47 protein-coding genes and 3 pseudogenes (1 of these 50 cut by a window edge) are annotated in these 57,671 nt (G+C 63.9%); 29 read left to right on the top strand and 21 right to left on the bottom strand.

Annotated elements, in window-relative coordinates; all coding sequences use genetic code 11:
• A protein-coding gene (thiI, locus tag HX881_RS06590) for a tRNA uracil 4-sulfurtransferase ThiI (RefSeq protein WP_103032930.1) crosses the window boundary here: on the top strand, positions 1–1,205 show its 3' portion. The gene continues 250 nt to the left of window position 1, outside the view; the window shows 1,205 of its 1,455 coding nt (coding positions 251–1,455); the start codon falls outside the window, past its left edge; its stop codon occupies positions 1,203–1,205.
• A gap of 139 nt (positions 1,206–1,344) precedes the next feature.
• Complete coding sequence (typA, locus tag HX881_RS06585) at positions 1,345–3,165, top strand: translational GTPase TypA (RefSeq protein WP_017126969.1); 1,821 nt, start codon at positions 1,345–1,347, stop codon at positions 3,163–3,165.
• A 254-nt stretch (positions 3,166–3,419) separates the two neighbouring features.
• On the opposite strand, the gene HX881_RS06580 is transcribed toward typA, so the two are convergent.
• Positions 3,420–3,854 carry a YkgJ family cysteine cluster protein gene (locus HX881_RS06580; RefSeq protein WP_017126968.1) on the bottom strand — a complete coding sequence of 145 codons (435 nt, stop codon included), beginning with the start codon at positions 3,852–3,854 and terminating at the stop codon, positions 3,420–3,422.
• 265 nt (positions 3,855–4,119) lie between these two features.
• On the opposite strand from HX881_RS06580, the gene HX881_RS06575 reads away from it, so the two are divergent.
• The 5 genes from HX881_RS06575 to HX881_RS06555 all read left to right on the top strand — a co-directional run bounded on the left by HX881_RS06575 (position 4,120) and on the right by HX881_RS06555 (position 13,598).
• Positions 4,120–6,570: a glycogen/starch/alpha-glucan phosphorylase gene (locus HX881_RS06575; protein WP_042935647.1), complete on the top strand. Its 2,451-nt coding sequence runs from the start codon at positions 4,120–4,122 to the stop codon at positions 6,568–6,570.
• A 119-nt stretch (positions 6,571–6,689) separates the two neighbouring features.
• Positions 6,690–10,322, top strand: a complete 3,633-nt coding sequence (locus HX881_RS06570) for a DUF2339 domain-containing protein (protein ID WP_177083540.1) — start codon at positions 6,690–6,692, stop codon at positions 10,320–10,322.
• Entirely contained in the window at positions 10,319–11,680 is a 1,362-nt protein-coding gene (locus HX881_RS06565; RefSeq protein WP_103032932.1) for a DUF3999 domain-containing protein, read from the top strand. Before HX881_RS06570 ends, HX881_RS06565 begins: the two co-directional genes overlap by 4 nt.
• Positions 11,681–11,980: 300 nt before the next feature.
• Entirely contained in the window at positions 11,981–12,991 is a 1,011-nt protein-coding gene (locus HX881_RS06560) for a class 1 fructose-bisphosphatase (RefSeq protein ID WP_017126964.1), read from the top strand.
• Between the two features lie 4 nt (positions 12,992–12,995).
• On the top strand, positions 12,996–13,598 hold the full coding sequence (locus HX881_RS06555; protein WP_177083538.1) for a DUF924 family protein: 603 nt from the start codon (positions 12,996–12,998) through the stop codon (positions 13,596–13,598).
• A 199-nt stretch (positions 13,599–13,797) separates the two neighbouring features.
• Here HX881_RS06555 and HX881_RS33155 read toward each other — a convergent pair whose 3' ends face one another.
• Both HX881_RS33155 and HX881_RS33150 read right to left on the bottom strand, forming a co-directional pair.
• Positions 13,798–14,562: a methyl-accepting chemotaxis protein gene (locus tag HX881_RS33155; RefSeq protein WP_377652951.1), complete on the bottom strand. Its 765-nt coding sequence runs from the start codon at positions 14,560–14,562 to the stop codon at positions 13,798–13,800.
• A 93-nt stretch (positions 14,563–14,655) separates the two neighbouring features.
• Positions 14,656–15,555 (bottom strand): annotated as a pseudogene (locus HX881_RS33150) (HAMP domain-containing protein); the annotation flags it as partial.
• Between the two features lie 408 nt (positions 15,556–15,963).
• Between HX881_RS33150 and bamE the strand changes: the two are divergent.
• Positions 15,964–16,218, top strand: coding sequence for an outer membrane protein assembly factor BamE domain-containing protein (gene bamE / locus HX881_RS06545; RefSeq protein WP_017126961.1), 255 nt, complete (start codon positions 15,964–15,966; stop codon positions 16,216–16,218).
• A 30-nt stretch (positions 16,219–16,248) separates the two neighbouring features.
• Positions 16,249–16,806, top strand: a complete 558-nt coding sequence (locus tag HX881_RS06540) for a lipocalin family protein (RefSeq protein WP_042935645.1) — start codon at positions 16,249–16,251, stop codon at positions 16,804–16,806.
• Positions 16,807–16,954: 148 nt separating this feature from the next.
• On the opposite strand, the gene HX881_RS06535 is transcribed toward HX881_RS06540, so the two are convergent.
• Entirely contained in the window at positions 16,955–18,319 is a 1,365-nt protein-coding gene (locus HX881_RS06535) for a formimidoylglutamate deiminase (protein ID WP_177083536.1), read from the bottom strand.
• 145 nt (positions 18,320–18,464) lie between these two features.
• Between HX881_RS06535 and hutC the strand changes: the two genes are divergently transcribed.
• From hutC to hutG, 12 genes are all read left to right on the top strand, one after another.
• On the top strand, positions 18,465–19,175 hold the full coding sequence (gene hutC, locus HX881_RS06530; RefSeq protein ID WP_177083827.1) for a histidine utilization transcriptional repressor HutC: 711 nt from the start codon (positions 18,465–18,467) through the stop codon (positions 19,173–19,175).
• A complete protein-coding gene (locus HX881_RS06525) occupies positions 19,172–19,750 on the top strand; it encodes a HutD/Ves family protein (RefSeq protein WP_017126957.1) in 579 nt (192 codons plus the stop codon). Before hutC ends, HX881_RS06525 begins: the two co-directional genes overlap by 4 nt.
• A gap of 479 nt (positions 19,751–20,229) precedes the next feature.
• Entirely contained in the window at positions 20,230–21,930 is a 1,701-nt protein-coding gene (gene hutU / locus HX881_RS06520) for a urocanate hydratase (protein WP_017126956.1), read from the top strand.
• Positions 21,931–22,049: 119 nt separating this feature from the next.
• The gene (locus tag HX881_RS06515; RefSeq protein ID WP_103032933.1) at positions 22,050–23,519 is read left to right on the top strand and encodes a purine-cytosine permease family protein; all 1,470 of its coding nucleotides are present in this window, start codon (positions 22,050–22,052) and stop codon (positions 23,517–23,519) included.
• A gap of 118 nt (positions 23,520–23,637) precedes the next feature.
• Positions 23,638–24,606, top strand: a complete 969-nt coding sequence (locus HX881_RS06510) for an ABC transporter substrate-binding protein (RefSeq protein WP_017126955.1) — start codon at positions 23,638–23,640, stop codon at positions 24,604–24,606.
• A 71-nt stretch (positions 24,607–24,677) separates the two neighbouring features.
• Positions 24,678–25,529 (top strand): ABC transporter permease, encoded by an 852-nt coding sequence (locus HX881_RS06505; RefSeq protein ID WP_017126954.1) that lies wholly within the window; start codon positions 24,678–24,680, stop codon positions 25,527–25,529.
• A complete protein-coding gene (locus HX881_RS06500) occupies positions 25,526–26,356 on the top strand; it encodes a quaternary amine ABC transporter ATP-binding protein (RefSeq protein WP_017126953.1) in 831 nt (276 codons plus the stop codon). Before HX881_RS06505 ends, HX881_RS06500 begins: the two co-directional genes overlap by 4 nt.
• 114 nt (positions 26,357–26,470) lie before the next feature.
• Positions 26,471–27,994 carry an HAL/PAL/TAL family ammonia-lyase gene (locus HX881_RS06495; protein WP_177083534.1) on the top strand — a complete coding sequence of 508 codons (1,524 nt, stop codon included), beginning with the start codon at positions 26,471–26,473 and terminating at the stop codon, positions 27,992–27,994.
• Positions 27,995–28,102: 108 nt separating this feature from the next.
• Positions 28,103–29,641: a histidine ammonia-lyase gene (gene hutH / locus HX881_RS06490; protein ID WP_177083532.1), complete on the top strand. Its 1,539-nt coding sequence runs from the start codon at positions 28,103–28,105 to the stop codon at positions 29,639–29,641.
• 350 nt (positions 29,642–29,991) lie between these two features.
• On the top strand, positions 29,992–31,401 hold the full coding sequence (locus HX881_RS06485) for an amino acid permease (protein ID WP_177083530.1): 1,410 nt from the start codon (positions 29,992–29,994) through the stop codon (positions 31,399–31,401).
• Positions 31,402–31,417: 16 nt separating this feature from the next.
• Positions 31,418–32,623, top strand: coding sequence for an imidazolonepropionase (gene hutI / locus HX881_RS06480; RefSeq protein WP_103032934.1), 1,206 nt, complete (start codon positions 31,418–31,420; stop codon positions 32,621–32,623).
• Positions 32,624–32,633: 10 nt separating this feature from the next.
• The gene (gene hutG, locus HX881_RS06475; RefSeq protein WP_177083528.1) at positions 32,634–33,437 is read left to right on the top strand and encodes an N-formylglutamate deformylase; all 804 of its coding nucleotides are present in this window, start codon (positions 32,634–32,636) and stop codon (positions 33,435–33,437) included.
• Between the two features lie 101 nt (positions 33,438–33,538).
• Here hutG and HX881_RS06470 read toward each other — a convergent pair whose 3' ends face one another.
• Positions 33,539–34,459, bottom strand: coding sequence for a CgnE/CgnB domain-containing protein (locus HX881_RS06470; protein WP_177083527.1), 921 nt, complete (start codon positions 34,457–34,459; stop codon positions 33,539–33,541).
• Between the two features lie 250 nt (positions 34,460–34,709).
• Here HX881_RS06470 and pip point away from each other — a divergent pair, with 250 nt between their 5' ends.
• From pip to HX881_RS06445, 5 genes are all read left to right on the top strand, one after another.
• Complete coding sequence (gene pip / locus HX881_RS06465) at positions 34,710–35,681, top strand: prolyl aminopeptidase (protein ID WP_177063455.1); 972 nt, start codon at positions 34,710–34,712, stop codon at positions 35,679–35,681.
• Positions 35,678–36,115: a D-aminoacyl-tRNA deacylase gene (dtd, locus tag HX881_RS06460; RefSeq protein ID WP_177083525.1), complete on the top strand. Its 438-nt coding sequence runs from the start codon at positions 35,678–35,680 to the stop codon at positions 36,113–36,115. Before pip ends, dtd begins: the two co-directional genes overlap by 4 nt.
• Before the next feature lie 266 nt (positions 36,116–36,381).
• Positions 36,382–38,187 carry a glucan biosynthesis protein G gene (locus tag HX881_RS06455; protein WP_042935690.1) on the top strand — a complete coding sequence of 602 codons (1,806 nt, stop codon included), beginning with the start codon at positions 36,382–36,384 and terminating at the stop codon, positions 38,185–38,187.
• The gene (mdoH, locus tag HX881_RS06450) at positions 38,180–40,750 is read left to right on the top strand and encodes a glucans biosynthesis glucosyltransferase MdoH (RefSeq protein WP_177083521.1); all 2,571 of its coding nucleotides are present in this window, start codon (positions 38,180–38,182) and stop codon (positions 40,748–40,750) included. The genes HX881_RS06455 and mdoH overlap by 8 nt, the downstream gene beginning before the upstream one ends.
• A gap of 264 nt (positions 40,751–41,014) precedes the next feature.
• The gene (locus HX881_RS06445) at positions 41,015–41,815 is read left to right on the top strand and encodes a transporter substrate-binding domain-containing protein (protein WP_017126941.1); all 801 of its coding nucleotides are present in this window, start codon (positions 41,015–41,017) and stop codon (positions 41,813–41,815) included.
• A 3-nt stretch (positions 41,816–41,818) separates the two neighbouring features.
• Here the strand turns inward: HX881_RS06445 and HX881_RS33145 are convergent, their stop codons facing one another.
• The 13 genes and pseudogenes from HX881_RS33145 to ubiE all read right to left on the bottom strand — a co-directional run bounded on the left by HX881_RS33145 (position 41,819) and on the right by ubiE (position 52,079).
• On the bottom strand, positions 41,819–42,532 hold the full coding sequence (locus tag HX881_RS33145) for a methyl-accepting chemotaxis protein (protein WP_425503461.1): 714 nt from the start codon (positions 42,530–42,532) through the stop codon (positions 41,819–41,821).
• A gap of 141 nt (positions 42,533–42,673) precedes the next feature.
• Positions 42,674–43,774: pseudogene (locus HX881_RS33140) on the bottom strand (methyl-accepting chemotaxis protein); the annotation flags it as partial.
• Positions 43,775–43,945: 171 nt separating this feature from the next.
• Positions 43,946–44,659 carry a methyl-accepting chemotaxis protein gene (locus HX881_RS33135; protein WP_377652947.1) on the bottom strand — a complete coding sequence of 238 codons (714 nt, stop codon included), beginning with the start codon at positions 44,657–44,659 and terminating at the stop codon, positions 43,946–43,948.
• Between the two features lie 144 nt (positions 44,660–44,803).
• A pseudogene (locus HX881_RS33130) lies at positions 44,804–45,862 on the bottom strand (methyl-accepting chemotaxis protein); the annotation flags it as partial.
• A 107-nt stretch (positions 45,863–45,969) separates the two neighbouring features.
• On the bottom strand, positions 45,970–46,677 hold the full coding sequence (locus tag HX881_RS06430) for a 16S rRNA (uracil(1498)-N(3))-methyltransferase (RefSeq protein ID WP_017126939.1): 708 nt from the start codon (positions 46,675–46,677) through the stop codon (positions 45,970–45,972).
• A complete protein-coding gene (gene tatC, locus HX881_RS06425; protein WP_017126938.1) occupies positions 46,674–47,465 on the bottom strand; it encodes a twin-arginine translocase subunit TatC in 792 nt (263 codons plus the stop codon). The genes HX881_RS06430 and tatC overlap by 4 nt, the downstream gene beginning before the upstream one ends.
• Positions 47,462–47,953, bottom strand: coding sequence for a Sec-independent protein translocase protein TatB (tatB, locus tag HX881_RS06420; RefSeq protein ID WP_177083511.1), 492 nt, complete (start codon positions 47,951–47,953; stop codon positions 47,462–47,464). The genes tatC and tatB overlap by 4 nt, the downstream gene beginning before the upstream one ends.
• Before the next feature lie 10 nt (positions 47,954–47,963).
• Positions 47,964–48,257: a twin-arginine translocase TatA/TatE family subunit gene (locus HX881_RS06415; RefSeq protein WP_017126936.1), complete on the bottom strand. Its 294-nt coding sequence runs from the start codon at positions 48,255–48,257 to the stop codon at positions 47,964–47,966.
• A 25-nt stretch (positions 48,258–48,282) separates the two neighbouring features.
• Positions 48,283–48,615, bottom strand: coding sequence for a phosphoribosyl-ATP diphosphatase (locus tag HX881_RS06410; RefSeq protein ID WP_017126935.1), 333 nt, complete (start codon positions 48,613–48,615; stop codon positions 48,283–48,285).
• A 2-nt stretch (positions 48,616–48,617) separates the two neighbouring features.
• Entirely contained in the window at positions 48,618–49,010 is a 393-nt protein-coding gene (hisI, locus tag HX881_RS06405; protein ID WP_017126934.1) for a phosphoribosyl-AMP cyclohydrolase, read from the bottom strand.
• Between the two features lie 80 nt (positions 49,011–49,090).
• Positions 49,091–50,695 carry a ubiquinone biosynthesis regulatory protein kinase UbiB gene (gene ubiB, locus HX881_RS06400; RefSeq protein ID WP_177083509.1) on the bottom strand — a complete coding sequence of 535 codons (1,605 nt, stop codon included), beginning with the start codon at positions 50,693–50,695 and terminating at the stop codon, positions 49,091–49,093.
• Positions 50,692–51,309: a ubiquinone biosynthesis accessory factor UbiJ gene (locus HX881_RS06395; RefSeq protein WP_177083507.1), complete on the bottom strand. Its 618-nt coding sequence runs from the start codon at positions 51,307–51,309 to the stop codon at positions 50,692–50,694. Before HX881_RS06395 ends, ubiB begins: the two co-directional genes overlap by 4 nt.
• A complete protein-coding gene (gene ubiE, locus HX881_RS06390) occupies positions 51,309–52,079 on the bottom strand; it encodes a bifunctional demethylmenaquinone methyltransferase/2-methoxy-6-polyprenyl-1,4-benzoquinol methylase UbiE (RefSeq protein WP_017126931.1) in 771 nt (256 codons plus the stop codon). Before ubiE ends, HX881_RS06395 begins: the two co-directional genes overlap by 1 nt.
• A gap of 157 nt (positions 52,080–52,236) precedes the next feature.
• Here ubiE and HX881_RS06385 point away from each other — a divergent pair, with 157 nt between their 5' ends.
• The 3 genes from HX881_RS06385 to HX881_RS06375 all read left to right on the top strand — a co-directional run bounded on the left by HX881_RS06385 (position 52,237) and on the right by HX881_RS06375 (position 54,036).
• Positions 52,237–52,512 (top strand): polyhydroxyalkanoic acid system family protein, encoded by a 276-nt coding sequence (locus HX881_RS06385; protein WP_017126930.1) that lies wholly within the window; start codon positions 52,237–52,239, stop codon positions 52,510–52,512.
• 161 nt (positions 52,513–52,673) lie between these two features.
• Positions 52,674–53,096 carry a phasin family protein gene (locus tag HX881_RS06380; RefSeq protein WP_017126929.1) on the top strand — a complete coding sequence of 141 codons (423 nt, stop codon included), beginning with the start codon at positions 52,674–52,676 and terminating at the stop codon, positions 53,094–53,096.
• Positions 53,097–53,106: 10 nt separating this feature from the next.
• A complete protein-coding gene (locus tag HX881_RS06375; RefSeq protein WP_177083505.1) occupies positions 53,107–54,036 on the top strand; it encodes a phasin family protein in 930 nt (309 codons plus the stop codon).
• A 121-nt stretch (positions 54,037–54,157) separates the two neighbouring features.
• Here HX881_RS06375 and HX881_RS06370 read toward each other — a convergent pair whose 3' ends face one another.
• The 3 genes from HX881_RS06370 to phaZ form a co-directional block, all read right to left on the bottom strand.
• On the bottom strand, positions 54,158–54,778 hold the full coding sequence (locus HX881_RS06370; protein ID WP_017126926.1) for a TetR/AcrR family transcriptional regulator: 621 nt from the start codon (positions 54,776–54,778) through the stop codon (positions 54,158–54,160).
• 63 nt (positions 54,779–54,841) lie between these two features.
• Positions 54,842–56,524, bottom strand: coding sequence for a class II poly(R)-hydroxyalkanoic acid synthase (phaC, locus tag HX881_RS06365; protein WP_177083503.1), 1,683 nt, complete (start codon positions 56,522–56,524; stop codon positions 54,842–54,844).
• Between the two features lie 219 nt (positions 56,525–56,743).
• The gene (gene phaZ, locus HX881_RS06360; RefSeq protein ID WP_103032937.1) at positions 56,744–57,601 is read right to left on the bottom strand and encodes a poly(3-hydroxyalkanoate) depolymerase; all 858 of its coding nucleotides are present in this window, start codon (positions 57,599–57,601) and stop codon (positions 56,744–56,746) included.
• Between the last annotated feature and the right edge of the window lie 70 nt (positions 57,602–57,671).

Genomic DNA, 57,671 nt, shown 5'->3' with positions numbered 1-57,671 from the left:
ACCCGCTGGGCGACTTCGACGACATCACCGCCAAGTGCCGCCAGCACTACGGCGACGTGTTGCCGGGCAAGGTCTTTTCCGTGCGCTGCAAGCGCGCCGGCAAGCACGTCTTTACCTCTATGGAGGTGGAGAAATACGTCGGCAGCCAGCTGCGCCGCCAGTGCAACGCCGCCGGGATTTCCCTGAAAGAGCCGGAAATCGAAGTGCGGATGGAAATTCGCGACCAACGGTTGTTTGTCATCCACAGCCAGCACGACGGCCTCGGCGGTTACCCGCTGGGTTCGGTCGAGCAGACCCTGGTGCTGATGTCCGGTGGCTTCGACTCCACCGTTGCCGCCTACCAGATGATGCGTCGCGGCCTGATCAGCCATTTCTGCTTCTTCAACCTGGGCGGGCGGGCCCACGAACTGGGGGTGATGGAAGTCGCCCATTACCTGTGGAAGAAGTACGGCAGCTCGCATCGGGTGCTGTTCATCAGCGTGCCGTTCGAGGAAGTTCTGGGAGAAATTCTCGGAAAAGTCGATAACAGTCATATGGGCGTAGTATTGAAGCGTATGATGTTGCGCGCGGCCGAAGTCATGGCCGATCGGTTGCACATCGATGCGCTGGTCACCGGCGAGGCGATTTCCCAGGTTTCCAGCCAGACGCTGCCGAACCTGTCGGTGATCGACTGCGTGACCGAGAAGCTGGTGATCCGCCCGCTGATCGCCAGCCACAAGCAGGACATCATCGACCTGGCGACCCGGATCGGCACGGCCGACTTCGCCAAGCACATGCCCGAATACTGCGGGGTGATTTCGGTCAACCCCAAGACCCACGCCAAGCGCGGTCGCGTGGAACACGAAGAGAAAGAGTTCGACATGGCGATCCTCGAGCGTGCGCTCGAGCGAGCCAAACTGGTGCCGATCGATCGGGTGATCGACGAATTGGGCCAGGACTTGCAGATCGAAGAAGTCAGCGAAGCGCTGGCGGGTCATATCGTGATCGACATCCGGCATCCGGATGCCGTGGACGATGAGCCGCTGGAACTCGCTGGCATCGAGGTACAAGCGATGCCGTTTTATGCACTGAACGCTCGTTTCAAGGAACTGGACCCTACTCGCCAGTACCTGCTGTATTGCGACAAAGGCGTGATGAGTCGCCTGCATGCCCACCATTTGCTCAGTGAGGGGCATGCCAATGTGCGCGTTTATCGACCGAGCTAAGTGCCCGGGGCTGTTTGCCTGTGGCCTGCGTCACCGGCCCCCCGACGCCGCCGTCAAGCTGTAACGGCCACGCCGGACACTACTGTCAATCGCTGCCAAGACTTGTCAGCACACCGAATCCTCTGATCGAGATACACAAGTGATCGAAAATCTACGCAACATCGCCATCATTGCTCACGTTGACCATGGCAAGACCACCCTGGTAGACAAACTCCTGCGTCAATCCGGCACCCTGGAGCGCAACGAGCTCAACGACGAGCGCGTGATGGACTCCAACGACCAGGAAAAAGAGCGCGGTATTACCATCCTGGCGAAAAACACCGCCATCAACTGGAACGGCTACCACATCAACATCGTGGACACCCCGGGCCACGCCGACTTCGGCGGCGAAGTAGAACGCGTGATGTCGATGGTCGACTCCGTTCTGCTGCTGGTTGACGCTCAGGACGGCCCTATGCCGCAAACCCGTTTCGTGACCAAGAAGGCTTTCGAAGCCGGCCTGCGTCCGATCGTGGTAATCAACAAGGTCGACCGTCCGGGCGCACGTCCGGACTGGGTTCTGGACCAGATCTTCGATCTGTTCGACAACCTGGGCGCCACCGAAGAACAGCTGGACTTCCAGGTCGTCTACGCCTCGGCCCTGAACGGCATTGCCGGTCTGGACCACACCGAAATGGCGGAAGACATGACCCCGCTGTACCAGGCGGTCGTCGATCACGTTCCGGCGCCGAAAGTCGACCGTGACGGTCCGTTCCAGATGCAGATTTCCGCACTGGACTACAACAGCTTCCTGGGTGTGATCGGCGTTGGCCGTATCGCTCGTGGTCGCGTCAAGCCGAACACCCCGGTCGTGGCCATCGACGCCGACGGCAAGCGCCGCAACGGTCGTATCCTGAAGCTGATGGGTCACCACGGCCTGCACCGCGTCGACGTTGAAGAAGCTTCTGCCGGCGACATCGTCTGCATCAGCGGCTTCGACCAGCTGTTCATCTCCGACACTCTGTGCGACCCACTGAACGTCGAAGCGATGAAGCCGCTGACCGTTGACGAACCGACCGTATCCATGACCTTCCAGGTCAACGATTCGCCGTTCTGCGGTAAAGAAGGCAAGTTCGTGACTTCCCGCAACATCAAGGAACGTCTGGACAAAGAGCTGCTGTACAACGTGGCACTGCGCGTTGAAGAAGGCGACTCGGCCGACAAGTTCAAGGTTTCCGGCCGTGGTGAGCTGCACCTCTCGGTTCTGATCGAAACCATGCGTCGCGAAGGCTTCGAAATGGGCGTTGGCCGTCCGGAAGTGATCATCCGCATGGTAGACGGCGTGAAGCACGAACCGTACGAGAACGTCACCATCGACCTGCCGGAAGAGTCGCAGGGCGCAATCATGGAGCAGATGGGTCTGCGCAAGGGCGACCTGACCAACATGGTTCCGGATGGCAAGGGCCGTGTGCGCCTTGAGTACAACATCCCTGCCCGTGGCCTGATCGGCTTCCGTAACGAGTTCCTGACCCTGACTTCCGGTGCTGGCATCCTGACTTCGATCTTCGATCGTTACGACGTGATGAAGTCCGGCGACATGTCCGGCCGTCAGAACGGCGTACTGGTTTCGGTCGAAACCGGCAAGGCGCTGACCTACTCGCTGGAAACCCTGCAGGCGCGCGGCAAGCTGTTCGTCGAACACGGCCAGGAAATCTACAACGGTCAGATCGTTGGTCTGAACAGCCGTGACAACGACCTGGGCGTCAACCCTACCAAGGGCAAGAAGCTCGACAACATGCGTGCTTCGGGTAAAGACGAAACCATCGCCCTGGTTCCACCTGTTCGCTTCACCCTGGAACAGGCTCTGGAATTCATCCAGGACGACGAGCTGTGCGAAGTCACTCCAAAGTCCATCCGTCTTCGCAAGAAGATCCTGGACGAAAGCGAGCGTACCCGCGCTGCCAAGAAAGCCAAGGCTTGATCATCTAGCCCCGGCTGAATGAAAAACGCCCCCGACCGCAAGGTCGGGGGCGTTTTTGTTTGTCTGGCCGAAATGCTGATGCAACCCCTGGCTCAAGACTGCCGCAAAACCTGTAGGAGCCGGCTTGCTGGCGATGAGGCCAGTGAGCTTTGCATCGCCTGATCGGCCGTCATCGCCAGCAAGCCGGCTCCCACAAAGAGGCGCCCCGCAGTCTGGCGCCCTCTGTGGGAGCGGGCTTGCCCGCGAATGGCCGGTCAGAACCGTTCCAGCGTCCTGATCGGTGCCTGGGGCGCGGCGGGTTTTGGCTTGTAGGCGCAATACCCCGGGCGTGGCCCGATTTTTGGATGGTTACGGCAGGTGTCCGGACGTTTTTCGTAGATGGTGCACAGCCGTGACTTGCGATCCAGGTACAGGCAATCGTTGTTGCTCATGCGCTGCAGGGTGAAGATCTCGCTCTTCTGGTTGTAGCGCTCGACGATCCCTTCCTTCTGCAGGCGCTTGGCGATGTTCTTCGGCGGGTCGCCGCGCTCGAACTCGTCGACGATGCCGATGCGGATCAGGTCCTTGATCTTCACCTCGACGGGCAGGGTGCAGCAGCTGGACATGCAGCCTCCGCACATATGGCTGGAGTATTTCTGCCAGGTTTCGAGGCGGTCGAGTTCCGCGGCGGCGATCAGGGTGGGTTTCATCCGGCTGTTGTCCAGGGTGTATCAGGGCGCGCGATGATACCGGGGCTGGTGGATTTGTGAACAACCTTTTGACGGTTTTTCCCACAACCGCACGTTTGAAGGGAGTTTGCCGCATGGTTGCATCTTTTTGGAGCATTCCGGATTTATCGGGCCTTTCCCGCGATGCTCGGAAAAAAGCCCGAACCAGAGCCATCGCTCTGTGTCGAACCGACTAGGCTCAGACAACTCGCCTTTTAAATCGTCCATCTCGCTAGAGGTCGCATCGATGTCTCAGGAACCGCTTGTCCGTGACGCTGAGGTGGCTGCCTTTCGTGCCGCCGTCCTTGCCAAACTCACCTACGCGGTGGGTAAAGATCCCGACCACGCGTTCGATCACGACTGGTTCGAGGCGATTGCCCTGGCCGCCCGCGACCATATGGTCGAACACTGGATGGATCACACGCGACAGATCTATCGCAAGGGCCAGAAGCGCGTCTATTACCTCTCCCTGGAGTTCCTGATCGGCCGGCTGCTGTACGACAGCCTGAGCAACCTCGGACTGCTGGATATCGCCCGCGAGGCGCTGGTGGACCTCGGCGTGGACCTGGAGCGCATCCGCCTGCTGGAGCCCGACGCGGCCCTGGGCAACGGTGGCCTGGGACGCCTGGCGGCGTGTTTCATGGAGAGCATGTCGACCCTGGGCATCGCCGGCCATGGTTATGGCATTCGCTACGAGCACGGCCTGTTCCGCCAGGCCATCGTCGACGGCTGGCAGCAGGAGCAGACCGAGAACTGGCTGGACTTCGGCAACCCCTGGGAGTTCGAGCGCGCCGAAGTGATCTACCCGGTGGGCTTCGGCGGCAGCGTCGAAACCGTGCAGGACGAGACCGGCCTGAGCCGGCAGGTCTGGTGGCCGGCGGAAACCGTGCGGGCGGTGGCCTACGATACGCCAGTGGTCGGCTGGCGCGGCGCCAGCGTCAACACCCTGCGGCTGTGGCGGGCACGGGCAACGGAAGAGCTGCACCTGGAGCGCTTCAATGCCGGTGACCACCTGGGAGCGGTGGCCGAAGTGGCCAGGGCCGAAAGTATCTCCCGCGTGCTCTACCCGGCGGACAGCACTGAGGCCGGCCAGGAACTGCGGCTGCGCCAGGAATACTTCTTTGTCTCCGCGTCCCTGCAGGACCTGTTGCGCCGGCACAAGAACATGCATGACTCGGTGCTCAGCCTCGGCGAGCACGCGGCGATCCAGCTCAACGACACCCACCCGTCGATTGCCGTCGCCGAGCTGATGCGGCAACTGGTCGACCTGCACGGCGTGACCTGGGATGCGGCCTGGCAGGTCACGGTCGAGACGCTGTCCTACACCAACCACACCCTGCTGCCCGAGGCCCTGGAAACCTGGCCGGTGGGACTGATGGAACGCATGCTGCCGCGGCATATGCAGATCATCTACCTGATCAACGCCCAGCATATCGACGCGCTGCGGTCCAAGGGCATCCACGATTTCGACGTGCTGCGCGCGGTATCGCTGATCGAGGAAGACAACGGACGTCGGGTACGCATGGGCAACCTGGCGTTCCTCGGCTCCCACAGCGTCAACGGCGTGTCCGGCCTGCACACGCAACTGATGCGCAGCACGGTGTTCTCCGAGCTGCACAAGCTCTACCCGGAGCGGATCAACAACAAGACCAACGGCATCACCTTCCGCCGCTGGCTGTACCAGGCCAACCCGAAACTCACCGAGATGATGGTCGATGCCCTTGGCCCGGAACTGCTCGACAATCCCGAGGAGCTGTTGCTGGGACTGGAGCCGTTCGCCGAGAAGGCGGGCTTTCGCAAGCAGTTCGCCGAGCAGCGCCTGCACAGCAAGCGGGCCCTGGCGGCGCTGATCCAGGATCGCCTGGGGATCGCGATCAACCCGGCGGCGATGTTCGATGTGCAGGTCAAGCGGATCCACGAGTACAAGCGCCAGTTGCTCAACCTGCTGCATACCGTGGCCCTGTACCAGGCGATCCGTGCCGAGCCGGAAACCGACTGGGTGCCGCGGGTGAAGATCTTCGCCGGCAAGGCCGCCGCCAGTTATCACCAGGCCAAGCTGATCATCAAGCTGACCAACGATATCGCCCGCACCGTCAACAACGACCCGACCGTGCGCGGCCTGCTCAAGGTGGTGTTCCTGCCCAACTACAACGTCAGCCTGGCGGAAAGCATCATCCCGGCGGCCGACCTGTCGGAGCAGATCTCCACCGCCGGCTTCGAGGCCTCGGGTACCAGCAACATGAAGTTCGGCCTCAATGGCGCGCTGACCATCGGCACCCTGGACGGGGCCAACGTGGAGATGTGCGAGCGGGTGGGCCAGGAGCATATGTTCATCTTCGGTCTCAGCGCCCAGCAGGTGGAGTCGCGCAAGCGCAACGGCGAGTTCAGCGCGGCGCCGGATGTGGCCGCCTCCCATCGGCTCAACGATGTGCTGCAGGCCATTCGTGGCGGGGTGTTCTCCCCGGACGATCCGGCCCGTTATGTCGGTCTGATCGATTCGCTGATCGACTACGACCGCTTCCTGGTCTGCGCCGACTTCGATGCCTACTGGGCCGCCCAGGCCCGGGTCGAGGCGCACTGGCATGACAGCAAGGAATGGTGGCGTTCTGCCGTACTTAACAGCGCGCGCATGGGCTGGTTTTCTTCGGACCGGACCATCCGCGAATACGCCACCGATATCTGGAAAGCGCTGGAGTAATCTTTTGCAATAAGTTGTGAGGCCGACCCCACTCCCGTGGGGCCGGATCGATATACTACGCGGCAGATCGGCCGGGGCATCAGTTCCCGGCCCCGTCACGCCGCTTAGGGATATCGCGCATGCAATGGATTCTGATGCTGGTCGGATTGGCGTTGGGCTGGATGGTCGACGAGGCCGTTGCCGACGCCCTGATCGGTGCGCTGCTCGGACTGGGAATCGGCCAGGCGTTTCGCCTGGCCAGCCTGGGTCGGCAGGCGGCCGAGCAGTTGAGCCAGTTGCAAGGGGCGAAAACCGCCCTGGCGAATGTCGAGGCGCGTGTGCGCCAGCTCGAAATCTCCGGCACCAGGGCGCCCGAAGAAGCCCCAGCGGCATCCGCCGCCGTCGAACCTTCGCCGCAGATGGTCGAGCAGGCACCGGCTCCGGCCCAGGCCGCCGAGCCGATTGCGCAGCCGGTTCCCGAGGCGCTGCGCGCCGTCCCCGAACTGATCTGGGAACTGCCCCCCGAGCTTCACGAGCCTGTGCGGCGCGATGAACCGCAAGCCCTGCGTCCCGAAGTGGAGGCCTGGGCACCGCAACCGATGCAGGCCGAGGCACGCCAGCCAGTCCCGCCGCGTGTTCCGCGCGAACCCAACCTGATCGAACGTGCACTGGCAGGTGCGCGCAACTGGCTGTTTGGCGGCAACACCGTGTTGCGGGTCGGCGTGCTGCTGCTGTTCCTCGGCCTGGCGTTCCTGCTGCGCTACGCCACCGAGGGCATGGTGGTGCCGATCGAAGTGCGCTACGCCGGGGTGGCCGCCTGTGCCCTCGGCCTGCTGGGCCTGGGCTGGTGGCTGCGCCTGCGCAACAGCAATTATGGCCTGATGCTGCAAGGCACCGGGATTGCGGTGCTGTACCTGACGGTCTTTGCCGCGATGCGCCTGCACCCGTTGCTCGATCCTTCCGCCGCGCTGGGCCTGCTGGTGGCGGTCACGGTGTTCTCGGCGATTCTCGCGGTAACCCAGGACGCCCTCGGTCTGGCCGCCGCTGCCGCCCTGGGCGGCTTCGCGGCACCGATCCTGACATCCACCGGCTCCGGCAACCATGTCGCGTTGTTCAGTTATTTCGCCCTGTTGAATGCCGGGATCCTCGCCATCGCCTGGTTCAAGGCCTGGCGCCTGCTCAACCTGATCGGTTTCGTCGGCACCTTCGGCATCGGGTTCGCCTGGGGCCTGCGTTCCTATCAACCGCAATTGCTGTGGAGCACCGAGCCGTTCCTGGTGCTGTTCTTCCTGATGTACCTGGCGATCGGCCTGTTGTTCGCCCGGCGCAAACTCCGTGAACTGGCGGTCGGGCCGCAGGACGAGAGTCGCGAGGGGCTGCTGCGCTGGTCGGCGCGCCAGGGCGACTATGTCGACGGCACGATGCTGTTCGGGCCGCCGCTTGTGGGCTTCGGCCTGCAGTTCGCATTGGTCCAGCACCTCGAGTTCGCGGCGGCGTTCAGCGCCCTGGCGCTGGGTATCGTCTATATGGGCCTGGCCCGTCTGCTGGTGGGTGGCCGCGCCTTGCTGCTGGGCGAGACCTGCCTGGCGCTGGGCGTGATCTTCGCCAGCCTGGCGATTCCCCTGGGCCTCGACGCCCGCTGGACCGCCGCGGCGTGGGCGGTGGAGGGCGCGGGCATTTTCTGGCTCGGCCTGCGCCAGCAACGGCCGTTCGCCCGGGCCTTTGCCTTGCTGCTGCAAGTGGGGTCGGCGCTGGCGTTCCTCGATACCCTGCAAGGCGGTGAAACCAGCCTGCTCGATGGCGCGCCGCTGGGGGCCTTGTTGTTGGGACTGGCGCTGCTGTTCAGCTTCCAGCAGTTGCGCCAGGCCCCGGCGGACCAGACGGCGGCCTGGGAGCGCCGGACGATTCCGTTGCTGGCCTGCCTCGGCCTGACCTGCCTTTATCTGCTGGCCCCGCTGTTTTTCTTCACCCAGGGCACGGCCATCAGTTGGGCGCTGGCCGGACTGGTGACTCTGTTCGTGGGGCTGCGCCTGCAATCGCGCAGTTTCCTGTTCAGTGCCTTTGCCGTGCAGTTGCTCGGCGGCGCCTTGTTCCTGTTACGCCTCAAGGGCGCCGAAGGAGATTCGACGGCCGTCTTCAGCGCGGGCTGGAATGGCCTGATGAGCGCTTCGCTGATCGGCCTGTCGCTGATTGCCGGGATGTTGCTGGCGGCGCGGGACGAGATGGTCCGCGGCGATACGCGCCTGTTGCGGGCATTGTCGGTGATCCTGCTGGCGGGCCTGGCGCTGATCAACCTGGCGGTGCTGTTTGTCCTGCCCTGGGCCACGGCCAGTGGCGTGTGGGCGGCCAGCGGCCTGCTGATCATCTGGCTGAGCCTGTATCTGCAACAGCGCCTGAGTTTTGTCTTCGGCCTGGTGTTGCAGGTGGTGGGTGGCACGGCCTTTCTGCTGGCGGATCGGCCGCATCCCGGTTCCCTGGAGGAGAGCGCCTTGCCGCTGCTGGCCAATAGCGGCTTCTGGACGCCGATGGTCCTCGGCATCGTGGCCTTGATCGGCGCCTGGCGCCTGCAAGCGGGCAAGACCGCGACGGCGTTCGATGGCTTGCACCTGCGGCGCCTCTCGCAAGTGCTGCTGACCTGGGGCGCGCTCTGGTGGTTTGGCGCCCTGTGGTATGAAGTGATGCGGGCGACCGGGAATGGCGGCTGGCAATTCTGGATGTTGCTGGTGCCGGCCGGCAGCGTTGCGCTCTGGAGCGTGTTGGCCGCGCGCCTGCGCTGGCCGGACATGGCCCTGCTCTGCACGGTGCTGGTGCCCGCCTCGGCGCTGGTGCTGCTGATGAGCTGGTCGAGCCGCTACCACCCGGCGGCGAACTTCGGCTGGCTCGCCTGGCTGGCGGTGTTCGCCGTGCATCTGCTGTCCCTGCGCAAGCTGGCGCCGCAACTGCCGGCCCGAGCCTTGAGCATCGCCCATGTACTGGGCTGCTGGTTGATCCTCGGCGTGCTGGCGCTGGAACTGCGCTACGGCCTGCTGCTGCTGTCCGAACACTACAACGCCTGGCGCTGGCTGGGTTACGCGGTGTTGCCGAGCCTGTACCTGGTGCTGATGGCGGCGCCGCGCAACGGACCATGGCCGATTGCCGCCCATCCGCGCGAATACCGTCTGTACGCGGCCCTGCCACTGGCGTTGCTGATGCTTGCCTGGTTCTGGCTGGCCAACACCTTCAGTGATGGCAGTGCCGAGCCGCTGCCCTATGTGCCGCTGCTCAACCCGCTGGAACTGGGGCTGCTGTTCGCCCTGATGGGGATCTATATCTGGTCGCGCAGCGCGGTGCCGCAGTTCGGGATCCGCGCCGGCCAGGTCGAATGGGCGACCCAGGCGGTGGCGGGGTTGTCGTTGTTCGCCTTCGTCACCGCGCTGGTCATGCGGGCCGCGCACCATTGGGGCGGCGTGCCGTTCCAGCTCGACGCGCTGCTGGAGTCGATGCTGGTGCAGGCCGGGCTGTCGATTGCCTGGAGCCTGATCGCCCTGAGCCTGATGATCGGCGGGCACCTGCGTCATCGTCGCGAAGTCTGGCTGATCGGTGCGGTGTTGATCGCGCTGGTGGTGGCCAAGTTGTTCTTTGTCGAGCTGAGCAACCGTGGCGGACTGGCGCGGATCGTCTCGTTCATCGGCGTGGGCGTGCTGATGCTGGTGGTCGGGTATTTCGCCCCGCTGCCGCCGAAGCGCCCGGATGTCGAACCGCCGCAAGTGCAAAATGAAGGAGTGTCATCTTGATTCGTAAGCTGAGCCCGGGCTGCCTGGGCATTTTGCTGCTGTGCGTCGGCGCGTCGCTGGCGGCCCAGGAAAAACCGGCCGACTACGCCACGCTGGTGCCCCTGACCCTCGGCGGCGAAGGGCCCTGGTATCGCGTGGAGCTGCCATTGACCTTGCAGGCGCAATCGCGCCAGCCCGAGCTGAACGATGTGCGGGTGTTCAACGCCGCGGGCGAAGCCCAGGCCTATGCCTTGCTCAAGGAGCAGGCGCAGTCGACGGAACAGCGCCATCAGGTCGATGTGAAGTGGTTCCCGCTCTACAGCTCGGCCGACGCGCCCCAGGCGACGCCCAGCGTGCGCGTGCAATCGACCACCAGCGGCACTCTGGTCGAAGTGACCCCGTCCAGCCAACTGGAGGTCGGCGAGGAAGTGCTGCGTGGCTGGTTGCTCGATGCCAGTGCGATCAAGGCGCCGTTGCAGCAACTGATCCTCGACTGGACCAGCGAGCGCGACGGCTTCCAGCGTTTCAGCATCGAAGCCAGTGACGATTTGCAGCACTGGCAGTCCTGGGGCGATGGACAGGTCGCACGGCTGTCGTTCGCCGACGAACGGATCGAGCAGCGCGAAGTGACCCTGCCCGGTCAGTCGGCGCGTTACCTGCGCCTGTTGTGGCAGGCGCCGCAGTCGGCGCCGGTACTGAATGCCGCGCAACTGGTGAGCAGCACCAGCAGCCTGTCGTTGCCGCTGGCCTGGTCGCAACCGCTGGCGGGCAGCAGTGCCAAGGCTGGCGAGTACACCTGGACCGTGCCGGCCGGACTGAACCTGGAACAGGTGCGGATCGACCTCGCCCAGCCCAACAGCCTGGCGCCGGTGCGCCTGTATGGGCGGCGCAACGCCAATGAGGCCTGGCAGGCGCTGACCAGCGGCCTGCTCTATCGCCTGACGCAGAATGGCCAGGACGTGGTGCAGGACAGACTCGAGCTGTCCGGTTACGCGGTGGCGCAATTGAAACTGGTGGTCGACGAACGTGGTGGTGGTCTCGGGGCGACGGCGCCGGCCCTGAGTTATGCGGTACGACCGACGCAACTGGTGTTTCTGGCGCGCGGCAATGCGCCGTTCTCCCTGGCGCTGGGCAATGCGACGGTCGCCGCGGCGAACCTGCCGCTGTCGACGCTGATTCCGGATTACAGCCCGCAACGCCTGGCCGGGTTGGGCAAGGCGACACCGGGTTCGGCGGTGGTGGTCGCGGCGCAACCGCCGGCGGTCGTGGCGCCGCCGGGCACCGACTGGAAGAAGATCGGCTTGTGGGCGGTCCTGCTGCTGGGCGTGGCGGCGCTGGCGGGGATGGCCTTCAGCCTGTTGCGCAAGCCACAGGCCTGAAGACTGCCCCCGGCTTACCCCGTCCCCTGTGGGAGCCGGCTTGCCGGCGATGAGGCCCTTGAGAGCTGCCTCGCCCCTGCGACCGCCATCGCCGGCAAGCCGGCTCCTACAGGGGGGGGGCGTCAGTGCTGGCCGACCACCGGGTCTTGTCTGCCCTGGGCGCCTGGCGGCGCTTTTGGGCTACGCTGAATCCGACCTGTGAACTCTCTGTGCGCCATCCGAGTCTGATCAGGAGGATTTGCAACGCAACTCGCGTTAAACTGCGCGGGTTTTCAGACCCCCCTTTCTCCGGAGCCATCCATGTCCCGCGTTACCCTGAGTCGCTATTTGATTGAGCAGACCCGCAGCAACAACACGCCTGCCGATCTGCGTTTCCTGATCGAAGTGGTCGCGCGTGCCTGCAAGGAAATCAGCCATGCCGTCTCCAAGGGCGCGCTGGGTGGGGTGCTGGGCAGCATGGGCACCGAGAACGTGCAGGGCGAAGTGCAGAAGAAGCTCGATGTGCTTTCCAACGAGATCCTGCTCGAAGCCAACGAATGGGGCGGTCACCTGGCCGGCATGGCGTCCGAGGAAATGGACAATGCCTACCAGATCCCCGGCAAATATCCGAAAGGCGCCTACCTGCTGGTATTCGACCCGCTGGACGGTTCGTCGAACATCGATATCAACGCCCCGGTCGGTACGATCTTCTCGGTGCTGCGCTGCCCGAACGAATACCTGAGCCAGAACGAAGCCCTGAACGAAAAGGCCTTCCTGCAGCCAGGCACCCAGCAGGTTGCCGCCGGTTATGCCATCTACGGCCCGCAGACCATGCTGGTGCTGACCCTGGGCGATGGCGTGAAAGGCTTCACCCTTGACCGTGAAATGGGCAGCTTCGTGCTGACCCACGAAGACATCACGATCCCGGCTTCCACCCAGGAATTCGCGATCAACATGTCCAACCAGCGTCACTGGGAAGCGCCGGTACAACGCTATGTCGGCGAATTGCTGGCCGGCGAAGAAGGCCCGTTGAAAAAGAACTACAACATGCGCTGGGTTGCCGCGATGGTTGCGGACGTGCACCGCATCCTGACCCGGGGTGGCCTGTTCATGTACCCGCGCGACAGCCGCGAGCCGTCCAAGCCGGGTAAGCTGCGTCTGATGTACGAAGCCAACCCGATGTCGTTCCTGGTGGAGCAGGCGGGCGGTGCGTCCACCGACGGTCACCAGCGCATCCTCGATATCCAGCCCGAAGGCCTGCACCAGCGTGTGGCCGTGTTCCTCGGCTCGAAGGAAGAAGTGGCCCGGGTCACCGGCTACCACAAGGAGTAAATCCATGTCCGCGCCCTGGCAGCCGTTACTCGATTGGTGGTTCGGTTCTGCCGGGACGCCGGTCGCGATAGTGGCCGACAAGGGACGGTTGTGGTTCGGCAAGCGTGACAGCCAGGACCTCGAGGCGCGCGAGCGTTTCGGGGGCCAGGTCGAGCAGGCCCTGGCCGGCGGACTGGTCGAGTGGACGCAATGTCCCGAAGGCTGGCTGGCCGTGGTGCTCCTGCTCGATCAGTTGCCACGGATGATCTTTCGCGATACCCCGCACGCTTTCTCCGGAGACGCTCGCGCCCAGGCGCTGGTGGCCCACGGCATTGCCGCGGATTTCGACCGGCAACTGCCGGCGATGCAGCGGGTGTTTATCTACCTGGTGTTCGAACACTGCGAGAACCTGGCGGTGCAGAACGAAGCGGTGTCGCGCTTTGCGGCGTTGCTCAGGGAGCAGCCGGAGGAGCAACAGGCGGTGTTTGCCGACAACCTGGACTATGCCGAACGGCATCAGCAAGTGATTGCCCGGTTCGGGCGCTTTCCCCATCGCAATGCCATTCTCGGCCGTGAGTCCACGGTTGAGGAAGTGGCGTTTTTGCGGGAGCCCGGTTCACGGTTCTAAGAGGTGCTGGGCGGCGGATGGCCCTTTCGCGGGCAAGCCCGCTCCCACAGTACGGCATCGATCACGGATTTTGTGTACGAGCCAAACCTGCAGGAGCCGGCTTGCCGGCGATAAGGCCGGTACATCCCCGCCGCATCATCTGCGTCAGGGATATCGCCATCGCCAGCAAGCCGGCTCCCACGGGTTTTTGCGCTGCGCTTCAGATCCGGAAACTGCCGACCAACTGCTTCAAGCGTGCCGCCTGCTGTTCCAGGTCCGCGCAGGCGCGCAAGGTCGACTGCAGGTTTTCCACGCCTTCCTGGTTCAGCGTATTGATCTCGGTGATATCGACGTTGATCGATTCCACCACCGCGGTCTGTTCCTCGGTCGCGGTCGCCACCGACTGGTTCATGCCGTCGATCTCGCCGATCCGCTGGGTCACGCTGCCCAGCCGTTCGCCGGCCTGGTTGGCGATGCCGACGCTGCTTTCGCTCTGACGCTGGCTGTCGGTCATGATGCTCACCGCTTCCCGGGCGCCGACCTGCAACTCTTCGATCATCTTCTGCACTTGCTGCGCCGAGTCCTGGGTGCGGTGCGCCAGGTTGCGCACTTCGTCGGCCACCACGGCAAAGCCGCGACCGGCTTCACCTGCCCGTGCCGCTTCGATGGCGGCGTTGAGCGCCAGTAGGTTGGTCTGCTGGGAAATGCTGGTGATCACTTCGAGAATCTGCCCGATATTCACGGTGTTGCTGTTCAGGGTCTCGATATTGCCGCAGGAATCGCTGATCTTCGCCGACAACTGCTGCATCGCGACGATGGTCTTGTCCACCACTTGCTGGCCGTCTTCGGCGAGGCTGCGGGCGTCGCTGGAATGCTGCGAGGCGAGGGCGGCGTTCTGGGCGATTTCCTGGGCCGCGGCGCCGAGCTGGTTGATCGCCGCCGCGACGCTGCTGGTGCGGCTGGCCTGCTGGTCGGAGTTGAGCATCGACGAGTTGGAGGCGCTGACCACCCGCAGGGCGACCTCGTTGACCTGGCCGGTGGCCGATGCCACTTCTCGGATCGAGGTGTGGATACGTTCCACGAAGCGGTTGAACGACATGCCCAGGGTGCCGAACTCGTCATGGCCATGGATGGTCAGGCGTTTGGTCAGGTCGCCTTCGCCTTCGGCGATATCGTGCATGGCCCGGCCCATCAGGTGCAGCGGCTGCATCAGTACGCGGATCAGCATGCCCAGCAGGGCGATGATGATGACCACGGCGATCACCATGGCGATGATCGCCGAGGTGCGGAATTCGCTGAGCATCGAGAACGCGGTGTCCTGGTCGAGCACCAGCGCCACGTACCAGTCGGCCGAAGGCAGGCCGTTGACATGGGTGAAGGAGATGAACTGGGTCTTGCCGTCCACCGCGACTTCCTTCAGGCCGGCGCTGATCTTCGGCGTGTCGTTCGGATAGGCCTCGGCGAGGTTCTTGAGAATCAGCTTGCTGTCCGGGTGCACCAGGATCTTGCCGTCGGCGCTGACGATAAAGGCGTGGCCGTGGCCGCCGAAATTCAGCGAGTTGATGATCGCGCTGACGCTGCCCAGGTCGATGTCCGCGCCGGTCACGCCGATGAACTTGCCGTCGTGCTGCACCGGGGTTGCCAGGGTGATCACCAGCTTGCCCGAGGAGGCGGCGATGTAGGGTTCGGTGACGATGGTCTGCTGGGCGGCGGTGGCAGCCTTGTACCAGCCACGGGCGCGCGGATCGTAGTCGGCGGCGCGGTTGCCCGCCGGGACCGAGAACATCACGCCTTCCTGGCTGCCGAAATAGCTCAGCTGGAAGTTGCCGGTGTAGGCGGGCAGGCCGACGGCGCGCTTGAGGCTGTCGGCGGAATTGCCGTCCACGGCGATCTGCTGCGACAGCGACTGCAACAGCTGGATACGGCTTTCCACCCAGGTCTGGATGTTGCTGGTGGTCAGGCTGCCCAGTTCCTGCATCGAGGCTTCGGTGCTGCTGCGCAGGGCTTCGCGCTGGCGATAGTCGTTGAACAGGATAAAGCAGGCGAACGCCACCGCGACCACCAGGGCCGCAGCCAGGAGGATCTTGTGACTGAACTTGAAGTTTTTGGTCATCGAATGGCTGTCCGCAAGAGGCTGGTCAACGAGGGGGCGACAATTTGCCACGTTTGATGGCATGACGCCTCTATATCTCGACACAGTCTTGTTAAATATTAGTTTCTTGACGGTAAAGCCGACGAAATGCCGGTTTTCCTCGCAAAAGCGCTGATCTGCAACGGAAAGTGCCGTAAGAAAAGGTCGTAGGGTCGGGAACCAGATGGCCCTTTTCTCTTCTAAGCTTGCGGTAGGCCCCCGTGCCGACCTTTCCGTCCCCAGGAGTTTCCCCCCATGTCGTTGCGCTCTCTCGCTCTGCTGTCGTTTTGCGTGTTGTTGGTCGCTTGCAGCAAGGTCAACCAGGAAAACTACTCGAAGCTGTCCACGGGCATGCCCAAGGCCGAAGTCGAGTCGTTGCTCGGCAGTCCCTCTGACTGTTCCGGCGCGCTGGGCATGTCCAGTTGTACCTGGGGTAACAAGAACAGCTTTATCAGCGTGCAGTACGCCGGTGACAAAGTCCTGATGTTTTCCGGGCAAGGCCTGAAGTAAACCGGGGCGCAAGCCCTCGGGAGAAGAATAATGTTGCGTTTAGTGGTCACTCTTTTGGCCGGCCTGTTGCTGGCTGGTTGCGCTACGTCGGGCGATGACCTGGCGCCTAAAACCGCAGGTCATGTCGACCTCAAGCGTTACCAGGGCACCTGGTACGAGCTGGCGCGAATGCCGATGTATTTCCAGCGCAACTGCGTCCAGTCCGAGGCCCGCTACAGCCTGATGCCCGACGGCAGGATGGCGGTATTCAATCGCTGCCTGACCGAGCAATGGAAGTGGGAGGAGGCCAAGGGGACGGCGACGCCGCAAGTGCCGGGGCAGACCGACAAGCTGTGGGTACGCTTCGACAACTGGTTCACCGCCTTGCTGCCGGGCCTGGCCAAGGGCAACTACTGGGTGCTGTATGTCAGCGATGACTACCACACCGCGATTGTCGGTGATCCGAGCCGACGCTACCTGTGGCTGCTGTCACGCTCGACCAAGGTCAATGCGGACGTGCGCGAGGACCTGCTGAGCCGGGCGCGCCAGCAGGGTTATGACACCACACGGCTGATCTGGCGTACGCCGGACTCGAAGATGCCGCACTGATTCAGGCTGACCGGCGTTGATGATCGTGCCCACGCTCTGCGTGGGCACGCCGCGCTGGGTGACGCGGAGCGTCACGGGATGCATTCCCACGCGGAGCGTGGGAACGATCATGGGGTAGTTCCTACAGGTTTGTGGCGGGCTTGTCCGCTCAGTTCAGCAGATCACGCAAGACCTGGGTAAATGCCTGCGCGCTCTCTTCCTCGCCCGCATGCCGTCCACCCTTTACCGCCCACTGGCCGTTGACCATGACGTCACGGACCTGACGGTCGCCGCCGGCGAACAGCCAGCGATTGAGAATGCCATCGTCCTGGGCGGTGGCCAGGTACGGGTCGCTGCCGTCGAGCACCAGCCAGTCGGCGCGCTTGCCCGCTTCCAGCTTGCCGATCGATTGCCCGAGCGCCTGGGCGCCACCGTCCAGCGCCGCGTCATAGAGAGTGCGACCGACCATCGGCTGGTCGGCGCGATACAGGCGGTTACGCCGCTGATCGCGCAGGCGCTGGCCGTATTCCAGCCAGCGCAGTTCCTCGACCACGCTCAGTGACACATGGCTGTCGGAACCGATGCCCATGCGGCCGCCCTGGGCGAGGAAGTCCACCGCCGGGAAGATCCCGTCGCCCAGATTCGCTTCGGTGGTCAGGCACAGCCCGGCGATCGCCCGGCTGCGGGCCATGCGCGTGACTTCCCCGGCGTCGGCGTGGGTCGCGTGCACCAGGCACCAGCGCTCGTCCACCTCGACATTGTCGTATAGCCATTGCAGCGGCCGCTTGCCGCTCCAGGACAGGCAGTCGTCGACTTCCTTCTGCTGCTCGGCGATATGGATGTGCACCGGGCACTGCCGGTCGCTGGCGGCCAGTACTTCGCTGATCTGCCCGGGCGTCACCGCTCGCAGCGAGTGGAAGCACAGGCCCAGGGCCTGGGCCGGCTGCCGGGCCAGCAGCGGTTGCAGGCGGGCTTGCAGTTTCAGGTAATTCTCGGTGCTGTTGATAAAGCGCCGCTGGCCGTCATTCGGGGTCTGGCCGCCAAAGCCGGAGTGGCTGTAGAGCACTGGCAACAGGGTCAGGCCGATGCCCGCGTCCGCGGCCGCCTGGCTGATGCGCAAGCCCAGCTCCGCCGGATCGGCGTAGGGCTGCCCGTTGGTGTCATGGTGCACGTAGTGGAATTCGGCCACCGAGGTGTAACCGGCCTTGAGCATCTCGATATAGAGCTGGCGGGCGATGACGCCCATCTGCTCCGGGCTGATCTTGCCCACCAGCCGGTACATCAGGTCGCGCCAGGTCCAGAAGCTGTCGTTCGGATTGCCGGCCACTTCCGCCAGGCCGCCCATCGCCCGCTGGAAAGCGTGGGAATGCAGGTTCGGCATGCCCGGCAACAGCGGGCCGCTCAGCCGTTCGGCGCCTTCTGCATGGGAATCGGCCTGGACCTGGGTCAGCACGCCCGCGGCGTTGACCTCAAGGCGTACGTTTTTGGCCCATCCACTAGGCAGCAGCGCGCGTTCGGCAAAGAAGGCGGACATGGTTCAGCACCCCATCGTGTGTTATTTGTATATACATATACAGACGTTTGCCTGCCCGGTAAACTCCGGCAAGCTAGCAACCTTTAAAATCGAACAAGGATTTCCTGTGCCGACTCCGCCTGCCAACAACCCGCTGGCTGCCCACATGGGTGACAGTCCGGCGCCGTTATATGCCCGCGTCAAGCAGATGATCACCCAGCAGATCGACAGCGGAAACTGGCCGCCGCATTACCGCGTGCCGTCCGAAAGCGAGCTGGTGGAACAACTGGGCTACAGCCGCATGACCATCAACCGTGCCCTGCGGGAAATGACCGCCGAAGGTCTGCTGGTGCGCATGCAGGGCGTCGGCACCTTTGTCGCCGAGCCCAAGAGCCAGTCGGCGCTGTTCGAGGTGCACAACATTGCCGATGAGATCGCCTCGCGCGGCCATCGCCACACCTGCCAGATCATCACCCTGGGCGAAGAAGCCGCCGGCTCCGAACGCGCCGTGGCCCTGGACATGCGTGAAGGGCAGAAGGTCTTCCACTCGCTGATCGTGCATTTCGAGAACGATATCCCGGTGCAGATCGAAGACCGCTTCGTCAATGCACTGGTGGCGCCGGACTACCTCAAGCAGGACTTCACGCTGCAGACGCCGTACGCCTACCTGTCCCAGGTCGCGCCGCTGACCGAGGGCGAGCATGTGGTCGAAGCCATCCTCGCCGACGCCACCGAATGCAAGCTGCTGCAGATCGAGCCGGGCGAGCCGTGCCTGATGATCCGTCGCCGCACCTGGTCCGGTCGCCAGCCGGTGACCGCCGCCCGTCTGATCCACCCCGGTTCCCGTCATCGCCTGGAAGGACGCTTTACCAAATGAGTTCACTGAAAGTCTTGCGCGCGGCGGATTACCCGCGCATGCCGTGGAAAAACGGCGGCGGCAGCACCGAGGAAATCACCCGCGACGCCGGCGAGGGCCTGGACGGTTTCGGCTGGCGCCTGTCGATTGCCGATATCGGCGAGTCGGGCGGCTTTTCCAGCTTCGCCGGCTACGAACGGATCATCACCGTGCTGCAGGGCGCGGGCATGACCCTGCAGGTCGACGGCGAGCGCACCCGCGCGCTGCTGCCGCTGGACCCGTTTGCCTTCAGTGGCGCGAGCCAGGTCAGTTGCACCCTGCTCGACGGGCCGATCCGCGACTTCAACCTGATCTATGCCCCGGATCGCTACAACGCCCGCCTGCAATGGCTGGATGCCGCGCAGCCGAAGCGTTTCTTCAGCTCGGCGGCGGTGCTGCTGATCTTCAGTGTCAGCGATCAACTGCATGTCGGCCTGGGCAGTACCGGCTACGAAGTCCTGGGCCGCCACGACTGCCTGCAACTGGACAGCAACGAGCAGTTGCTGGAAGTGTCGGTGACCGGCCGTTGCTGTGTGATCGAACTGACGCCCGCCTGACCCGGTGAGTGGGCGCGCCCACTCATTGATCGTTCCCACGCTCTGCGTGGTAACGCCTCACTGGACGCTCCGCGTCCGCTTTGTGACGCAGAGCGTCACGGGCTGCATGCCCACGCAGAGCGTGGGAACGATCAGCCCTTTCGCGCACCAACTTGTTACCGAACGCCCCAGCATGGCGCAAAACCTTCTTCCGGTAACAGCTTCCTACCCGCAGTTTCTCTTCGTCCTACAATTTCATTTTCCGCTCCAAGCCCCGTCCCACGGCGTTCGCCGACTATTCTGAAAAATTCTTCAGCACCTGGTTCTCAAGTTGGCCGCTTGATTGCATATGCTTGTATGTACAAGTAAAGATGTGTGCGTATGAGTCACCAGGGACAGTGATGCGCCACCCTAATTTTTCCGCTTGTGAGGGCCTCGCCCGCACAAGCTCGCTTGCCCACTGCCTGGGCGGGTTTGGACGATCGCAGAGGAGTTTTTTCGTGACTGAGAATACCCAGAAACCTACCGCCACTTTTACCAAGCGCCGTGACGTCGAAATCCGTGCCGCCCGTGGCAACAAGCTGACCGCCAAGAGCTGGCTGACCGAAGCGCCACTGCGGATGCTGATGAACAACCTCGACCCGCAAGTGGCCGAGAACCCCAAGGAGCTGGTGGTCTACGGCGGTATCGGCCGGGCCGCGCGGAACTGGGAGTGCTACGACAAGATCGTCGAGAGCCTGACCAACCTGAATGACGACGAGACCCTGCTGGTGCAATCCGGCAAGCCGGTCGGCGTGTTCAAGACCCACAGCAACGCGCCGCGCGTACTGATCGCCAACTCCAACCTGGTGCCGCACTGGGCCACCTGGGAACATTTCAACGAACTGGATGCCAAGGGCCTGGCCATGTACGGCCAGATGACCGCCGGCAGCTGGATCTATATCGGCAGCCAGGGCATCGTCCAGGGCACCTATGAAACCTTCGTCGAAGCCGGTCGCCAGCACTATGACAACAACCTGAAAGGTCGTTGGGTGCTGACCGCGGGCCTGGGCGGCATGGGCGGTGCACAACCCCTGGCGGCCACCCTCGCCGGCGCCTGCTCGCTGAACATCGAATGCCAGCAGGTCAGCATCGATTTCCGCCTGAACAGCCGTTATGTCGATGAACAGGCCACCGACCTCGACGACGCCCTGGCGCGTATCGCCAAGTACACCAAGGAAGGCAAGGCGATCTCCATTGCCCTGCTCGGCAACGCGGCGGAAATCCTCCCGGAACTGGTCAAGCGCGGCGTGCGCCCGGACATGGTCACCGACCAGACCAGCGCCCACGACCCGCTCAACGGCTACCTGCCGGCCGGCTGGACCTGGGAAGAGTACCGCGCTCGCGCCCTCACCGAACCTGCAGTGGTGGTGAAGGCCGCCAAGGCCTCCATGGCCGTGCACGTCAAGGCGATGCTCGACTTCCAGAAGCAAGGCATCCCGACCTTCGACTACGGCAACAACATCCGCCAGATGGCCCAGGAAGAAGGCGTCGAGAACGCGTTCGACTTCCCCGGCTTCGTCCCGGCCTATATCCGTCCGCTGTTCTGCCGCGGCATCGGTCCGTTCCGCTGGGCCGCGCTGTCGGGCGACCCGCAGGACATCTATAAGACCGACGCCAAGGTCAAGGAACTGATCCCGGACGACGCCCACCTGCACAACTGGCTGGACATGGCGCGCGAGCGCATCAGCTTCCAGGGCCTGCCGGCGCGTATCTGCTGGGTTGGCCTGGGCCTGCGCGCCAAGCTGGGCCTGGCCTTCAACGAAATGGTCCGCAGCGGTGAGCTGTCGGCACCGATCGTGATCGGCCGTGACCACCTGGATTCCGGTTCCGTATCCAGCCCGAACCGCGAAACCGAATCGATGCAGGACGGTTCCGATGCCGTGTCCGACTGGCCACTGCTGAATGCCCTGCTCAACACCGCCAGCGGCGCGACCTGGGTTTCCCTGCACCACGGCGGCGGCGTCGGCATGGGCTTCTCCCAGCACTCGGGCATGGTGATCGTCTGCGACGGTACCGACGAAGCGGCCGAGCGTATCGCCCGCGTGCTGCACAACGACCCGGCGACCGGTGTCATGCGCCACGCCGATGCCGGTTACCAGATCGCCATCGACTGCGCGAAAGAACAGGGCCTGAACCTGCCCATGATTACCGGCAAATAAGCGGTGCAGGCAACCCTTGTGAGGGCCGGCTTGCCGGCTCCTGCAAGGGCGGTGTTTCACCTGGAGCAGGTTTCACCAACGCTGTACCCCTAACGAAAACAATCCATAGAGGTTGAACAATGGCTGGGTCACATGATCGTGCAAGCAACAAACCGTTGATCGAAAGGCGTTCGATCGACTACATCCCGGAAGCGGAAAGACACGGTCGTCTACTCAGTCAGTTCACCCTGTGGTTGGGTGCCAACCTGCAGATCACGGCAATTGTCACCGGCGCGTTGGCGGTGGTGCTCGGCGGGGATGTGTACTGGTCGCTGGTCGGCCTGCTGCTCGGGCAATTGCTCGGCGGCGGGGTGATGGCGCTGCATGCCGCGCAAGGCCCGCAACTGGGCCTGCCGCAGATGATCTCCAGTCGCGTGCAGTTCGGTGTCTACGGTGCGGTGATTCCGCTGGTGCTGGTGTGCCTGATGTACATCGGCTTCTCGGCCAGCGGCTCGCTGCTGGCCGGGCAGGCGGTGGCGCAGTTGCTCCATGTCGAAGACTGGGTCGGCATCGTGCTGTTCGCCGCCTCCATCATGGTCTTCACCATCTTCGGCTACCGGGTGATCCACGGCATCGGCCGTATCGCCAGTGTGCTGGGGGTGATCGCCTTCATCTACCTGTTCTACAAATTGCTGGCCGGCAACGATATTTCCGCGCTGCTGGGCAACAAGCATTTCTCCCTGGCGAGTTTCCTGCTGGCGGTGTCGTTGTCGGCATCCTGGCAGATCGCGTTCGGGCCCTACGTGGCGGACTACTCGCGTTACCTGCCGCGCAGCACCTCGGCCTCGAAAACCTTCTGGGCCGTGGGCCTGGGTTCGGTGATCGGCGCCCAGGCCTCGATGGTCTTCGGCGTGTTCGCGGCGGCCCTGGCCGGTTCGCAATTCGCCCACCACGAGGTTTCGTTCATCGTCAGTCTCGGCGGTACCGGGATTGTCGCGGCGGCGCTGTACTTCGCCGTGGCCTTCGGCAAGGTCACCGTGACCACGCTGAACGCCTATGGCAGCTTCATGTCGATCGCCACCATCATCAGCGGTTTCCGTGGCAGCCGGCATATCTCCAGCGGCGTGCGCCTGCTGTACATCTTCATCATGGTGAGTATCGCCGCCGCCCTGGCGCTGCTCGGCAAGGACTCGTTCCTCAAGGACTTCTCCGCGTTCATCCTGTTCCTGCTGGCGTTCTTCACGCCCTGGAGCGCGATCAACCTGGTGGACTTCTACTGCATCACCAAGGAACGCTACGACATCCCTGCGTTGTCCGATCCCGACGCCCGCTACGGTCGCTGGAACATCATGGGCATCAGCATCTATGTGTTCGGCGTGCTGATCCAGATGCCGTTCATTTCCACGCACTTCTACACCGGTCCCCTGGTGGCGAGCCTGGGCGATACCGATATCTCCTGGATCATCGGCCTGGTGGTTCCGGCGGCGCTGTATTACTTCGCCGCGAAGAAGTGGCATGGCGCGGTTCCTGATCGCCTGATCCTGCCGGTAGAGCAGGGCGACGTTGCAGCACAAAAGGTGGGTGCCCGGGTCCAACCGTCGGCTGTCTAGCCGTCGGCCCCACCCGGTACCTGCATTGGAATACGTGGACAGGGCCTGCTTGCAGGCCAACCCGGGCCGGATGCCTCTTGACTGCCGTTAACCCATTCATGATTAGGAGCGTCACATAATGAAAATGACAAAGACCCTGCTGACCACGGCGTTATCCCTCGGCCTGTTGGCAGCTGCCGGCGCAAGCCAGGCCGCCGGCTGGTGCGAGTCCGGTAAGCCGGTGAAGTTCGCAGGCCTCAACTGGGAAAGCGGCATGTTGCTGACCGACGTCCTGCAGTTCGTCCTGGAAAAAGGCTACGACTGCAAGACCGACAGCCTGCCAGGCAACTCCATCACCATGGAGAACGCCCTGAGCAGCAACGATATCCAGGTCTTCGCCGAGGAGTGGGTCGGCCGCAGTGAAGTCTGGAACAAGGCCGAGAAAGCCGGGAAGGTCGTCGGTGTCGGCGCTCCGGTGGTCGGTGCCATCGAAGGCTGGTACGTGCCGCGTTATGTGGTCGAAGGCGATGCCAAGCGCAAGATCGAAGCCAAGGCGCCCAACCTGAAGAAGATCTCCGACCTGGCGCAATACGCCTCGGTGTTCAAGGATCAGGAAGAGCCGAGCAAGGGTCGCTTCTACAACTGCCCGGCCGGCTGGACCTGCGAGCTGGACAACAGCGAGATGCTGAAAAGCTACGGTCTGGAAAGCACCTACACCAACTTCCGACCTGGCACCGGGCCGGCTCTGGATGCCGCGGTGCTGTCGAGCTACAAGCGTGGCGAACCGATTCTGTTCTACTACTGGTCGCCGACGCCGCTGATGGGCCAGGTGGACCTGGTCAAGCTGGAAGAAAAACCGGGTGTCGACAAGAGCGTGAGCATCAAGGTCGGTCTGTCCAAGACGTTCCACGACGAAGCACCTGAATTGGTCGCCGTGCTGGAAAAGGCTAATCTGCCGATCGATCTGCTCAACCAGAACCTGGGACGCATGACCAAGGAACGGATCGAATCGCCAAAGCTGGCGAAAATCTTCCTCAAGGAACACCCTGAGGTCTGGCAGGCTTGGGTCAGCGCTGACGCTGCCAAGAAAATCAACGCGGCTCTGTAGGTCGACTACCTCCCGGCTAACCGGAAGGCTGGCCGGGACGTTCGCTACATCCACTTGATCGAGAGTTTCCAATGTTTCCCGAGAATTTCACGTTTTCCATCGCCGACTGGGTCAACGGTTGGGTTGATTCGCTGGTGACCAACTACGGCGATGTGTTCCGGCACATCTCCGACACCCTGCTGTGGGCCATCGTCAATCTGGAAGGCCTGCTGCGCCTGGCGCCCTGGTGGTTGATGCTAGCCATCGTCGGCGGTATCGCCTGGCACGCCACCCGCAAGGTGGTGACCACCGCGGTGATCGTCGGCCTGCTGTTCCTGGTGGGCGCGGTCGGCCTGTGGGACAAGCTGATGCAGACCCTGGCACTGATGCTGGTGGCGACGCTGATCTCGGTACTGATCGGGATTCCCCTGGGAATTCTGTCGGCGCGTAGCAATCGCCTGCGTTCGGTGCTGATGCCGCTGCTGGATATCATGCAGACCATGCCCAGCTTCGTGTACCTGATCCCGGTACTGATGCTGTTCGGCCTGGGCAAGGTCCCGGCGATCTTCGCCACGGTGATCTATGCCGCGCCGCCGCTGATCCGCCTGACCGACCTGGGTATCCGCCAGGTGGACGGCGAAGTGATGGAAGCGATCAATGCCTTCGGTGCCAACCGCTGGCAGCAACTGTTCGGCGTGCAACTGCCGCTGGCCCTGCCGAGCATCATGGCCGGGATCAACCAGACCACCATGATGGCCCTGTCGATGGTGGTGATCGCCTCGATGATCGGTGCCCGTGGCCTGGGCGAAGATGTACTGGTCGGGATCCAGACCCTGAACGTCGGGCGCGGTCTCGAAGCGGGGCTGGCCATCGTGATTCTCGCCGTGGTCATCGACCGCATTACCCAGGCCTATGGTCGTCCGCGCCATGAGGTGAGCAAATGACTGATTCCATCGTCAGCAAGATCGAAGTCAAGAACGTCTTCAAGATTTTCGGGGCGCGCTCCAATGACGCGCTGAACATGATCCGCCAGGGCAAGACCAAGGACCAGGTGCTGGCCGAGACCGGTTGCGTGGTCGGGGTCAACGACCTGTCGCTGACCATCGGCACCGGCGAGATCTTCGTGATCATGGGCCTGTCGGGTTCCGGCAAGTCGACCCTGGTCCGCCACTTCAACCGCCTGATCGACCCGACCAGCGGCGCGATCCTGGTGGACGGTGTGGACATCCTCCAGCACGACATGGAAGCCCTGCGCGAATTCCGCCGGCACAAGATCAGCATGGTGTTCCAGAGCTTCGGCCTGCTGCCCCACAAGACCGTGCAGGAAAACGTCGCCTATGGCCTCAAGGTCCGTGGCGAGAGCAAGGAAATGTGCGTCGAGCGCTCGCTGCACTGGATCAACACCGTGGGCCTCAAGGGCTACGAGAACAAGTACCCGCACCAGCTGTCGGGCGGCATGCGCCAGCGCGTCGGCCTGGCTAGGGCCTTGGCGGCGGACACCGACATCATCCTGATGGACGAGGCGTTCAGTGCGCTCGACCCGCTGATCCGCGCCGAGATGCAGGACCAGTTGCTGGAGCTGCAGAAGACGTTGCACAAGACCATCGTGTTCATTACCCACGACCTCGACGAGGCCGTGCGCATCGGCAACCGCATCGCGATTCTCAAGGACGGCAAGCTGATCCAGGTCGGGACTCCGAAGGAAATCCTCCATTCGCCGGCCGATGAGTACGTCGACCGCTTCGTGCAGCGGCGTGCGGCGACGGTTTAAGGCGCAAGAGGTGTGGTGCCGGTGCGGGCCCCTTCGCGGGCAAGCCCGCTCCCACGGGGTTCGGGGGGGCGGTGAAGTTGTATCAATATTCAGGTTGTAAGGATGAGGTTGAAGATGTCCCAGGCTGAAAAAATCGTTATCGCCGATGCGCCGTTGCGCTGGCAGGATGTGGTCGCGGTGGCCCGGCACGGCGCGCAGCTCGAACTGGCGCCGCAGACCTGGACGCGGATCGACAACGCCCAGGCCATCGTCCAGCGGATCGTCGTCAGCGGCGAGCGCGCCTATGGCGTGAACACCGGCCTGGGCGGCCTTTCCAACGTGTCGCTGTCCGGCGAGCAACTCAGCCAGTTGTCCCGCAACACCCTGCTCAGCCATGCCTGTGGCGTCGGTGCGCCGTTGGCCGACGAACAGACCCGGGCGATCATCTGCGCCGCCGTCATCAACTACAGCCATGGCAAGTCCGGCCTGCACCGCCAGGTGGTCGAAGCCCTGCTGGCGCTGCTCAATCACGGTATCACCCCGCAGGTGCCCTCCCAGGGGTCGGTCGGTTACCTGACCCATATGGCCCACATCGGCGTGGCCCTGCTCGGTGTCGGCCAGGTCAGCTACCGCGGGCAGATCGTTGCCGCGCAACAGGCCCTGGCCGAGGAAGGCCTGCAACCGGTGCGACTGGGGGCCAAGGACGGACTGTGCCTGGTCAACGGCACGCCGTGCATGAGTGGCCTGAGCTGCCTGGCCCTGGCCGATGCTCATCGTCTGGTGCAATGGTCCGACGTCACTGCGGCGATGAGCTTCGAGGCCCAGCGCGGGCAGATCGCCGCGTTCGACGCCGAGATCATCGCCCTCAAGCCGCATCCCGGCATGCAGCAGGTCGGCAGCAACCTGCGCAGCCTGCTCGAAGGCAGCGAAGTGATCGCCGCGAGCAAGGGCATTCGTACCCAGGACGCCCTGAGTATCCGCTCGATCCCGCAGGTCCACGGCGCCGCCCGCGATCAACTGGCCCATGCCACCCGGCAGATCGAAACCGAACTCAACGGTTGCACCGACAACCCGCTGTTGCTGGGCACGCCGGACAACTTCCGGGTGATGTCCCAGGCCAACCCCCACGGCCAGTCGGTGGCCCTCGCGGCGGATCTGCTGGCGATTGCCATGGCGGAAATCGGCTCGATTGCCGAGCGTCGCCTCGATCGCCTGATCAACCCCCACGTCAGTGGCTTGCCGGCGTTCCTGGTCAGCCAGCCGGGCGTCAACTCGGGGATGATGATCGTGCAGTACGTCGCCGCGTCCCTCTGTGCGCAGAATCGCCAGTTGGCGCAACCGGCGGTGCTCGACAACTACGTCACCTCCGCGCTGCAGGAAGATCACCTGAGCATGGGCACCAACGCCGCGCTCAAGTTGCACCAGGTCCTGGAGAACTGCACCCAGGTCCTCGCCATCGAGTACCTGCTGGCGGCCCAGGCCTTCGAATTCCTCAAGGCGCAGCGTTTCGGCGCCGGCACCGACGCCGCCTGGAAACTGCTGCGCGAGCGTGTGCCGGCTTATGAGCAGGACCGCTGGCTGGCGCCGGACATCGCCAGTGCGGCGGCGATCCTCAAGGACGCCACGCTCTTGCACGACAGGTTGCCGAACCTGCATTGATTCCACGATGACCAGCGTGCCAAGGCGCCATCCGCTCAAAAAGCGGACAGCGACGGATAACGGAAGCTTCCGGAGCGACTGGTAGTTAATAAAACTCTCAAAAGGAGCATGAATGTGACTGCGTTAAACCTGATTCCCGGCCAACTGACCCTGGCGCAACTGCGCGCGGTCTACCAGCAGCCCGTCAAACTGACCCTCGACAACAGCGCATCGGCGCAGATCGAGGCCAGCGTCGCCTGCGTCGAGCAGATCCTCGCGGAAAACCGCACCGCCTACGGCATCAACACCGGTTTCGGTCTGCTGGCCTCGACCCGTATCGCCAGCGAAGACCTGGAAAACCTCCAGCGCTCCCTGGTGCTGTCCCACGCGGCCGGCGTTGGCGCGCCGATCAGCGATGCGCTGGTACGCCTGATCATGGTGCTCAAGGTCAACAGCCTGAGCCGGGGTTTCTCCGGTATCCGCCGCCAGGTGATCGACGCGCTGATCGCGCTGATCAATGCCGAGGTTTATCCGCACATTCCGCTCAAAGGCTCGGTCGGTGCCTCCGGTGACCTGGCGCCATTGGCCCATATGTCGCTGGTGCTGCTGGGCGAAGGCAAGGCGCGCTACAAGGGCGAGTGGCTGGACGCGCCGACCGCGCTGAAGCAGGCCGGCCTGCAACCGCTGACCCTGGCCGCGAAAGAAGGCCTGGCGCTGCTCAACGGCACCCAGGTGTCCACCGCCTTTGCCCTGCGCGGGCTGTTCGAAGGCGAAGACCTGTTTGCCGGTGCCCTGGTCGCCGGCGGCCTGACCGTCGAGGCGGTGCTGGGTTCGCGTTCGCCGTTCGACGCCCGGATCCATGAAGCCCGCGGCCAGCGCGGCCAGATCGACGCGGCAGCGAGCTATCGCCACCTGCTGGGCGAGCGCAGTGAAGTGTCCGACTCCCACGAGAACTGCGAGAAGGTCCAGGATCCTTACTCCCTGCGCTGCCAGCCGCAGGTCATGGGTGCCTGCCTGACCCAGTTCCGCCAGGCGGCCGAAGTGCTGGTGGTCGAAGCCAACGCCGTATCGGACAACCCGCTGGTGTTCGCGGCGGAAGGCGACGTGATTTCCGGCGGCAACTTCCATGCCGAACCGGTGGCCATGGCCGCCGACAACATGGCTCTGGCGATTGCCGAGATCGGTTCCCTGAGCGAGCGCCGTATCTCGCTGATGATGGACAAGCACATGTCGCAGTTGCCGCCGTTCCTGGTGGCCAATGGCGGCGTCAACTCCGGCTTCATGATCGCCCAGGTCACCGCGGCGGCCCTGGCCAGCGAGAACAAGGCCCTGGCGCATCCGCACAGTGTCGACAGCCTGCCGACTTCGGCGAACCAGGAAGACCATGTGTCGATGGCGCCGGCCGCCGGCAAGCGCCTGTGGGAAATGGCCGAGAACACCCGCGGGATTCTCGCGGTCGAATGGCTGGCAGCCTGCCAGGGCCTGGACCTGCGCAACGGCCTGAAAACCTCGCCGACCCTGGAGACTGCCCGTGCGACCCTGCGTGAAAAGGTCGCCTACTACGACAAGGACCGTTTCTTCGCCCCGGATATCGAAGCGGCCAGCGAGCTGCTGGCGTCCCGTTGCCTGACCCCGCTGGTCCCGGCGAAGTTGCTGCCAAGCCTGTAAGCGTTGCCAGGAACAGACTTGGGGTTTCCCTTGTGGGAGCGGGCTTGCCCGCGAAAGCAACGGCCCGGGCACCGCAGTCGTCCGGGGAACCGTGTTGGCTGTTTCGCGGGCAAGCCCGCTCCCACAGGGTGTGGCCATGTTGGCTGCTTCTCCCACAGGGTGGTTACAGGCAAGCCCGGCTCCCACAAGGTGGGGTGGCCTCCAGACCCGCCACCCGGCAGATGCTTTTTGCCTGGGCGGGTCGGGTTGGGTACTCTGCGACCCCTTTTTGCGGCCGGGTGGTCGCAAGACCTTCGCCACAAGTCTGATTCTCATCGATCTGTACCGATAAGAATAATTAAGGACGAGTCATGCAACAGCCAGTCAAAGGTTTGAAACGCGGGCTTTCCGCCCGACATATTCGCTTCATGGCCCTGGGTTCCGCCATCGGCACAGGGTTGTTCTACGGTTCCGCCTCGGCCATCCAGATGGCCGGCCCGGCCGTGCTGCTGGCCTACCTGATCGGTGGCGCCGCAGTGTTCATGGTGATGCGCGCGCTCGGTGAAATGGCGGTGCACAACCCGGTGTCCGGCTCCTTCGGCCAGTACGCCAGTACCTACGTCGGCCCGATGTCCGGCTTTATCCTCGGCTGGACCTACGCCTTCGAGATGGTCATCGTCGGCCTGGCCGATGTCACCGCCTTCGGCATCTATATGGGCTTCTGGTTTCCGGAGGTCGACCGCTGGGTCTGGGTCCTGGGCATCGTGTTCTTTATCGGCGCGCTGAACCTGTGCGCGGTGAAGGTCTTCGGGGAAATGGAGTTCTGGCTGTCGCTGCTCAAGGTCGGCGCCATTGTCGCGATGATCCTCGGCGGTTTCGGCATCATGTTCTTCGGCATCAGCACGGCCACGCCGGGCGCTGAAGTCGGTATCGGCAATCTCTGGGCCCATGGCGGCTTCATGCCCAACGGCGCGGCCGGGATGATCGCCTCGTTCGCGGTGGTGATGTTCGCCTTCGGCGGTATCGAGATCATCGGCGTCACCGCCGGCGAAGCCAAGGACCCGCAGCGGGTGATCCCCAAGGCGATCAATGCGGTGCCGGTGCGCATCCTGCTGTTCTACGTGCTGACCCTGTTCGTGCTGATGTCCATCTACCCGTGGCCGCAGATCGGCAGCCAGGGCAGCCCGTTCGTGCAGATCTTCCAGAACCTGGGCATCGGCTCGGCGGCGACCATCCTCAATATCGTGGTGATCTCGGCGGCCGTGTCGGCGATCAACAGCGACATCTTCGGCGCCGGGCGCATGATGTACGGCCTGGCTCAGCAGGGGCAGGCGCCCCAGGCCTTTGCCCGGTTGTCCCGGGCCGGTGTGCCGTGGATGACCGTGGTGGTCATGGGCGCGGCCCTGCTGGGTGGCGTGGTCCTGAATTACCTGATCCCGGAAAACGTTTTCCTGCTGATCGCCTCGATCGCGACCTTCGCCACCGTCTGGGTATGGATCATGATCCTGATCACCCAGGTCGCCATGCGTCGCTCGATGAGCCGTGAAGAAGCGGCCCAACTGAAATTCCCCGTGCCGTTCTGGCCCTATGCACCGATGGCGGCCATTGCCTTCATGGTCTTTATCTTCGGCGTGCTGGGCTGGTTCCCGGACAGCCGTCCGGCGCTGATCGTCGGCGCGGTATGGATCGGCCTGCTGGTGCTGGCCTACCTGATCTGGGTCAAGCCGGCCGCCGCCCAGGCGGCGCGGGTCGTGCAAGATCCTTCCCTGTCTCATCGATAGCCCACGGAGGCCCCGGATGAAAACCCTTTGGCAGAACTGTCACGTTGCAAGCATGGCGCAAGGCACCTACTCGATCATCGAGGACGCCGCCATCGTGACCGTGGCGTCGAAGATCGAGTGGATCGGCCCGCGTGCCGAACTGCCGGTTGCGGATTATCCACAGGTCAATGATCTGGAAGGGGCCTGGGTGACACCGGGGCTGATCGATTGCCATACCCACACGGTGTTCGGCGGTAACCGCAGCGGTGAGTTCGAGCAGCGCCTGCAAGGCGTGAGCTACGCCGAGATCGCGGCTGCCGGTGGGGGTATCGCCAGCACCGTGCGGGCGACCCGTGCCGCCAGTGAGGACGAGCTGTTCGCCAGCGCCCGGCAACGCCTGAGCTGCCTGCTGCGCGACGGCGTGACCAGTGTCGAGATCAAGTCCGGCTATGGCCTGGACCTGGACAGCGAGCGCAAGATCCTCAAGGTGATCCGCCGTCTGGGCGCCGAACTGCCGGTGACCGTGCGCAGCACCTGCCTGGCGGCCCATGCGTTGCCGCCGGAGTACAAGGATCGCGCCGATGACTACATCGAGCATATCTGCACCGAGATGCTCCCGGCCCTGGCGGCCGAAGGCCTGGTGGACGCGGTCGATGCATTCTGCGAATACCTGGCGTTTTCCCCGGCCCAGGTCGAGCGGGTGTTCAAGGTCGCCCGGCAACTGGGCCTGCCGGTGAAACTGCACGCCGAGCAATTGTCCTCGCTGCACGGTTCGAGCCTGGCGGCGCGTTATCAGGCGCTGTCGGCGGATCACCTGGAGTTCATGACCGAAGAGGACGCCATCGCCATGGCGGCGGCCGGTACCGTGGCGGTGCTGCTGCCCGGCGCCTTCTATTTCCTGCGCGAAACCCAACTGCCACCGATGGATGCCCTGCGCCGGCACGGGGTGAAGATCGCGGTTGCCAGCGACCTCAATCCGGGGACTTCGCCGGCGCTGTCGCTGCGCTTGATGTTGAACATGGCCTGCACGCTGTTCCGCATGACCCCGGAAGAAGCCCTGGCCGGTGTCACCCTGCACGCCGCCACGGCGCTGGGCATGGGCGACAGCCACGGTTCCCTGGAAGCCGGCAAGGTGGCGGATTTCGTCGCCTGGCAGATCGAGCGCCCGGCGGACCTGGCCTACTGGCTGGGCGGTGACCTGAGCAAACGCGTGGTGCGCCACGGCATTGAAGTACTGATCTAGGAGAATGGTTGTGGATAACGTTCTGAGCTTCAAACAAGGCCGCGTGCCGTTGCTGATCAGCATGCCCCACGCCGGGTTGAAACTGACCCCGGCGGTCAGGGACGGGCTGATTCCCGAGGCCCGCAGCCTGCCGGATACCGACTGGCATATTCCACGGCTGTATGACTTCGCCGAGGAGCTGGGTGCCAGCACCCTGGCGGCCGAGTATTCGCGGTTTGTCATCGACCTCAACCGCCCGTCCGACGACAAGCCGTTGTATGTCGGTGCCACCACCGGCCTCTACCCGGCGACGCTGTTCGACGGCGTGCCGCTGTTCCAGGACGGCCAGGTGCCGTCCGCCGAGGAGCGGGCGACCTACCTGGAACAGGTGTGGACGCCGTATCACCGCACTCTGCGGGATGAACTGGCGCGGCTCAAGGCCGAGTTCGGCTATGCGCTGCTGTTCGATGCCCACTCGATCCGCTCGGTGATCCCGCACCTGTTCGAGGGCAAGCTGCCGGACTTCAACCTCGGCACGTTCAATGGCGCGGCCTGCGATCCACAACTCGCGTCGCGCCTGGAAGCGATCTGTGCCGGCCATCCGGCCTACAGCCATGTGCTCAACGGGCGTTTCAAGGGCGGTCATATCACCCGTCACTACGGCCATCCCGCCGAGCACATCCATGCCGTGCAACTGGAACTGGGCCAGTGCACCTACATGGAAGAGTTCGAACCGTTCAACTACCGCAGCGACCTGGCCGAGCCGACGCGGGTCGTGCTCAGGGAGCTGCTGCAAGGGTTGCTGGCCTGGGGACGCGAGCGCTACGGCCGCTGACAGCCACGGCTCATGAAACCCTGGTAGGGGCCGGCTTGCCGGCGATGGCATCCGCTCAGGCGGTGCAAGACTCACCGGCCTCTTCGCCGGCAAGCCGGCTCCTACAGGGGAAGCACCTCGACCCCGGGGCTGAGAAAGTCGATGTGATAGCCGCTGGCCCCATCCCCGATGGCCACGTGGACACCCCTGATGCCTTCGTTCATCGGCGAGTTGTGGCTGTAGTTGATGTTCGGTCCGATGGCGTCATTGACCCCGATGGCAAATTCGCTGAGCAGCAGCCCGCGCTTGCCGGCGGCCCGGCGCAACAGGTCGACGTACTCCCGGCCCGCGACCTTGAGCGAGAGCACCCGATTGCGCTCGACCTGCAGCCAGGCATCGTGGCGGGCGACGTTGGTGGCCAGCGCCTGCATGTCGACCACCAGCTCGTGCGGCAGCGACTGGGCCCGGCTGCCCCGGGACATCAACAGGCCGCTGACATGCAGCACGCCGCTGACCTGGAACAGATCGGGGCCGTCCGGATTCATATGGGCATAGTGCACCTCGAACAGCTCGGTGACCGACAGCACGAAGTTGCTGCCGATCTCGTCGCGGGTCATGGCATAGGGCGTTGAATGGTGATCGAGCCAGACCTCGGCCCGGCTGCTGGCACTGCTCAGGCGCAACCGTTGCTGGCCACTCAACAGCCTCAGGGTGTCCTGTTGGCGTTGCAGGCAATCGGCAAAGTTGCTGCGCAACAACAGCATCAGGCTGTAAAGGGCGTTTTCCAGGCTGGGCTCGAAGACATGCAGCGGGCATAGCAGCGTCTGCTTGTGGCCGGTTCGCGCCGCGCGCTGGTAGAACTGCCGGGCGCCCTGGCTGGAAAAGGAAAAGCCCAGGCTGTGGGCGGGCAGTTGTTCCAGCGATCCCAGCAGGCTGGCTTCCAGCCCCAGTTCGCAGAGGCCACGGATAAACATTTCGTTGTCGGCGACGATAATGGCTTTTTCCGGGTAGGAAAGCAGGTCGGGCAAGCGGTACTGGCACATTCGAAACTCCCTTTCATGTCTGGCTCTGATAGCCCGGTGGAGCAGCTCCTGCCGCTCGGTTTTACCCTGGGTATTGAAACGTTTATTGAACCGATTTGAACACTGACCGAACGGCTAGGCGCCTGGGGAGGGGTTGCGCGGCGGCGCTTTTGACAAGGGCATGCCGTTTCGGCAATTCGGGTTTATGATGCCGGACGGCAGAATAATAGAAGTCCCCCCAGGGATGACCTCGACCCTTACGGAGCGCGTGATGCAGACTTTGTACCCGCAGATCAAACCCTACGCCCGGCACGATCTGGCCGTGGATGAGCCGCATGTGCTGTACGTCGACGAAAGCGGCTCGCCCGAGGGCTTGCCGGTGGTATTCATTCACGGCGGCCCGGGTGCCGGCTGTGATGCCCAGAGTCGTCGCTACTTCGACCCCAACCTGTACCGTATCGTCACGTTCGACCAGCGTGGCTGTGGCCGTTCGACTCCCCACGCCAGCCTGGAAAACAACACCACCTGGGATCTGGTGGCGGACCTGGAGCGGATTCGCGAGCACCTGGGGATCGACAAATGGGTGCTGTTCGGCGGTTCCTGGGGCTCGACCCTGGCCCTGGCCTACGCCCAGACCCATCCGGAGCGGGTCCATGGCCTGATCCTGCGGGGCATCTTTCTGTGCCGTCCGCAGGAAATCGAGTGGTTCTACCAGGCCGGCGCCAGTCGCCTGTTCCCGGACTACTGGCAGGATTACCTGGCGCCGATCCCGCTGGACGAGCGCGGCGACCTGCTGACCGCCTTCCACAAACGCCTGACCGGCAACGACCAGATCGCCCAGATGCATGCCGCCAAGGCCTGGTCGACCTGGGAAGGCCGCACCGCGACCCTGCGCCCCAACCCGCTGGTGGTCGATCGCTTCTCCGAACCGCAGCGTGCCCTGTCGATTGCCCGGATCGAGTGCCACTACTTCACCAACAATGCGTTCCTTGAACCCAACCAGCTGATTCGCGACATGGACAAGATCGCCCATCTGCCGGGTGTGATCGTGCATGGCCGCTACGATGTGATCTGCCCGCTGGACAACGCCTGGGAGTTGCATCAGGCCTGGCCCAACAGCGAGCTGCAGGTAATCCGCGATGCCGGTCACGCCGCGTCGGAGCCGGGGATCACCGATGCGCTGGTGCGCGCCGCCAGCCAGATGGCCCGGCGCCTGCTCGATCTGCCTCCCGAAGAAGCATGAAGGCCCTGCTGCAGCGTGTCAGTGGCGCGCGGGTCGAGGTCGCGGGGGAGGTGGTCGGTGCCATCGACCAGGGGTTGCTGGTGCTGCTGGCCGTCGAGCCCGACGACACCCGTGCCTGTGCCGACAAACTTCTGAAGAAGCTGCTTAACTATCGGGTGTTCAGCGATCCCCAGGGCAAGATGAACCTTTCCCTGGCGGACATCGGTGGCGGGCTGCTGCTGGTATCGCAGTTCACCCTGGCTGCCGATACCGGCAGCGGATTGCGCCCGAGCTTCTCCATGGCGGCGCCTCCGGCGGTCGCCGAGGCACTTTTCGACTATGTAGTGGCACAGGCGCAACGATTGCATGGCCAAGTGGCGACGGGGCGTTTCGGGGCGGATATGAAGGTGCATCTGGTCAATGATGGCCCGGTAACCTTCCTGTTACAGACCTGAAAGCACCAAAAACGACGTATCGGGCTGAAAACAGGGGGTTTTGTCGATAAATACTTTGTTTCGCCTGATGCGTTGTAACGCGGCCTACTAGATAATCGCGCGCTATGGGGATCAGCGTTCGTTGGTCCATTTTGACTTAGGTAGAGACTTGTCCGACACCGTTTGGGGAATCATTTTGCCCCAGGGGAGTCGGAACAATGCTCGCCAACCTGGCATATAGATAGCTAGCCGTTGGTTTTTTGATCTGTTTTCGGCGAGGGTTGCTCGTGATTGTTAGTCCCTGTAATGCACCAAAATTGACTGCCAAAGGGTTACGAAAAGCACTGGTGACGGGTTCCGCACTGCTTTGCCTGCTCAGTGCCGGCCAACTCTTTGCATTCAATCTGGACGATGTGGCGGCCAAGGCGAAGACCCTGGCCGGGCAGAAGTACGAAGCTCCGCGCAGCAATCTGCCGAACGAATTTCGTGAGATGAAGTTTGCGGACTATCAGAAAATCCGCTTCCTGACCGACAAGGCCGAATGGGCCGATCAGAAGACCCCGTTCAAGCTGTCGTTCTATCACCAGGGCATGCATTTCGACACACCGGTGAAAATCAACGAAATCACCGCCAACGATGTCTCGGAGATCAAGTACGACCCGAGCCGTTTCGATTTCGGCGACATGAAGTTCGATCCTAAAACCACCGAACAACTGGGTTATGCCGGTTTCCGCGTGCTTTACCCGATCAACAAGGCCGACAAGCAGGACGAAATCATGACCATGCTCGGCGCGAGTTACTTCCGCGTCGTCGGCAAGGGCCACACCTATGGCCTGTCCGCCCGTGGCATGGCGATCGATACCGCATTGCCGTCCGGCGAGGAATTCCCGCGCTTCACCGAGTTCTGGATCCAGCAGCCCAAGCCGACCGACAAGCACCTGGTGATCTTCGCCCTGCTCGATTCGCCACGGGCCACCGGTGCCTACCGGCTGATCCTGCGTCCGGGCAGCGACACCATCGTCGACGTGAAGGCGCAGATGTTCCTGCGTGACAAGGTCGGCAAGCTGGGCGTGGCCCCGCTGACCAGCATGTTCCTGTTCGGTGCCAACCAGCCGTCGAAAGTCCTCAACTACCGTCGCGAACTGCACGATTCCAGCGGCCTGTCGATCCATGCCGGCAACGGCGAATGGCTGTGGCGCCCGCTGAACAACCCGAAACACCTGGCGGTGAGCAACTTCTCCGTGGAGAACCCGCGTGGTTTCGGCCTGCTGCAACGTGGTCGTGACTTCAGCCACTACGAAGACCTCGACGACCGCTACGACAAGCGCCCGAGCGCCTGGATCGAGCCGAAGGGCGATTGGGGCAAGGGCACCGTCGATCTGGTCGAGATCCCGACCGCCGACGAAACCAACGACAACATCGTGGCTTTCTGGAACCCGGAAAAGCTCGCCCAGCCGGGTGAAGCGATGAACTTCGCCTATCGCATGCACTGGACCCAGGACGAAGCCGCCCTGCACTCGCCGGACAGCGCCTGGGTCAAGCAAACCCTGAAGTCCACAGGTGACGTCAAGCAATCGAACCTGATCCGCCAGCCGGACGGCAGCGTCGCCTACCTGGTGGACTTCGAGGGGCCTTCCCTCAAGGCCTTGCCGGAAGATGCGCCGGTACGCAGCCAGGTCAGCGTCGGCGACAACGCCGAAGTGGTGGAAAACAGCCTGCGCTACAACCCGGAAACCCAGGGCTGGCGCCTGACCCTGCGCCTGAAGATCAAGGATCCGGGCAAGTCCACCGAGATGCGTGCGGCCCTGGTCAAGGACATCGTCGCGCCTGAGCCGGCCAAGGCTTCGTCCCAGGTGGTCAAGGCCGACAAGGTTGCGGCCAAGACCCAGGAAAAGGAAGCCAAGGCTCAAGAGAAAGAAGCCAAGGCCCAGGACAAAGACGCGGCCAAGGGCGCGGATAACAAGGCCAAGGACAAGAAAGAGCATGACGCCCCGGCGCCGGCTCCCGAGGCTGCCCCTACCACCCCGGAACCGGTGAAGACTGAACAAGTCCTGACCGAGACCTGGAGCTACCAGTTGCCTGCCGATGAGTAATTCAATCGCCCAGCCAGAGACTCTCTCCGAGTACCTGGCGCACCTGCCGCTGAGCGCCGAGCAGCGCGCCGAGCTGGCGAGCTGCGGCTCGTTCGCCGAGCTGCATGAGCGCCTCAGCGCCCATCCGTCCGTCGACTCCGCCGAGGCCGCGCAAGCCTCGGTGGGACGCCGCCTGACCCTCAACTCGGCCGCCGAGCTGGAAGACGCCGAGATGCTCGTGGTCGACGCCAGTGGCCGGGTCTGCCTCAAGGCCACGCCGCCGATTCGCCGGACCCGGGTCGTCCCCGAGCCCTGGCGCACCAATATCCTGGTGCGTGGCTGGCGCCGCCTGACCGGGCGCAGCAACCCGCCGGCACCCAAGGATGACAAGCGCGACCTGCCCCATGCGCGCTGGCGCACCGTGGGCTCGATCCGTCGCTACATCCTCTTGGTGCTGATGCTGGGCCAGACCATCGTCGCCGGCTGGTACATGAAAGGCATCATGCCGTACCAGGGCTGGTCCTTCGTCGATCTCAACGAAGTGATGCGCCAACCGCTGCTGCAGACGGCCCAGCAAGTGCTGCCGTATGCCCTGCAGACCAGCATCCTGGTGCTCTTCGGGATTCTGTTCTGCTGGGTCTCGGCGGGCTTCTGGACGGCCCTGATGGGCTTCCTCGAACTCCTGACCGGGCACGACAAGTACCGCATCTCGGGGGCCAGCGCCGGCAGCGAGCCGATTGCCCAGGACGCGCGTACCGCCATCGTCATGCCGATCTGCAACGAGGATGTGCCACGGGTCTTTGCCGGCCTGCGGGCGACCTTCGAGTCGGTCGCGGCCACCGGTGACCTGGATCGCTTCGACTTCTTTGTCCTCAGCGACAGTAACGACACCGATATCTGCGTCGCCGAGCAACAGGCCTGGCTGGATGTCTGTCGCGAAGCCTCGGGCTTCGGCCGGATCTTCTACCGCCGTCGCCGTCGCCGGGTAAAACGCAAGAGCGGCAACCTGGACGACTTCTGCCGGCGCTGGGGTGGCGACTACAAGTACATGGTGGTGCTCGACGCCGACAGCGTCATGAGCGGCGAATGCCTGACCAGCCTGGTGCGCCTGATGGAAGCCACGCCGGACGCCGGGATCATCCAGACCGCGCCGCGGGCGTCGGGCATGGACACCCTCTACGCACGCATGCAGCAGTTCGCGACCCGCGTCTACGGCCCGCTGTTCACCGCCGGCCTGCACTTCTGGCAGTTGGGCGAGTCCCACTACTGGGGCCACAACGCGATCATCCGCATGAAGCCGTTCATCGAGCACTGCGCCCTGGCGCCGTTGCCCGGCAAAGGCGCGTTCGCCGGTGCGATCCTCTCCCACGACTTCGTCGAAGCCGCGCTGATGCGCCGCGCCGGCTGGGGCGTGTGGATTGCCTACGACCTGCCCGGCAGCTATGAAGAACTGCCGCCGAACCTGCTGGACGAGCTCAAGCGCGACCGCCGCTGGTGCCACGGCAACCTGATGAACTTCCGGCTGTTCCTGGTCAAGGGCATGCACCCGGTGCACCGCGCGGTGTTCCTCACCGGCGTGATGTCCTACCTGTCGGCGCCGCTGTGGTTCTTCTTCCTGGTGCTGTCGACGGCCCTGCTGGCGGTTAACACGCTGATGGAGCCGCAGTACTTCATGGAGCCGCGCCAGCTTTATCCGCTGTGGCCGCAATGGCATCCGGACAAGGCGGTGGCGCTGTTCTCCACCACCATCGTGCTGCTGTTCCTGCCCAAGCTGTTGAGCATCATCCTGATCTGGGCCAAGGGCGCGAAAGAGTTCGGCGGCAAGTTCAAGGTGACCCTGTCGATGCTGCTGGAGATGCTGTTCTCCATGCTGCTGGCGCCGGTACGGATGATTTTCCACACCCGCTTCGTCCTGGCCGCGTTCCTCGGCTGGGCGGCGACCTGGAATTCGCCGCAGCGTGACGACGACTCCACACCGTGGAGCGAGGCGGTTCGCCGCCACGGTCCGCAGACCTTGCTGGGAGCGCTCTGGGCCCTGCTGGTGGTCTGGCTCAACCCGAGTTTCCTCTGGTGGCTGGTGCCGATCGTCGGTTCGCTGATGCTGTCGATCCCGGTGTCGGTGATCTCCAGCCGGGTCAACCTGGGCCTGCGTTCGAAGGACGAGAGCCTGTTCCTCATCCCCGAGGAATACAACCCGCCCCAGGCGCTGCTGGCCACGGACGAGTACACCCATGAAAACCGCTGGCATGCGCTGAACGACGGTTTTGTCCGGGCCGTGGTCGATCCGCAGCAGAACGCCCTGGCGTGCGCCCTGGCGACTGCCCGCCACGGTCAGGCCGAGCCGATCGAATGGCTGCGTATCGAGCGCGTGCGGCATGCGTTGAAGGTCGGTCCGGCGGCGCTGGACAACCACTCGCGCCTGCAACTGCTGAGCGATCCGGTGGCCCTGGCCCGCCTGCATGCGCAGGTCTGGAGCGAAGGCCATGCCGAGTGGCTGGCGGCCTGGCGTGATTCGGTCAAGGCCGATCCCCATGCGCCGCTGTTGCCACTGCAACCGGCCTCGGTGGCCGGTCAGCCGGCCTGATCCATCCCGCCTGAATCCATCCCCCCGAGGCCGTCGGCCCAGGGGGGATGCAGGCTCATCGTTACCGCGTATTTCCCCTCCCGCACCTCCCCGCATCTATTGTCATTTGGTAACAAAAGACCCGCCCGGCGCCGTATGGCAGCGTGATCGAGTACGTTAGGATCGCACCCCGAAATCGTGCCGGCCAGGCCTGCTGGCGACTGTGGTTGTGCACAGCGTGCCAGGAGCGGCTGGCATCATCGGGAAATGGACCAAGGAATCTTCATGACGAAAAGGTATCTGTCGATACTGTTGCTGGGCGCTGTCACGCTCTTCCACGCCTGCTGGCTCCAGGCGGGGGCCATCGACGAGGCGGTCAGGCGCGGAAGCCTCAAGGTCGGTACCAACCCGACCTATATGCCATTCCAGATGACGGACAGGCAGGGGCGGGTCGTGGGCTTCGAAATCGACCTGTTGCATGAGATGAGCAAGTCCCTGGGGGTGAAGCTGGAGTTGTTGCCCAGCGGCTACCCGGAACTGATCCCCAATCTGCTGGCGGGCAAGACCGATCTGGTCGCCAGCGGCATGACCCTGACCCAGGAGCGCAACCTGCGGTTGAATTTCAGCGATCCCTTTATCGTGGTCGGACAGACGCTGTTGATCCCCCTGGCGCTGGCGAACAAGGTGCAGAGCTTCGAGGACCTGAACGAACCCGGCTACCGCCTGCGGGTCAAGGCCGGCACCACCGGTGAGATAGTCGCCAGGCGAATGATCGGCAAGGCCCAGCTGGTCAGCTACGCCACCGAGGAAGAGGGCGTGCAGGACGTGATCGACGGCAAGGCCGATGCCTTTATCCATGATGCGCCCTACAACCTGGTGGCGGTGAACAAGCTGGGCCAGGGCAAACTGCTCTGCCTGGAGCAGCCCTTCACCTACGAGCCCCTGGCCTTCGGCCTGAAGAAGGGCGATCACGACAGCCTGAACTGGATCAACCACTTCCTCCACCAGATCGCCGAAGACGGCACCTATGATCGGATCCATGACAAGTGGTTCAAGGAAACCGCCTGGCTGGCCGAGATCGACTGAGGTTCACACCTTGAAGCGCTCCACCAGGCGCTGCAACTGAGCCCCGAGCTGGCTCAGTTGCAGGCTGGCGGCGGCGGTCTCGTCGCAGGTGTGGGCGGTCTGCTGGGACATGTCCCGCACCTGCAGCACGCTGCGACTGATCTGTTCGGCGACGATGCTCTGTTGTTCGCCGGCGGCGGCAATCTGCTCGTTCATTCCGAGGATCTGCGACACGCTGCGGCTGATGCCCGTCAGTTTGCTGCCGCTGCGTCGGCTGGACTCGACGCTGCTGCGGCTCAGGCCGCGGCTTTTGTCCAGGCGTTGCGCCACTTGCTGGGTACCGTTCTGCAAGGCGCTGACCAGGCCTTCGATCTCCTCGGTCGAGTCCTGGGTGCGTTGCGCCAGGCTGCGGACTTCGTCGGCGACCACCGCAAAACCCCGCCCGGCCTCGCCGGCCCTGGCCGCCTCGATCGTGGCATTGAGTGCCAGCAGGTTGGTTTGCAGCGAGACCGACTTGATCACATCCAGCACGCCGCCGATTTTCTCGCTCTCCTGCTTGAGGGTGGTCATCGCCGCGGTGCACTGCTGCATTTCCTGCTCCAGCTGGACAATCTGCCCGATGCTCTCGGCCACCGCCCGGTCGCCGTCCCTGGCCTGCTGCTCGGCCTGGTTGGCAGCCAGGGACGCGGCCTCGGCATGCTGCGCGACCTCCCGGGCGGTGGCGGTCATCTGTTTCATCGCCGTGGCGATCTGGTCGATTTCGTCACGCTGCCGGCCAATGCGGGTGCTGGTCTGCTCGGTGCTGCCGGACAACTGGCGGGCAGCCCCGGCCACGCGGGCGGTGCCCTGGCCGATACCGCCGACCAGTTCACGCAGGCCCTGGCTCATGCGTTGCAGGGCTTGCTGCAACTGGCCCATTTCGTCGCCGCGTTCGACCCGGATATCGCGGCTCAGGTCGCCGGCGGCGATGTGCTCGGCGACCTTGAGGCTGCGCTTGAGGGGGACCAGGATCTGGGTGCTGATGACCCAGGCGGACAAGGCACCGATCAGCAGGGCCAGCGCGGCAACGGCGATCAGCACCCTGTTCGAGCGGCGGGTGTCGCGGTCGCGCTTTTCTGTCTGGCCCAGGCTCAGGGCGTCATTGCCGTCGAGCAACAGCCCTCCCAGGGTTTCCATGCGCTCGTGCAGGGTGGCGGTTTGCGTCTGTGCCTCGCGAAACTGCATAAGGCTGGCCTGGTAGGTGGTGAGGGTCGCGACGAGGGCTGCCGGGTCGCCGATGACCGTCGCCGGCAGGCTGCCGATACGTTGCCTGATCTGTTGCAGTATCTCGTCGAGCCGTTCGATGGCCTGGAGCGCCTGCTGTGAATAGTCTTGCGGCGAGGCGAAGGTGTAGGCCGGGGTTTCCACGCTGTCGTGGCTGTGCTCGATCTGTTGGCGCAACTGCTCAATAGCGGCGACCAGTGGCTGCCACTCGATACCTGTACCGAAGGTGCCGCTGGCCACCAGGACACTGGCCTGGGTCCTGGCCACGGTCAGGCTGGCCTGTTCCAGGTCTGCGGCCAGTTGCGAGCGCAGGCGTTCGCGGTCGTCGACCGCCCGGCCCAGCTCGTCGAGGGCATCCTGGAAGGCAGCGAGGCTGCCGCGCTGTCTTTCCAGCAGGTCCTGGTAGGCGGGGTCCTCGATGCGTTCACGCAGCGCGCCCAGGTGCTGGTTGATCTCGGCCAGCTGGCGCCTGACATTGTCCTGGCTCCGGGTGTCGTTCAGGACCCGAAAGGCAATGCGGTCGGCGCGCATGTCCTTGGTGATATGGCTGAGCCGGGCAATGATCGACAGTTGGTGCGAATGCTCGATGGTGTGTTGCAGGGCGTACCAGCCGGTGGCGGTGATGACGAGTGTCAGTTGCAGCACCAGGCCGAAACCCAGGGACAGCTTGAAGCGGACGCTGCGGTCGATTAATGCATGGGCAAACCGAGGAAACATGGTGGATCTCCTGCCAGGCGGATAAGTGGTCGAGCCCGGCGCATGAATGCGTCGGGCGATGTCCTCTCATCGGCTTTCCGGCGGGAGACCTGACCTGATCAGGCTGTAGGGGAATTCCCTTGTGTTTGAAGGAGTTGGGAGGCCTGGTCGGCCTCCCCGCCCTATGGGGCGTTACAGGCGGAAATGGCTGACCAGCACCTGCAGGTGATTGCCCAGGCGCGCCAGTTCGATGCTGGAGGCGGCCGTTTCTTCACTGGCCGACGAGGTCTGCTCGGAAACGTCCCGTACATTCAGCACGCTGCGGTTGATCTCTTCCGCGGTGGCGCTCTGCTGTTCGGCGGCGGCGGCGATCTGCTGGTTCATCGCCTGGATCGCCGACACGGTGCGGGTGATGCTTTCCAGCGAGCCGCCGGCGCGACGGGTCAGTTCGACGCTGCTGTCGGTCAGGCCGCGACTGTTGTCCATGATGTTCGCCACCTGCTGGGTGCCGCTTTGCAGGCCGACGATCAGTTCCTCGATCTCTTCGGTGGACTTCTGCGTACGCAGGGCCAGGCTGCGCACTTCATCGGCGACCACGGCGAAACCGCGCCCGGCCTCACCGGCGCGGGCCGCCTCGATGGCGGCGTTGAGGGCCAGCAGGTTGGTCTGCTGGGCCACCGACTTGATCACGTCGAGCACGCTGCCGATCTTGTCGCTTTCGGCCTTGAGATGGCTCATGGCCGCGGTGGAGTTGCCGACTTCGGTCGCCAGGCGTTCGATCTGGGCGATGGCCTCGCCGACCACCCTGTCGCCTTCGCGGGCCTGCTGGTCCGCCGCGGCGGCGGCTTCCGAGGCTTCCTCGGCGTTGCGCGCGACTTCCTGCACGGTGGCGGTCATCTCGTGCATGGCCGTGGCGACCTGGTCGGTCTCGACCTTCTGGCTGTTGACCCCGGCACTGGTCTGCTCGGTGACGGCGGACAGTTGCTCGGCGGCGCTGGCGATCTGGGTGACGCCGTCGCTGATACCGCCGATCAGCTTGCGCAGGCTGACGGTCATGCTGTGCATGGCCCGCTGCAACTGGCCGAGTTCGTCGCGGCGGCTGGTTTCCAGGTCCTGGCTCAGATCGCCCGCGGCCACGCGCTCGACGACCTTGAGGGTCTGTTGCAGCGGAATCACGATCTGGCGGGTGATGGCCCAGGCGGCGATCACGCCGAACAGCAGGGCCAGGACGGTGGCGATGCCGAGCATGTTTTTCGCGTTGGCCGCGTCGCTGTCACGGCGGCCGGTCTGCAACTCGGTCAACTGATCGCTGAGTCCCAGCAGTTTGTTGCCTTGCTCTTCCATGCGCTTGAGCGCCTGGGCGCTGGCGACCTGGGAGTCGCGGAAGGCGCCGACGGCGGCCCGGTAGGCCTTGAAGGACTCGCCCGCCTGCTGGAGGTTGGCCTGGTGCTGTTCCGGCAATTTGGCCGGCAGGCTGGCGAGGGTGCCCAGGGCGCTGTCGATGGCCTCCAGGGCCGGTTGTTCGGCATCGCTTTTGCCGCTGTAGGTGTAGCCGCGGACCTGGTAGCGGGACTGCTGCAGTTGCTTGCTGAGGTCGACCACGCTGTTGAACTGGGCGACGCTGTCGCCCTGCAGCATGGATTTCTCCACCTCGGCGACCTTGGCGACGGCATTGTCGGCGTTGGCCCCGAGCGCGCTGCGAGCGCTCTCGCGATTCTGCATGGCCTGGATCATATCGGCGAAGGCCCGCTTGTATTCCGTGAGGGCCGCCAGTTGCTGGTCGATCAGGGTGATGCTTTCCGGGGTTTCCACCTGCTTGCGGGCACTCTGCAGGCCGCTTTCCAGCTTGCCCAGCAGGTCGCTGACCACGCCGGGGCCCTGTTCGCCCTTGCGCATTTCATAGTCCAGGCGGGCGATGCGCAGGTCCTTGGTCAACAGGTTGAGGCTGGAGATATAGCCCAGCTTGTCGCCGCGACTGATCACCGAACTCAGGCCGGTCCAACCGGTGAAGGTGATCACGACTGTCAGCAGCAGCACCAGGCTGAAGCCGATGCCGAGTTTCAGATTGACGCTCACATTACCCAGGTTCTGGGCTAACCAACGGTACATGGGACGGACTCCTGACAGGTGCTCGTAAGCCTGGCGGCAGATTTATTTTAGTAGTGCCGGTATATCGGCCCGTGCCCCTGAAACTGAAGCGGGCGCGGGACGGCTGGTCAGAACAGACGGGCGAGCAGGGCGGTGACGGCGGTCTCGACCCGCAGGATGCGCTCGCCGAGCTGTACCGGTTGCAGGCCGGACCTGGCCAGCAGGTCGATTTCGTAGGGGATCCAGCCGCCTTCCGGGCCGATGGCCAGTGTCACCGGCTCATCCAGTCCGCGCGGGCAGGGCGGGTAGTTGCCGGGATGGCCGACCAGCCCCAGGGTGCCTGCGCTGATGGCGGGCAGGCGGTCTTCGACGAATGGCTTGAAGCGTTTCTCGATGATCACTTCGGGCAGCACGGTATCGCGGGTCTGCTCCAGTCCGAGAACCAGCTGCTCGCGAATCGCCTCGGGTTCGAGGAAGGGGGTCTGCCAGAAGCTCTTTTCCACGCGGTAGCTGTTGACCAGCACCACCTTGGGCACGCCCATGGTGGCGATGGTCTGGAACACCCGGCGGAGCATCTTCGGGCGTGGCAGGGCGAGGACCAGGGTCAGTGGCAGCTTGGCCGGTGGCGGCTGGTCGAGGCTGACCCGCAGCTGCGCTTCGCCGGCCTCCAGGCGCACGACTTCGGCATTGCCCATCAGGCCACCGATGCGTCCCACCCGCAGGTTGTCGCCCAGCGCCACCCGGTGGACTTCCTGCATATGGGTCAGGCGCCGATCACGCAGCACCACCTGGTCGGCCGCGATGAAGTCGGCCTCTTCCAGCAGCAGCAGGTTCACGCTTGCGGCGCTGGCGGTTGGGCGTCGTTGTCGCTGGGGGCGTCCTGCGGGTGCTCGCCACGCTTGCTGACCAGGCTGCCGAACAGGATGCCGATCTCGAACAGCAGCCACATCGGTACGGCCAGCAGTGTCTGGGAGAACACGTCCGGCGGAGTCAGGATCATGCCGACCACGAAGCAGCCGATGACCACGTACGGACGGATTTTCTTCAGGTACTTGACGTCGACCACGCCGATCCACACCAGCAGCACCACGGCCACCGGGATTTCAAAGGCCACGCCGAAGGCGAAGAACAGCGTCATGACGAAGTCGAGGTAGCTGGTGATGTCGGTCATCATTTCCACGCCGGCCGGGGTGGCGGCGGCGAAGAACTTGAAGATCAGCGGAAACACCAGATAGTAGGCGAACGCCATGCCGGTGTAGAACAGCGCGATGCTCGACACCAGCAACGGCACGGCGATGCGCTTTTCATGCTTGTACAGGCCGGGGGCGATAAACCCCCAGATCTGGTGCAGGATCACCGGGATCGCCAGGAACAGCGAGACCATCATGGTCAGCTTGAGCGGCGTCAGGAAGGGCGACGAGACGTCGGTGGCGATCATCGTCGCCCCGGTCGGCAGGTACTGGCGCAACGGCGTGGAGACGAAGGTGTAGATCTGCTGGGTAAAGGAGAACAGCCCGGCAAAGATCAGGAAGATCGCCGCGACACAACGCAGCAGGCGGGTGCGCAACTCGGTGAGGTGCGAAACCAGCGGCATGTGCTGGTCGTTTTCCGGAATATCGCTCATGGGGCTCGCGGCGGCAAAGTAGGGTCATGAGAAGCTGGCGCACTGGGCGTCGGCGCGGGAACAGCGGCTTCGGTCGGCGTCGCCACGTGCGGGGCCGGTTCGACGGCACCGAGTACCGGCACTGCTTCGCTGGCCGGCACGGTGGTCGACGGCAGATCGCCTGGCACTGGTTCGTCCGGCAGGCCTGGCGCGGCTACAGGGTGAATCGTCTGTTCGGCGACCGGCGGAGTCGTCGGTTCCTGGACCGGCGACAGGATCTTGCGGGCTTCCTGCTCCAGGGACAGGATGTGTTCGTTGTGCAGTTGCCGACGAATCTCGTCGGCACCGATTTCCCGTTCCACTTCCTGCTTGATCGCGTTGAAGCTGCGTTTCAGGCGCCCGACCCACAGGCCCGCCGTGCGCGCGGCGCCCGGCAGGCGCTCGGGGCCGAGGACCAGCAGGGCCACGAGGCCGACGAGCAGCAGTTCACTGAAGCTGATACCGAACATTAGTCAGCACTCACGAATGATTGCGGGGCTCTTTGTTTACGAGCTCTTCCACTTTCTGCGCCTGCACGTCGATGGTGTGCGGCGTGTTCTGCTGGGCAGCGGCCTGTGGCTGTACCGGTGGGGCCGGCTGTGCGACTGGCGGTACGCCCGGCTCGGCAGGTTTTTCGTCGTCGTTCATGGCCTTGCGAAAGCCCTTGATCGACTCGCCGACATCGGTGCCGAGGTTCTTGAGTTTCTTGGTGCCAAACACCAGCACGACAACAACCAGGATGACGATCCAGTGTTTCCAGTCAAAAATGCCCATGGTGCTGCTCCTCTCTAAAAGTTGTTCAGGCGGACGGGCGCGAGGCTTTCTCGACGTGTCCGGACAATCCGAAGCGACGGTCCAACTCATCCAGCACGGCCTGCGGATGCTGCCCCAGTTGGGCGAGCATGACCAGGCTGTGGAACCACAAATCGGCGGTTTCGTAGATCACATCGCTGCAATCGCCGCTGATGGCGGCGTCCTTGGCGGCAATGATGGTCTCGACCGACTCTTCGCCGACCTTCTCCAGAATCTTGTTCAGGCCCTTGTGGTACAGGCTGGCGACGTACGAGCTGTCGGCGGCGGCACCTTTGCGCTCTTCCAGCACCTGGGCCAGGCGGGTCAGGGTGTCAGTCATGTTCAGTGTCCTGCTGCGTAGATGCTGTGCGGGTCCTTGAGGACCGGATCGACCGTCTTCCAGCCGTCGTTTTCATAAACGCGGTAGAAGCAGCTCTGGCGGCCGGTGTGGCAGGCGATATCGCCGACCTGCTCGACCATCAGGATGATCACGTCGGCGTCACAGTCCAGGCGCATTTCGTGCAGGTGCTGTACATGCCCGGACTCCTCGCCCTTGCGCCACAGTCTGCCACGGGAGCGCGACCAGTAGATGGCGCGGTTTTCGCGGGCGGTCAGTTGCAATGCCTCGCGGTTCATCCAGGCCATCATCAGCACGCGCCCGGTCTTGTGATCCTGGGCAATGGCCGGCACCAGGCCGTCGCTGTCCCATTTGATCTCGTCCAGCCAGTCTTTCATCTTCGACTCCGACAACCGGGCCCGACCTGCGTGGTGGGGCCTCGGCGAATGGACAGTTTGCCAGCCGGCGGCCTCACTGGCTATCGGCGCACGACCAGATACAAACCGATGGCCACCATGATCGCCGCCGGCCAGTGCCCCAGCTCGTGCAGCGGTCCGCCGGCGGCAAGGAAGGCGCCGCCCCCCAGGTGCAGCGAACCGAGCAGGCGCAGCAGCCAGTCGTCCTTGCGTTTTTTCCATTTCGGTTCGGGATCGGCGGCATGGGGCTGCGACAGGCGTTCGAGCAGGTCGCGGGTCATGTCGGCCAGGTGCGGCAGTTGTTCGACCTGGCTCTGCAGGTTGCCCAGCAGGGTTTTCGGGCTGACCCGCTCGCGCATCCAGCGTTCGAGGAACGGCTGGGCGGTGCTCCACAGGTCCAGGTCCGGGTACAGCTGGCGGCCCAGGCCCTCGATATTGAGCAGGGTCTTCTGCAGCAGCACCAGTTGCGGCTGGACCTCCATGTTGAAGCGCCGCGCGGTCTGGAACAGGCGCATCAACACCTGGCCGAAGGAGATGTCCTTCAGCGGTTTTTCGAAGATCGGCTCGCAGACGGTGCGGATCGCCGCCTCGAATTCGTTGAGCTTGGTGTGCGCCGGTACCCAGCCCGAATCGATGTGCAACTGGGCGACGCGCCGGTAGTCACGCTTGAAGAAAGCGAACAGGTTGCGTGCCAGGTAATCCTGGTCCTGCGGGGTCAGGCTGCCGACGATGCCGCAGTCGATGGCGATGTACTGCGGGCTCCACGGATTGACGGTGCTGACGAAGATGTTGCCGGGGTGCATGTCGGCGTGGAAGAAGCTGTCGCGGAACACCTGGGTGAAGAAGATCTCCACGCCGCGCTCGGCGAGCATCTTCATGTCGGTGCGCTGGTCGGCGAGGGTCGCCAGGTCCGTGACCTGGATGCCGTAGATGCGCTCCATCACCAGCACTTTCGGCCGGCACCAGTCCCAGTAGACCTGGGGCACGTACATCATCTCCGAGCCTTCGAAGTTGCGGCGCAACTGGCTGGCGTTGGCCGCCTCGCGCAGCAGGTCGAGCTCGTCGTAGATGGTCTTCTCGTAGTCGCTGACCACGTCCACCGGGTGCAGCAGGCGCGCGTCGGACGAGACCCGTTCGGCGGCGCGGGCGAGGATGAACAGCCACGCCAGGTCCTGGGCGATGATCGGCTTGAGCCCCGGGCGGATGACCTTCACCACCACTTCCTCGCCGCTTTTCAGCTGGGCGGCGTGGACCTGGGCCACCGAGGCCGAGGCCAGCGGTTCGATGTCGAAACGGCTGAAGACCTCGCTGATCTTCTTGCCCAGTTGCGACTCGATCAGGTCCACGGCCTTTTGCGAGTCGAACGGCGGTACGCGGTCCTGCAGCAGCATCAGTTCGTCGGCGATGTCCTCGGGCAGCAGGTCGCGGCGGGTCGAGAGAATCTGCCCGAACTTGATGAAGATCGGCCCCAGGTCCTGCAGCGCCAGGCGCAGCCGCGCGCCACGGCTCAGTACCAGCGGCTTGCGCGGGAACCAGCGCCACGGCAGGGCAAAGCGCAGGGCCAGGAGAAACCAGGGCAGGGGCAGCTCGAACAGCAGGTCATCGAGACGGTAGCGGATCACGACGCGCTGGATGCGCAACAGACGGCGGACGGCAAGCAGCTTCATGCGTTATCGCTGGAGTTGAGGGATCGGGAGAGGCGTTCGAAGCGCGCCTCGAGTCGTTCTAAATCTAGCTTGATCCGGTCGAGTTCGGCGAAACGGGCTTCGGCCTCGTGCTTGCCGACCAATGCCCGGGATTCTTCGCTGAGGTATTCGGCGAGGTTCTGGTTGAGGCTGGCGAACCCCTGGCGATACCAGCCGGCGCGGCTGCGCAGGTGACCGCTGATCAGTTGCGTGGCCACCGGGCCGAGCCAGCGCGAGAGTTCGTACTCCCAGTCCAGCTCCAGGTCCTGCAGCACGGCGGCGAGGTCCAGCAGCACCGCGCTGTCGCCTTCCAGGTGCACATCCGGGCCGTGCAGGATCGCTGTCTTGTCCTTGCTCAGGGCCAGGCTCAGCAGGCTGGTGGTCGGCGCGCGGAGAATGCAGTCGGCGCCGGCGGCCCAGTGGGCGGCCAGCATCAGGCCGTCATCGCCGGGCAGGATGAACAGCGTCAAGGCCGGACTGTCGACCTCGATGACCTTGCCGCTCAGGTGCGCGAGGCGGCCCAGGGCGGTGCTGTCGAGACGCAGCACCCGGTTGAGGCCGTGTTCGACACCGGCGAGCAGGCCGCTGAGCACCATCAGGGCTTGATGCCGCGATGCAGGGCGACGATGCCCGCGGTCATGTTGTGATAGGTCACGCGGTCGAAACCGGCGTCCACCATCATCGACTTCAGGGTTTCCTGGTTCGGGTGCATGCGGATCGATTCGGCCAGGTAGCGATAGCTTTCCGAGTCATTGGTGATCAGCTTGCCGGCCAGGGGCATGAAGGCGAACGAATAGGCGTCGTAGACCTTGGACATCAGCTTGTTGGTCGGCTTGGAGAACTCCAGCACCAGCAGGCGCCCGCCCGGCTTGAGTACCCGCAGCATGGAGCGCAGGGCGTCTTCCTTGTGGGTGACGTTGCGCAGGCCGAAGGCGATGGTCACGCAGTCGAAATGGTTGTCCGGGAACGGCAGCTTCTCCGCATCGGCCTGGACGAACTCGACGTTGCCGGCCACGCCCAGGTCCAGCAGGCGGTCACGACCGACCTTGAGCATGGAGGCGTTGATGTCGGCCAGCACCACCTGGCCGGTGGGGCCTACCAGGTGCGAGAACTTTTTGGTCAGGTCGCCGGTACCGCCGGCGATATCCAGCACCCGGTTACCGGCGCGCACGCCCGACAGCTCGATGGTGAAGCGCTTCCACAGGCGGTGCATGCCGCCGGAGAGCACGTCGTTCATCAGGTCGTACTTGGCCGCGACCGAGTGGAAAACCTCAGCGACTTTTTCCGCCTTTTGGCTTTCCGGCACGTTCTTGAAGCCGAAGTGGGTGGTGGGTTCGGCATCGCTGCCTTTGCGCTGATCAGTCATATCGCTGTCACCAGAAGAGAATGCGGGCCATTCTAATCCCGGTGGCCGGCTTTGTCTTGGCAAAGGCGGAATGTAAGTATAGTGGGTGACCGGGGCCGATTGACGCAGCGTGGTTCAAGGCCGGCCCGGCGTATCTCTATAGAACAGGAGTCAATCGATGGCCCGGATTAGTGTCGAGCGTGCCCACCACCTTGGTCTGGCAGGCGCTCGTGAGAAAGCCGAAGTGCTGGTGCGCAAACTGGCCGAGCAGTACGGCCTCGCGCCGCGCTGGTCGGGCGATACCGTGAGTCTCAAGCGTTCCGGTGTCAGCGGCGAAGTGCAGATCGCCGAGGACCGGATCAAGGTGGATGTCGAGTTGGGCATGCTGATGTCGGCCATGAGCGGCACCATCAAGGCCGAGATCGAGAAGGCGCTGGACAAGGCCCTGGCCTGACCCGCTGCCACCCGGGTCCTGCGCCTGAGCCCGGTTGCCACGGGCAAGGGCGACGGGACATCGTGCGGTTAGGGTGCCCATTCTAATTTTTGTCATTACTTTGTGCATGAGCCCCAATTCCTGCGGGCAGTTCCTCCAACCGTTCTCGCGTGAGGTGCACCATGGCCAAAGTCAGTCTGAAGAAAAAATCCGACGTTCAGTCCACCGCCCTGGCTGACGTGAAAGTCTATGCCCGCAAGATCTGGTTGGCGGGCCTGGGGGCCTATACCAAGGTCGGCAAGGAAGGCAGCGAGTACTTCAATGAACTCGTGAAAGCCGGCCAAGGCGTTGAAAAAGAAGGCAAAAAGGTTGTTGATGCGAAGCTTGAAGCCGCCAACAGCCAGATCGACAACGTGAAGAACGATGTCAGCAGCCTCAGGGGCAAGGTCGAAGTGCAACTGGACAGGGTCGAGAAAGCTTTCGACAACCGTGTCGCCAGTGCCTTGAATCGCATCGGGATTCCGTCTAAACATGACGTAGAGACACTGTCTGCTAAGCTCGATGAGTTGACGGCGTTGCTCGAACGTGTCGCGCGTAAACATTAAGGAGAACGGGATGGCTGGCAAAAAGAATACTGAGAAAGAAGGCAGCTCGTGGATCGGGAAGGTTGAAGAGTATTCCCGCAAAATCTGGCTTGCTGGTTTAGGCGTGTACTCGAAGATCGACAGTGACGGCAGCAAGCTCTTCGAGACCCTGGTAAAGGACGGCGAAAAGGCCGAGAAACTGACCAAGAGTGCCGTCGGTAAAACCGTCGAGGCCGCCAAGGACTCCGCCGGTTCGGCCAAGTCGCGCATCAGCGGTGTCAAGGATCGCGCACTGGGCAAGTGGGACGAACTGGAAGGGGCTTTCGACAAGCGCCTGAACAGCGCCATTTCGCGCCTGGGCGTGCCCAGCCGCAATGAAGTGAAGGCGCTGCACAGCAAGGTCGATACCCTGACCAAGCAGATCGAGAAGCTGACCGGTCGCTCGGTGACTCCGGCCTCGACGAAACCCGCCGCTGCCAAGCCTGCGGCGAAACCGGCGGCCAAGCCACTGGTCAAGGCCGCGGCGAAACCTGCCGCCAAGCCTGCGGCGAAAACCGCGGCGGCCAAGCCGGCAGCGAAACCGGCAGCCAAAGCCGCCGCCAAGCCGGTGGCGAAACCTGCCGCCAAGCCTGCTGCCAAGACCGCAGCCGCCAAGCCTGCCGCAAAACCGGCGGCCAAGCCTGTAGCGTCCAAGCCTGCTGCCAAACCGGCAGTGAAACCCGCGGCCAAACCCGCGGCGGCGAAACCTGCAGCCAAGCCGGCGGCCAAGCCCGCGGCAAAACCAGCCGCCAAGCCGGCCGCGGCGAAAAAGCCTGCGGCGGCCAAACCGGCGGCGCCGAAGCCAGCGGCTCCCGCTGCGGCCAAGCCGGCTGTCGCACCGACCACCAACTCGGTGGCCCCGGCGGCTCCAGCGACTCCGGCTGTTGCACCAGCCCCGGCGGCATCCACGCCTCAGTCCTGAGTCGTGCTCCGCTGAACGAAAACGCCCGGCCTGTGAAGGTCGGGCGTTTTTGTTTGGGTCTCAGGAGCTGTGTCACCCGTTCCTGCGAAGGGAGTGGAACAGGCGCCGCAATACTCAGCTGTCAGTCGTGATCTTCGAGATACCGCAACGCCATCTGCTCCGTCACCACCCGCGCCGGGGGCAGCAGGTGAGGCGCCACCAGCATCATGATCTGGTACACCACCAGGCGCACTTCGCCCTCGCGCCCGATGATCCGCTGATAATCCAGCGAGAACAGCAGCGTCAGGGTGATCTGCTCCACCAACTGCCCCAGTGCCTGGGTTTCACTGACCAGAAAACCCTGGGCCTTCAGGCGCGCCAGCAGGGAGGCGAGGGTCCGCTTGAGGGCGTTGAGCAGGTTGCGGATGCCCTTGGCGAGCCTGGGCAGGCGGCCGGCGAGGTTGGACAGGTCCTGGAACAGGAAACGGTAGTGAGCCAGGCGCTCGACGATCAGGTGCAGGAAAAACCAGTAGTCCTCGGGCGCCAGTTCGACATCCGCCGGCGGGTCCAGCAGTGGCGTCAGTTCTTCCTGGAAGCGCTCGAACAGGCCGAGCACCAACGGCTCCTTGCCATGGAAGTGATAGTAGAGATTGCCTGGGCTGATTCCCATTTCATTGGCAATTTCCATGGTCGAAACATTGGGTTCGCCCTTCTGGTTGAACAGTTGCAGCGCACATTCAAGAATCCGATCGCGGGTTTTCATCCAGTCTTCTTAGGTCGATCCGGCAGTTCGTCACGGCTGCCGGGCAGCCGTGTCCGGTGATAGTCAACGCACTCGCACATAAGTGCCGGGTGCTGCCTCCATGGGTGGGTAGTTCGCATTGCCCAATGTCATCCGGGTTTCTTCCAGGGCGCCGGAGCGGGCCTGGATCCACTCCAGCCATTGCGTCCACCAACTGCCCGCCACCTGCTTGCCGTCGTAGTACCAGGCCCGAGGGTCGCTGCTGAGCTTGGGGTTGTCGATGTAGTTGGCCTTGGGGTTGTCCGGCGGATTGAGGATGCTCTGCACATGGCCGCTGTTGGACAGCACGAAGCGGCGTTCGCCGCCCAGCAGCAGGGTCGAGCGATAGACCGCATCCCAGGGCGTGATGTGATCGTTGATGCCGCCGACGCTGAAACTGTCGACCGTGACCTTCTGCAGGTCGATGGGCGTGCCGCAGACTTCCAGGCCGCCGGGATGACTCAGCGGGTTGTGCTTGAAGAAATCCAGCAGGTCGCCGTGCAGCGCCGCCGGCAGGCGGGTGTTGTCGTTGTTCCAGTAGAGGATGTCGAAGGCCGGCGGTTCCTTGCCCAGCAGGTAGTTGTTGATCCAGTAGTTCCAGATCAGGTCGTTGGGCCGCATCCAGGCGAAGACCTTGGCCATGTCCCGGCCATCGAGCACGCCTTGCTGGTAGGAGCGGCGCTTGGCGGCCTCGAGGGTCTGCTCGTCGGCGAACAGGGTCGCCGGGCTGTCCAGCTGGCTGTCGAGCAGGCTGACCAGGTAGGTGGCGCTGGAGACCCGGCGCAACTGGCGCTTGGCTTGCAGATGGCCTTGCAGGGCGGCGATGGTCAGGCCGCCGGCGCAGGCGCCCATCAGGTTGACCTCGCGAGCGGCGGTGATCGCCCGGCAGACGTTCAAGGCCTCCTCCACCGCCTCGACATAGGTCGACAGGCCCCACTCGCGATGCCGTACGTCCGGGTTGCGCCAACTGACCACGAAGACCTGCAGGCTGTTCTTCAGGGCGTACTGGACAAAGCTGTTGCCGGGGCTGAGGTCGAAGATGTAGTACTTGTTGATCTGCGGCGGCACGATCAGCAGCGGTTTCGCATACTGCTTCTCGCTCATCGGCCGGTACTGGATCAGTTCCAGCAGTTCATTGCGAAACACCACCGAACCCTGGGTGGTGGCCACGGTCTTGCCGACTTCGAAGGAGTGCTTGGTGACCTGGCTGGGCAGCCCGTTGTTGTGCAGCAGGTCGTTCACCAGGTGGCTGATGCCGCGCACGATGCTGTTGCCGCCGGAGTTGAACAGTTCCTTGACCGCCAGCGGGTTGAGCAGGGTGTTGGACGGTGCCACCGCATCGTTGAGCAGGGCGAAGATAAAGTGCGCCCGGGCCCGGTCGTCCTGGCTCATCTGGCTGTCGTCGATCCAGTGCCGGACCTGGTTCTGCCAGGCCAGGTAGGCTTGCAGGCTGCGTCGGTAGAACGGGTTCAGGCTCCACGCCGGATCGGCGAAGCGCTGGTCCTGGGGGTTGGGCTTGTGCGGCGTTTCGCCAAGCAGCACCTTGCCCAGCTGGCCACCCAGGGCCAGCGCGTGTCGCGCGGTATGCAGCGGATTGCGCAGGCCGTGGGTGGCGACGCTGCGCAGGGTGGAAAACAGATCCCGGCCGCGCAGACCGGTAATCGCACTTTGCGCGTTGATGAACGCGGCGGGGGTGGGCATCGAACCCGTCGCTGGTTTGTCTCGCATGAGTCAACACTCCTTCGTCATCAAGCTATCAACCAATACATCGCACCAGGTGGACGAGATCGTCGGCCCTGGCCTCTGTTGCACTCTGCCGGCGTCCTGCCGGAAGGCTTACTGCTAATTGAAGCTCCTGGGCTCTGTACGAAAACTGCCTGCGCGCTGACCATGCTGCGTTGAAAACAGGCTCGCCTGATCACCGCTCGACGAGGTCCCGTACGGACCCTAGGTACTCTTGAAGGGCGCCGGCTGCGGGTGCATGACCGCCCGCAGACGTTCTTCCTCGAGAAATTTCATGATGATGGGAGCTACGGCTTCGGCCCGGGTGATCAGGAATAAATGACCATCATCGATTATGTGTAGCTGGGCATTGGGAATACGCCAGGCCAGCAGGCGCATATTGATCAGCGGAATCAGCGGATCGTCGTCGCCGGCCAGCACCAGGGTCGGCTGGTGGATCTTGTGCAGCCAGTGGATGCTGGTCCAGCCGAGGCCGGCGAACAGTTGCCAGTAGTAGCCCAGCTTGCCCGCCGAGCGCACCTTGGCGGCGTGTTCGGCGGCCAGGTTCGGGTCGCGCCGGAACGCGCCGCCATAGATGGTCGGGGCGATGCGAATGACATGGGACGGCTGGATGTAGCGGCGCGGGCTGGCCATGTTCCACAGCACCTTGGGCTTGCCCGGGACCATGAACGCACCGGCGGCGGTGGCGGCGAGGATCAGCTTCTTGCAGCGCTCCGGGTAGTCGTAGGCGAACTGCTGGGCCAGGGCGCCGCCCCAGGACACGCCGACCGCGTTGACCTGGCCATAGTCCAGGTAATCGAGCATGCGTGCACTGAGCTTGGCCAGGCCGGGAAAGCGATAGGGGCGGTTCGGCGTGGAAGAGCCGCCGACGCCAGGGACGTCGAAGGCAATCACTTCCAGGTCCGGGTCCAGCGCCTGGACGAACGGAAACACCAGCTCCAGGTTGGCGCCGATGCCGTTGAAGATCAGCAAGGGCGTCAGATGAGGCTTGCCGGGGCGAACCGCAGTACGGATGGTCTGGCCATCCAGGTCGATGGTTCGGAAGATGAACGGTTGCGGCATGCTTGAAGCCCTGTGATCGGATCGGTTTTCTGCTTCGACGCTGTTCTTGTGGGAGCCGGGTTGCTGGCGA

Source organism: Pseudomonas gingeri, from assembly GCF_013386115.1.
Taxonomy (GTDB): domain Bacteria; phylum Pseudomonadota; class Gammaproteobacteria; order Pseudomonadales; family Pseudomonadaceae; genus Aquipseudomonas; species Aquipseudomonas gingeri.
The sequence above is the reverse complement of the archived record's forward strand: the minus strand, read 5'-3'. Positions and strand labels throughout refer to the sequence as shown.

Coding starts and splice junctions, on each gene's coding strand:
- HX881_RS06580 (WP_017126968.1), bottom strand. CDS start 3,854: ATGAAACCCACCCTGATCGCCGCCGCGGAACTCGACCGCCTCGAAACC.
- HX881_RS06575 (WP_042935647.1), top strand. CDS start 4,120: ATGTCTCAGGAACCGCTTGTCCGTGACGCTGAGGTGGCTGCCTTTCGT.
- HX881_RS06570 (WP_177083540.1), top strand. CDS start 6,690: ATGCAATGGATTCTGATGCTGGTCGGATTGGCGTTGGGCTGGATGGTC.
- HX881_RS06560 (WP_017126964.1), top strand. CDS start 11,981: ATGTCCCGCGTTACCCTGAGTCGCTATTTGATTGAGCAGACCCGCAGC.
- HX881_RS06555 (WP_177083538.1), top strand. CDS start 12,996: ATGTCCGCGCCCTGGCAGCCGTTACTCGATTGGTGGTTCGGTTCTGCC.
- HX881_RS33155 (WP_377652951.1), bottom strand. CDS start 14,562: ATGCTCAACTCCGACCAGCAGGCCAGCCGCACCAGCAGCGTCGCGGCG.
- bamE (WP_017126961.1), top strand. CDS start 15,964: ATGTCGTTGCGCTCTCTCGCTCTGCTGTCGTTTTGCGTGTTGTTGGTC.
- HX881_RS06540 (WP_042935645.1), top strand. CDS start 16,249: ATGTTGCGTTTAGTGGTCACTCTTTTGGCCGGCCTGTTGCTGGCTGGT.
- HX881_RS06535 (WP_177083536.1), bottom strand. CDS start 18,319: ATGTCCGCCTTCTTTGCCGAACGCGCGCTGCTGCCTAGTGGATGGGCC.
- hutC (WP_177083827.1), top strand. CDS start 18,465: ATGGGTGACAGTCCGGCGCCGTTATATGCCCGCGTCAAGCAGATGATC.
- HX881_RS06525 (WP_017126957.1), top strand. CDS start 19,172: ATGAGTTCACTGAAAGTCTTGCGCGCGGCGGATTACCCGCGCATGCCG.
- HX881_RS06515 (WP_103032933.1), top strand. CDS start 22,050: ATGGCTGGGTCACATGATCGTGCAAGCAACAAACCGTTGATCGAAAGG.
- HX881_RS06510 (WP_017126955.1), top strand. CDS start 23,638: ATGAAAATGACAAAGACCCTGCTGACCACGGCGTTATCCCTCGGCCTG.
- HX881_RS06505 (WP_017126954.1), top strand. CDS start 24,678: ATGTTTCCCGAGAATTTCACGTTTTCCATCGCCGACTGGGTCAACGGT.
- HX881_RS06500 (WP_017126953.1), top strand. CDS start 25,526: ATGACTGATTCCATCGTCAGCAAGATCGAAGTCAAGAACGTCTTCAAG.
- HX881_RS06495 (WP_177083534.1), top strand. CDS start 26,471: ATGTCCCAGGCTGAAAAAATCGTTATCGCCGATGCGCCGTTGCGCTGG.
- hutH (WP_177083532.1), top strand. CDS start 28,103: ATGAATGTGACTGCGTTAAACCTGATTCCCGGCCAACTGACCCTGGCG.
- HX881_RS06485 (WP_177083530.1), top strand. CDS start 29,992: ATGCAACAGCCAGTCAAAGGTTTGAAACGCGGGCTTTCCGCCCGACAT.
- hutI (WP_103032934.1), top strand. CDS start 31,418: ATGAAAACCCTTTGGCAGAACTGTCACGTTGCAAGCATGGCGCAAGGC.
- HX881_RS06470 (WP_177083527.1), bottom strand. CDS start 34,459: ATGTGCCAGTACCGCTTGCCCGACCTGCTTTCCTACCCGGAAAAAGCC.
- pip (WP_177063455.1), top strand. CDS start 34,710: ATGCAGACTTTGTACCCGCAGATCAAACCCTACGCCCGGCACGATCTG.
- dtd (WP_177083525.1), top strand. CDS start 35,678: ATGAAGGCCCTGCTGCAGCGTGTCAGTGGCGCGCGGGTCGAGGTCGCG.
- mdoH (WP_177083521.1), top strand. CDS start 38,180: ATGAGTAATTCAATCGCCCAGCCAGAGACTCTCTCCGAGTACCTGGCG.
- HX881_RS06445 (WP_017126941.1), top strand. CDS start 41,015: ATGACGAAAAGGTATCTGTCGATACTGTTGCTGGGCGCTGTCACGCTC.
- HX881_RS33145 (WP_425503461.1), bottom strand. CDS start 42,532: ATGAAACAGATGACCGCCACCGCCCGGGAGGTCGCGCAGCATGCCGAG.
- HX881_RS33135 (WP_377652947.1), bottom strand. CDS start 44,659: ATGCACGAGATGACCGCCACCGTGCAGGAAGTCGCGCGCAACGCCGAG.
- tatC (WP_017126938.1), bottom strand. CDS start 47,465: ATGAGCGATATTCCGGAAAACGACCAGCACATGCCGCTGGTTTCGCAC.
- tatB (WP_177083511.1), bottom strand. CDS start 47,953: ATGTTCGGTATCAGCTTCAGTGAACTGCTGCTCGTCGGCCTCGTGGCC.
- HX881_RS06415 (WP_017126936.1), bottom strand. CDS start 48,257: ATGGGCATTTTTGACTGGAAACACTGGATCGTCATCCTGGTTGTTGTC.
- HX881_RS06410 (WP_017126935.1), bottom strand. CDS start 48,615: ATGACTGACACCCTGACCCGCCTGGCCCAGGTGCTGGAAGAGCGCAAA.
- hisI (WP_017126934.1), bottom strand. CDS start 49,010: ATGAAAGACTGGCTGGACGAGATCAAATGGGACAGCGACGGCCTGGTG.
- ubiB (WP_177083509.1), bottom strand. CDS start 50,695: ATGAAGCTGCTTGCCGTCCGCCGTCTGTTGCGCATCCAGCGCGTCGTG.
- HX881_RS06395 (WP_177083507.1), bottom strand. CDS start 51,309: ATGGTGCTCAGCGGCCTGCTCGCCGGTGTCGAACACGGCCTCAACCGG.
- ubiE (WP_017126931.1), bottom strand. CDS start 52,079: ATGACTGATCAGCGCAAAGGCAGCGATGCCGAACCCACCACCCACTTC.
- HX881_RS06385 (WP_017126930.1), top strand. CDS start 52,237: ATGGCCCGGATTAGTGTCGAGCGTGCCCACCACCTTGGTCTGGCAGGC.
- HX881_RS06380 (WP_017126929.1), top strand. CDS start 52,674: ATGGCCAAAGTCAGTCTGAAGAAAAAATCCGACGTTCAGTCCACCGCC.
- HX881_RS06375 (WP_177083505.1), top strand. CDS start 53,107: ATGGCTGGCAAAAAGAATACTGAGAAAGAAGGCAGCTCGTGGATCGGG.
- HX881_RS06370 (WP_017126926.1), bottom strand. CDS start 54,778: ATGAAAACCCGCGATCGGATTCTTGAATGTGCGCTGCAACTGTTCAAC.
- phaC (WP_177083503.1), bottom strand. CDS start 56,524: ATGCGAGACAAACCAGCGACGGGTTCGATGCCCACCCCCGCCGCGTTC.
- phaZ (WP_103032937.1), bottom strand. CDS start 57,601: ATGCCGCAACCGTTCATCTTCCGAACCATCGACCTGGATGGCCAGACC.